General features: G+C 69.8%; 49 protein-coding genes and 1 tRNA gene (1 of these 50 only partly in view). 30 read left to right on the top strand and 20 right to left on the bottom strand.

Translation table 11 applies throughout. The annotated features are described in order from the left end of the window. The first annotated feature begins 93 nt into the window (after positions 1–93). The 4 genes from rpmI (at position 94) to pheT (ending at position 4,328) form a co-directional block, all read left to right on the top strand. On the top strand, positions 94–300 hold the full coding sequence (rpmI, locus tag GXW71_RS01390; protein ID WP_211850585.1) for a 50S ribosomal protein L35: 207 nt from the start codon (positions 94–96) through the stop codon (positions 298–300). 12 nt (positions 301–312) lie between these two features. Then, on the top strand, positions 313–672 hold the full coding sequence (rplT, locus tag GXW71_RS01385) for a 50S ribosomal protein L20 (RefSeq protein WP_211850584.1): 360 nt from the start codon (positions 313–315) through the stop codon (positions 670–672). Positions 673–763: 91 nt separating this feature from the next. Further along, the gene (pheS, locus tag GXW71_RS01380) at positions 764–1,852 is read left to right on the top strand and encodes a phenylalanine--tRNA ligase subunit alpha (RefSeq protein WP_211850583.1); all 1,089 of its coding nucleotides are present in this window, start codon (positions 764–766) and stop codon (positions 1,850–1,852) included. Positions 1,853–1,856: 4 nt separating this feature from the next. Beyond that, positions 1,857–4,328, top strand: coding sequence for a phenylalanine--tRNA ligase subunit beta (gene pheT, locus GXW71_RS01375; protein WP_211850582.1), 2,472 nt, complete (start codon positions 1,857–1,859; stop codon positions 4,326–4,328). 43 nt (positions 4,329–4,371) lie between these two features. Here the strand turns inward: pheT and GXW71_RS01370 are convergent, their stop codons facing one another. Further along, positions 4,372–4,758: a RidA family protein gene (locus GXW71_RS01370; protein ID WP_211850581.1), complete on the bottom strand. Its 387-nt coding sequence runs from the start codon at positions 4,756–4,758 to the stop codon at positions 4,372–4,374. A gap of 114 nt (positions 4,759–4,872) precedes the next feature. Here GXW71_RS01370 and GXW71_RS01365 point away from each other — a divergent pair, with 114 nt between their 5' ends. The 5 genes from GXW71_RS01365 to GXW71_RS01345 all read left to right on the top strand — a co-directional run bounded on the left by GXW71_RS01365 (position 4,873) and on the right by GXW71_RS01345 (position 10,194). Beyond that, positions 4,873–5,868, top strand: coding sequence for a Bug family tripartite tricarboxylate transporter substrate binding protein (locus GXW71_RS01365; RefSeq protein ID WP_211850580.1), 996 nt, complete (start codon positions 4,873–4,875; stop codon positions 5,866–5,868). Positions 5,869–5,969: 101 nt separating this feature from the next. Beyond that, the gene (gene lepA, locus GXW71_RS01360; protein ID WP_211850579.1) at positions 5,970–7,775 is read left to right on the top strand and encodes a translation elongation factor 4; all 1,806 of its coding nucleotides are present in this window, start codon (positions 5,970–5,972) and stop codon (positions 7,773–7,775) included. Positions 7,776–7,830: 55 nt separating this feature from the next. Further along, entirely contained in the window at positions 7,831–8,808 is a 978-nt protein-coding gene (locus tag GXW71_RS01355) for a tripartite tricarboxylate transporter substrate binding protein BugD (RefSeq protein ID WP_211850578.1), read from the top strand. Between the two features lie 81 nt (positions 8,809–8,889). Further along, positions 8,890–8,980 (top strand) — tRNA-Ser (locus GXW71_RS01350). Between the two features lie 233 nt (positions 8,981–9,213). Beyond that, a complete protein-coding gene (locus tag GXW71_RS01345) occupies positions 9,214–10,194 on the top strand; it encodes a Bug family tripartite tricarboxylate transporter substrate binding protein (RefSeq protein ID WP_211850577.1) in 981 nt (326 codons plus the stop codon). A 120-nt stretch (positions 10,195–10,314) separates the two neighbouring features. Here GXW71_RS01345 and GXW71_RS01340 read toward each other — a convergent pair whose 3' ends face one another. From GXW71_RS01340 to GXW71_RS01330, 3 genes are read right to left on the bottom strand one after another with little or no spacing between them, the layout of a single operon-like run. Then, positions 10,315–12,480: a N,N-dimethylformamidase beta subunit family domain-containing protein gene (locus GXW71_RS01340; RefSeq protein ID WP_246526177.1), complete on the bottom strand. Its 2,166-nt coding sequence runs from the start codon at positions 12,478–12,480 to the stop codon at positions 10,315–10,317. A gap of 8 nt (positions 12,481–12,488) precedes the next feature. Then, positions 12,489–14,084: an ABC transporter substrate-binding protein gene (locus GXW71_RS01335; RefSeq protein ID WP_211850576.1), complete on the bottom strand. Its 1,596-nt coding sequence runs from the start codon at positions 14,082–14,084 to the stop codon at positions 12,489–12,491. An 18-nt stretch (positions 14,085–14,102) separates the two neighbouring features. Then, positions 14,103–15,482 carry an aminotransferase family protein gene (locus tag GXW71_RS01330; protein WP_211850575.1) on the bottom strand — a complete coding sequence of 460 codons (1,380 nt, stop codon included), beginning with the start codon at positions 15,480–15,482 and terminating at the stop codon, positions 14,103–14,105. 170 nt (positions 15,483–15,652) lie between these two features. On the opposite strand from GXW71_RS01330, the gene GXW71_RS01325 reads away from it, so the two are divergent. The 4 genes from GXW71_RS01325 (at position 15,653) to GXW71_RS01310 (ending at position 18,946) form a co-directional block, all read left to right on the top strand. After that, on the top strand, positions 15,653–16,417 hold the full coding sequence (locus tag GXW71_RS01325; RefSeq protein WP_211850574.1) for a TetR/AcrR family transcriptional regulator C-terminal domain-containing protein: 765 nt from the start codon (positions 15,653–15,655) through the stop codon (positions 16,415–16,417). Between the two features lie 356 nt (positions 16,418–16,773). Beyond that, positions 16,774–17,724 carry a DUF3592 domain-containing protein gene (locus GXW71_RS01320; protein ID WP_211850573.1) on the top strand — a complete coding sequence of 317 codons (951 nt, stop codon included), beginning with the start codon at positions 16,774–16,776 and terminating at the stop codon, positions 17,722–17,724. A gap of 117 nt (positions 17,725–17,841) precedes the next feature. Next, positions 17,842–18,033: a KGG domain-containing protein gene (locus tag GXW71_RS01315; RefSeq protein WP_211850572.1), complete on the top strand. Its 192-nt coding sequence runs from the start codon at positions 17,842–17,844 to the stop codon at positions 18,031–18,033. Positions 18,034–18,088: 55 nt separating this feature from the next. After that, positions 18,089–18,946: an SDR family oxidoreductase gene (locus GXW71_RS01310; protein ID WP_211850571.1), complete on the top strand. Its 858-nt coding sequence runs from the start codon at positions 18,089–18,091 to the stop codon at positions 18,944–18,946. Positions 18,947–19,693: 747 nt separating this feature from the next. Here GXW71_RS01310 and fdhF read toward each other — a convergent pair. Beyond that, on the bottom strand, positions 19,694–22,459 hold the full coding sequence (gene fdhF / locus GXW71_RS01305) for a formate dehydrogenase subunit alpha (protein ID WP_367617232.1): 2,766 nt from the start codon (positions 22,457–22,459) through the stop codon (positions 19,694–19,696). Next, positions 22,456–24,147 (bottom strand): NADH-ubiquinone oxidoreductase-F iron-sulfur binding region domain-containing protein, encoded by a 1,692-nt coding sequence (locus GXW71_RS01300; protein WP_211850570.1) that lies wholly within the window; start codon positions 24,145–24,147, stop codon positions 22,456–22,458. Before GXW71_RS01300 ends, fdhF begins: the two co-directional genes overlap by 4 nt. A 272-nt stretch (positions 24,148–24,419) precedes the next feature. Between GXW71_RS01300 and GXW71_RS01295 the strand changes: the two genes are divergently transcribed. Further along, positions 24,420–25,142, top strand: a complete 723-nt coding sequence (locus GXW71_RS01295; protein WP_211850569.1) for a glutathione binding-like protein — start codon at positions 24,420–24,422, stop codon at positions 25,140–25,142. A 51-nt stretch (positions 25,143–25,193) separates the two neighbouring features. On the opposite strand, the gene GXW71_RS01290 is transcribed toward GXW71_RS01295, so the two are convergent. Beyond that, positions 25,194–25,766, bottom strand: a complete 573-nt coding sequence (locus tag GXW71_RS01290) for a cysteine hydrolase family protein (protein WP_211850568.1) — start codon at positions 25,764–25,766, stop codon at positions 25,194–25,196. Positions 25,767–25,973: 207 nt separating this feature from the next. Here GXW71_RS01290 and GXW71_RS01285 point away from each other — a divergent pair, with 207 nt between their 5' ends. The 8 genes from GXW71_RS01285 to GXW71_RS01250 are packed head-to-tail and all read left to right on the top strand — an operon-like array spanning position 25,974 to position 33,902. Then, a complete protein-coding gene (locus tag GXW71_RS01285; RefSeq protein WP_211850567.1) occupies positions 25,974–27,122 on the top strand; it encodes a CaiB/BaiF CoA transferase family protein in 1,149 nt (382 codons plus the stop codon). Next, positions 27,122–28,273: an acyl-CoA dehydrogenase family protein gene (locus GXW71_RS01280; protein WP_211850566.1), complete on the top strand. Its 1,152-nt coding sequence runs from the start codon at positions 27,122–27,124 to the stop codon at positions 28,271–28,273. The genes GXW71_RS01285 and GXW71_RS01280 overlap by 1 nt, the downstream gene beginning before the upstream one ends. Before the next feature lie 59 nt (positions 28,274–28,332). Next, positions 28,333–29,160, top strand: a complete 828-nt coding sequence (locus tag GXW71_RS01275; protein ID WP_211850565.1) for an SDR family NAD(P)-dependent oxidoreductase — start codon at positions 28,333–28,335, stop codon at positions 29,158–29,160. 47 nt (positions 29,161–29,207) lie between these two features. Further along, positions 29,208–30,185, top strand: coding sequence for a tripartite tricarboxylate transporter substrate binding protein (locus GXW71_RS01270; RefSeq protein ID WP_211850564.1), 978 nt, complete (start codon positions 29,208–29,210; stop codon positions 30,183–30,185). A gap of 4 nt (positions 30,186–30,189) precedes the next feature. Further along, complete coding sequence (locus GXW71_RS01265) at positions 30,190–31,146, top strand: Bug family tripartite tricarboxylate transporter substrate binding protein (RefSeq protein WP_211850563.1); 957 nt, start codon at positions 30,190–30,192, stop codon at positions 31,144–31,146. Then, on the top strand, positions 31,146–32,621 hold the full coding sequence (locus GXW71_RS01260; protein WP_211850562.1) for an AMP-binding protein: 1,476 nt from the start codon (positions 31,146–31,148) through the stop codon (positions 32,619–32,621). Before GXW71_RS01265 ends, GXW71_RS01260 begins: the two co-directional genes overlap by 1 nt. A 22-nt stretch (positions 32,622–32,643) precedes the next feature. After that, positions 32,644–33,525: an SDR family oxidoreductase gene (locus GXW71_RS01255; RefSeq protein WP_211850561.1), complete on the top strand. Its 882-nt coding sequence runs from the start codon at positions 32,644–32,646 to the stop codon at positions 33,523–33,525. Further along, positions 33,525–33,902, top strand: coding sequence for a TfoX/Sxy family protein (locus GXW71_RS01250; protein ID WP_211850560.1), 378 nt, complete (start codon positions 33,525–33,527; stop codon positions 33,900–33,902). Before GXW71_RS01255 ends, GXW71_RS01250 begins: the two co-directional genes overlap by 1 nt. Here the strand turns inward: GXW71_RS01250 and GXW71_RS01245 are convergent. Further along, positions 33,889–34,677, bottom strand: coding sequence for an IclR family transcriptional regulator (locus GXW71_RS01245; RefSeq protein ID WP_211850559.1), 789 nt, complete (start codon positions 34,675–34,677; stop codon positions 33,889–33,891). The two genes, GXW71_RS01250 and GXW71_RS01245, sit on opposite strands and share 14 nt — an antisense overlap. Before the next feature lie 86 nt (positions 34,678–34,763). Between GXW71_RS01245 and GXW71_RS01240 the strand changes: the two genes are divergently transcribed. The 4 genes from GXW71_RS01240 to GXW71_RS01225 all read left to right on the top strand — a co-directional run bounded on the left by GXW71_RS01240 (position 34,764) and on the right by GXW71_RS01225 (position 38,474). Beyond that, on the top strand, positions 34,764–35,621 hold the full coding sequence (locus GXW71_RS01240) for a phytanoyl-CoA dioxygenase family protein (protein WP_211850558.1): 858 nt from the start codon (positions 34,764–34,766) through the stop codon (positions 35,619–35,621). A 95-nt stretch (positions 35,622–35,716) separates the two neighbouring features. After that, positions 35,717–36,709 carry a C4-dicarboxylate TRAP transporter substrate-binding protein gene (locus tag GXW71_RS01235; RefSeq protein ID WP_211850557.1) on the top strand — a complete coding sequence of 331 codons (993 nt, stop codon included), beginning with the start codon at positions 35,717–35,719 and terminating at the stop codon, positions 36,707–36,709. Beyond that, entirely contained in the window at positions 36,709–37,188 is a 480-nt protein-coding gene (locus GXW71_RS01230) for a TRAP transporter small permease (RefSeq protein WP_246526201.1), read from the top strand. The genes GXW71_RS01235 and GXW71_RS01230 overlap by 1 nt, the downstream gene beginning before the upstream one ends. Then, positions 37,185–38,474 carry a TRAP transporter large permease gene (locus GXW71_RS01225; protein WP_211850555.1) on the top strand — a complete coding sequence of 430 codons (1,290 nt, stop codon included), beginning with the start codon at positions 37,185–37,187 and terminating at the stop codon, positions 38,472–38,474. The genes GXW71_RS01230 and GXW71_RS01225 overlap by 4 nt, the downstream gene beginning before the upstream one ends. Before the next feature lie 34 nt (positions 38,475–38,508). Here the strand turns inward: GXW71_RS01225 and GXW71_RS01220 are convergent, their stop codons facing one another. From GXW71_RS01220 to GXW71_RS01195, 6 genes are all read right to left on the bottom strand, one after another. Continuing rightward, positions 38,509–39,471: a Bug family tripartite tricarboxylate transporter substrate binding protein gene (locus GXW71_RS01220; RefSeq protein ID WP_211850554.1), complete on the bottom strand. Its 963-nt coding sequence runs from the start codon at positions 39,469–39,471 to the stop codon at positions 38,509–38,511. Between the two features lie 23 nt (positions 39,472–39,494). Beyond that, a complete protein-coding gene (locus GXW71_RS01215) occupies positions 39,495–40,451 on the bottom strand; it encodes a Bug family tripartite tricarboxylate transporter substrate binding protein (protein WP_211850553.1) in 957 nt (318 codons plus the stop codon). Positions 40,452–40,487: 36 nt separating this feature from the next. Continuing rightward, positions 40,488–42,044 carry an acyl-CoA carboxylase subunit beta gene (locus GXW71_RS01210; RefSeq protein ID WP_211850552.1) on the bottom strand — a complete coding sequence of 519 codons (1,557 nt, stop codon included), beginning with the start codon at positions 42,042–42,044 and terminating at the stop codon, positions 40,488–40,490. Between the two features lie 27 nt (positions 42,045–42,071). Next, a complete protein-coding gene (locus tag GXW71_RS01205; protein ID WP_246526176.1) occupies positions 42,072–42,608 on the bottom strand; it encodes a biotin transporter BioY in 537 nt (178 codons plus the stop codon). A gap of 16 nt (positions 42,609–42,624) precedes the next feature. Further along, a complete protein-coding gene (locus GXW71_RS01200) occupies positions 42,625–44,010 on the bottom strand; it encodes an acetyl-CoA carboxylase biotin carboxylase subunit (RefSeq protein ID WP_211850550.1) in 1,386 nt (461 codons plus the stop codon). Positions 44,011–44,173: 163 nt separating this feature from the next. Next, complete coding sequence (locus GXW71_RS01195; protein ID WP_211850549.1) at positions 44,174–44,395, bottom strand: biotin/lipoyl-binding carrier protein; 222 nt, start codon at positions 44,393–44,395, stop codon at positions 44,174–44,176. Between the two features lie 86 nt (positions 44,396–44,481). On the opposite strand from GXW71_RS01195, the gene GXW71_RS01190 reads away from it, so the two are divergent. Both GXW71_RS01190 and GXW71_RS01185 read left to right on the top strand, forming a co-directional pair. Next, positions 44,482–45,165, top strand: a complete 684-nt coding sequence (locus GXW71_RS01190; protein WP_211850548.1) for a GntR family transcriptional regulator — start codon at positions 44,482–44,484, stop codon at positions 45,163–45,165. 81 nt (positions 45,166–45,246) lie between these two features. Further along, entirely contained in the window at positions 45,247–47,616 is a 2,370-nt protein-coding gene (locus GXW71_RS01185; RefSeq protein ID WP_211850547.1) for a CaiB/BaiF CoA-transferase family protein, read from the top strand. An 18-nt stretch (positions 47,617–47,634) separates the two neighbouring features. On the opposite strand, the gene GXW71_RS01180 is transcribed toward GXW71_RS01185, so the two are convergent. Beyond that, on the bottom strand, positions 47,635–48,156 hold the full coding sequence (locus tag GXW71_RS01180) for an EF-hand domain-containing protein (protein WP_211850546.1): 522 nt from the start codon (positions 48,154–48,156) through the stop codon (positions 47,635–47,637). Positions 48,157–48,379: 223 nt separating this feature from the next. Here GXW71_RS01180 and GXW71_RS01175 point away from each other — a divergent pair, with 223 nt between their 5' ends. Both GXW71_RS01175 and GXW71_RS01170 read left to right on the top strand, forming a co-directional pair. Next, positions 48,380–50,425 (top strand): TonB-dependent receptor domain-containing protein, encoded by a 2,046-nt coding sequence (locus tag GXW71_RS01175; protein WP_211850545.1) that lies wholly within the window; start codon positions 48,380–48,382, stop codon positions 50,423–50,425. Between the two features lie 7 nt (positions 50,426–50,432). Then, positions 50,433–51,197, top strand: a complete 765-nt coding sequence (locus GXW71_RS01170; protein WP_211850544.1) for a hypothetical protein — start codon at positions 50,433–50,435, stop codon at positions 51,195–51,197. A 12-nt stretch (positions 51,198–51,209) separates the two neighbouring features. On the opposite strand, the gene GXW71_RS01165 is transcribed toward GXW71_RS01170, so the two are convergent. The 5 genes from GXW71_RS01165 to GXW71_RS01145 all read right to left on the bottom strand — a co-directional run. After that, the gene (locus GXW71_RS01165; RefSeq protein ID WP_211850543.1) at positions 51,210–53,660 is read right to left on the bottom strand and encodes a TonB-dependent siderophore receptor; all 2,451 of its coding nucleotides are present in this window, start codon (positions 53,658–53,660) and stop codon (positions 51,210–51,212) included. A 127-nt stretch (positions 53,661–53,787) separates the two neighbouring features. Beyond that, positions 53,788–54,756, bottom strand: coding sequence for a FecR family protein (locus GXW71_RS01160; protein WP_211850542.1), 969 nt, complete (start codon positions 54,754–54,756; stop codon positions 53,788–53,790). Positions 54,757–54,765: 9 nt separating this feature from the next. Next, entirely contained in the window at positions 54,766–55,275 is a 510-nt protein-coding gene (locus GXW71_RS01155) for an RNA polymerase sigma factor (protein WP_246526199.1), read from the bottom strand. Positions 55,276–55,440: 165 nt separating this feature from the next. Continuing rightward, complete coding sequence (locus tag GXW71_RS01150; RefSeq protein WP_211850540.1) at positions 55,441–56,319, bottom strand: TAXI family TRAP transporter solute-binding subunit; 879 nt, start codon at positions 56,317–56,319, stop codon at positions 55,441–55,443. Then, on the bottom strand, positions 56,316–56,545 hold the 3' portion of the coding sequence (locus GXW71_RS01145) for a carboxymuconolactone decarboxylase family protein (RefSeq protein ID WP_211850539.1). The gene runs 148 nt beyond the window's last position; the window shows 230 of its 378 coding nt (coding positions 149–378); its start codon lies off the right edge, out of view; the stop codon is at positions 56,316–56,318. The genes GXW71_RS01150 and GXW71_RS01145 overlap by 4 nt, the downstream gene beginning before the upstream one ends.

The following is a 56,545-nucleotide window of genomic DNA, read 5'->3' as shown; positions in this document are numbered from 1 at the left end:
CCGCGCCGTGGCCACTATGGACATGCCCGGCCGGAGGAGCGCCCGTTGCCGCATGGTGCGGCAGGCAGGGCGGCCATCCCCGAGGAGGGCCAAATGTCCAAGATGAAGACCAAGAGCAGCGTGAAGAAGCGCTTCAAGCTGACCGCCACCGGCAAGGTGCTCGCGGGTCCCGGCAAGAAGCGGCACTGCCTCACGGCACGTGACAGCAAGGCGAAGCGGCAGAACCGCGGCAGCCAGGTGCTCCGCCACCAGGACGGCCTGACCGTCCTGCAGTGGATGCCCTACGGCAGCGCGCGGTAAGGAGACGCAGCCATGGCACGTGTGAAGCGCGGCGTTACCAAGCACGCCCGGCACAAGAAGATCCTGCGGCTGGCCAAGGGCTATGTGGGCCGGTCGAACAACGCCTACCGCCCCGCCCTGGAGCGGGTCGAGAAGGCGCTCCGCTACGCCTACCGCGACCGCCGGAACAAGAAGCGCGAGTTCCGCGCACTCTGGATCCAGCGCATCAACGCAGCGGTGCGCGAGCATGGGCTGACCTATTCGAAGTTCATCGCCGGCGTGAAGGCGGCGGGCATCGAGATGGACCGCAAGGTGATGGCCGCCATCGCCTTTGACGATCCGAAGGGTTTTGCGGCGCTGGTCGAAAAGGCCCGCGCCGGCCGCCCCGCCTAAGCTTCCGGCGGGTTTCCTAACCGGCGAAGGGCCGCACCCCACCAGGGGCGCGGCCCTTCGTTTTTCTGTGCCATGCGCAAGGACGACCCCGATGTCCGCCGATGATCTCCAGGCGCTCCGCGCCGATACCGAAGCGGCGATCGCCACCGCCGCCGACCTCCGGACACTCGATGCCGTGCGCGTCGCAGTGCTGGGCAGGAACGGCACGCTGACCGGGCTGCTGAAGGGCCTGGGCGCCGTGGCGCCGGAACTGCGGAAGGAACGCGGCGCCGCCGTGAACCGGGTCAAGGCGGTGATCGAGGCGGCGCTCGATGCGCGCCGGGCCGTGCTGGAGGCGGCCTCGCTCGACACGCGGCTGGCGGCGGAGCGGGTCGATGTGACGCTGCCGCCGCGGCCACAGGCGCCGGGAACGGCGGCAGAGGGCGGCATCCACCCGATCAGCCGCACCATCGAGGAGCTGACGGCGATCTTCGGCGCCATGGGCTTCGCAGTCGTCGAGGGACCGGACATCGAGAGCGACTGGCACAATTTCGGTGCGCTCAATATCCCGGACCATCACCCGGCACGCCAGGACCAGGACACCTTCTATTTGCCCGGCCGCGACGCGGAGGGGCACCAGATCGTGCTGCGGACCCAGACCAGCCCGCTGCAGGTGCGGACCATGCTGGGGCAGGAGCCGCCGATCCGCATCATCGCGCCGGGCCGCACCTGGCGCGCCGACCATGACGCGACGCATTCGCCGATGTTCCACCAGGTCGAAGGCCTGGTGATCGATCGCGGCATCACGCTGGCGCATCTCAAGGGCTGCCTGGTGGATTTCCTGCGCAGCTTCTTCGGCATCTCTGACCTGCCGGTGCGCTTCCGCGCCAGCTACTTCCCCTTCACCGAGCCTTCGATGGAGGTCGATATCGGGTGGAACCGGAAGACCGGCGAGCTCGGCAAGGGCAGCGATTGGCTGGAGATCCTGGGCAGCGGCATGGTGCATGCGAAGGTGCTGGCCAATGCCGGCCTCGACCCGCGGGAGTGGCAGGGCTTCGCCTTCGGCATGGGAATCGAGCGCATCACCATGCTGAAGCACGGCATGAACGATCTGCGCCCTTTCTATGAGGCGGATTTGCGCTGGCTGAAGCACTACGCGGCGGACCCGCTGGCGCCGCCCTCGCTGGCAGAAGGGATCTGAGGCGATGAAGTTCACCCTGTCCTGGCTGCGCGAGCACCTCGAGACCAGCGCGACGCTGGATCAGATCACGACAACCCTCTCCTCCATCGGGCTCGAGGTGGAGGGCGTGGAGGATCGCGCCGCGGCGCTCGCCTCCTTCCGCATCGCGCAGGTGGTGGAGGCGGTGCAGCACCCCAATGCCGACAGGCTGCGGGCGCTGAAGGTCGATGGCGGCGACGGCAAGCTGCTCAGCGTCGTCTGCGGTGCGCCGAATGCGCGCGCCGGCATGAAGGGCGTGCTGGCGCTGCCCGGCGCCTTCATCCCCGGCACCGGCATCACGCTGAAGAAGGGCGAGATCCGCGGCGTCGCCAGCGAGGCGATGATGCTCTCGGCGCGGGAGATGGGCCTCGGCGACGATCACAGCGGCATCGTGGACCTGCCGGCGGATGCGCCGCTCGGCCAGTCCTATGTGCAGTATGCGGGCCTCGACGATCCGATCATCGAGATCGCGGTGACGCCAAACCGTGGCGACGCGCTCTCGGTGCGCGGCGTGGCGCGGGACCTGGCGGCGGCGGGCCTCGGCACGCTGAAGCCCTGGGGCGCAGAGCCGGTGAAGCCGGCCTATCCCGCACCGCTCGCCTGGGAGATCGCGGATCCGCGCGCCTGCCGCTGGGTGCTGGGGCGAGCGGTGCGCGGCTTGAAAAACGGACCCTCCCCGCAATGGCTGCGGGACCGGCTGACCGCGATCGGGCTCCGGCCGATCAGCGCGCTGGTCGATGTGACGAACTGGTTCACCTTCGACCTGGGGCGGCCGCTGCATGTCTTCGACGTCGCCAAGGTGAAGGGCAAGACGCTCACGATGCGCATGGCGCGCGAGGGCGAAGAGCTGGTCGCGCTGAACGGCAAGACCTATGCGCTGACCGCGGAGGATGGCGTCATCGCCGATGCGGCCGGCGCCGAGGCGCTGGGCGGCGTGGTCGGCGGCGAGCCGTCCGGCTGCGACGAGACGACGACCGAGTGCTTCATCGAATGCGCGCTGTTCGACCCGGTGCGGATCGCGCTGTCGGGCCGGCGCCACGCCGTCCATACCGATGCGCGGGCGCGCTTCGAGCGTGGCGTCGATCCGGCGTTGATGCCGGTGGCGCTGGAGGCGGCGACGCGGATGATCATCGCGCTCTGCGGCGGCGAGGCCAGTGCCGTGAGCGAGGCCGGCGCTGAGCCTGCCTGGCGGCGCAGCGCGAGCCTGCGTTTCGAGCGGCTGGCGGGTCTCGGCGGCGCCGAGGTTGCGGCAGATGAGGCGGTCGGCATTCTGGAACGCCTCGGATTCGCAGTGGAGGCGCGTGACGCGGCGCAGGTGACGGTCGCGGTGCCGTCCTGGCGCAATGACATCGCGGGCAGCGGCGCATTGACCCAGGCGCCGGGCCTCTCGCCCGAACGTGCGGCGAAGGCAGCCGAAGGCTGTGCGGCCATCGAGCCGGAGGCCGACCTGGTGGAGGAGGTGCTGCGCATCCGCGGCCTCGACACCATCGCGCCGGTGTCGCTGCCGGTCGCATCCCCGGTGCCGACGGCGGCGCTGAGCGCCAGGCAGGCGCGTGCGGCCTTGGCGCGGCGGGTGCTGGCGGCGCGCGGCATGCAGGATTGCGTGACCTACGGCTTCCTCGACCAGGCGACGGCAGTGCTGTTCGGCGAGACGCCGGAGACGCTGCGGGTCGCCAACCCGATCGCGGCGGATCTCGATCAGATGCGGCCGACACCGGTCGTCTCCCTGCTGATGGCGGCCGCGCGCAACGCGGCGCGCGGCTACCCGGCAGTGGCGTTGTCGGAGCTCGGCGGCGCCTATCGCGGCACCGGGCTCGATGGCCAGTTGCAGGTCGCGGCCGGCGTGCGTACCGGCGAGACGCCGCGAAATTGGGCGGCGCCGGCGCGGGCGGTCGATGCCTTCGACGCGAAGGGCGATGCGCTGGCGGTGCTGACGGCGCTCGGCGTGCCGATGGCGGCGCTGAGCGTGACCGCGGATGCGCCGGGCTTCTATCACCCGGGCCGCTCGGGCGTGGTGCGGCAGGGGCCGAAGACGGTGCTGGCGACCTTCGGTGAGGTGCATCCGCATGTCGCTGCCCAGCTCGATATCGCCGGGCCGGCGGTGGCCTTCGAGGTGTTCCTGGATGCGGTGCCGGAGCCGAAGCGGCGGAAGAAGTCCGCGCCGGAGCTCTCGACCCTCCAGCCGCTGCGGCGCGACTTCGCCTTCCTGGTCGATGCCGGCATCGCCGCCGAGGCGGTGCTGCGCGCGGCCCGCGGCGCCGAGCGGGCGATGATCGCCGATGTCGCGCTGTTCGACCGCTACGCCGGCGACAAGCTACCGGAAGGCAAGGTCAGCCTCGCGATCGAGGTCACGCTGCAGCCGCGGGAGGCGACGCTGACCGATGCAGAGATCGAGGCGGTGGCAGCGAAGATCGTGGCCGCCGTCACCAAGGCGACAGGCGCATCGCTGCGCGCGTGAAGCGTCCGAAGCGCCAGGGAACGCTGTTCCCTGGTCCTTCGCGTCACGCCTCGCCCAGGTAAGCGGTCGCGTCGATCTCGACCAGGCAGTCCGGCGACCCAAGCCCGGTGACGATGCAGGACACGCGGTGCGGCGGGTCCTCGGCGAAATTGGCGAAATAGACCTCGTTCATCGGCGCCCAGTTCGCCCGGTCGGTCACGTAGACCGTGCACTTCACCACATCCTTCATGGTGCCGCCGGCCTCCTCGATCAGGGCGCGGATATTGTCGAGCGTCTGCTGCGTCTGCGCGCGGACATCGCCGATGGCGAAGCGCCCCTCGACGTCGCGGCCGGTGGAGCAGACGAACATGAAGCCGCCGGCGACGGTCGCCTGGGCGAAGGGCAGCGAGGGCTTGAAGACCTTGTCGGAGGCGATGGCACGCTTCGGCATGATGACCCATCCTGATGCGGTGGCGCCGCGATGCTGCGCGGCGGAGCGGTGATTGACAGATCATGCCCGGGGCCGGAGCTTCTGAATACAAACTCCAAACATCCGGGGACCTCCATGATCGCGCGCCGCCCTTTCCTGCTGGGCGCTTCTGCCCTGCCCCTCGTGGCGCCCGCGATCGCGCAGATCCTGCCGGGCGGACGGCCGATGCGCTGGGTGGTGCCCTTCCCGCCCGGCGGCGCCGCGGACGCGATCGGGCGGCTCTGGGCCGATGCGGTCACCACCACCACCGGCCAGCCGATCGTCATCGAGAACCGGGGCGGCGCGAGCGGGGTGCTCGGCGTGCAGGCGGTGCAGCAGGCGCCGGCCGACGGATCGGTGCTTGGCGTCTTCAGCATCGCCTTCTTCACCGCGCTGCCGCTGATGATGGCGCGCGCGCCCTATGACCCGGACCGGGACCTGACGCCGATCATCCAGCTCGTCACCTCGACGGTGATGTGCTGCGTGACGGCGGAGCGGGCACGGGAGCGGGGCTGGACGGATTTTCGCAGCCTGATCGCCTGGGCGAAGCGGCCCGGCAACCGGCTGATCAAGGGTTCCGCCGGCAATGGCAGTGCCGCGCATCTGCTGATCGCCACCATCGCGCGGCGCACCGGCGCCGAGATCGAGCATGTGCCCTATCGCGGCGGCGCGCCGGCGTTGAACGACCTGCTCTCCGGTCAGATCGACATGGTGTTCGACTTCATGCCGGCGCTGATGCCGCAGGTCGCGGCCGGCCGCCTGCTGCCGCTGGCGGTCGGCAGCAACGCCCGCAGCCCGCTGATGCCGGGGGTGCCGGGCCTCGGCGAGTTCGCCGACCTCGGTATCGGCGACCTCGACCTGCAATCCTGGAACGCGCTGACCGGCCCGCGCGGGCTGCCGGCGGACATGCAGGAGCAGATCGCCGTGGCAGTGCGGCGAAGCGCCGGGGCGCCAGGGCTGGAGCGGCGGCTGCACGCCAGCGGCCTGGTGCCCGCCACGACTGACGGACCGGTGGCGACGCGGGCCAAGATTGCCGCCGACGCGCCCCGCTGGCGGGAGATGGTGGAGGTTTCGGGCGCCCGGATCGAATAGCGGGATCGCAGGCACGGCTTTGATTTCCGGCGCTTTTGCACTATCTGACCCGACAGAACGCCGGCGGACGAGCCCGCGCCCGCCCCCGCTCCCGGAAGCCCATGACCGACACGCCGCTCAGCCTGATCCGCAACTTCTCCATCATCGCCCATATCGACCATGGGAAGTCGACGCTCGCCGACCGCCTGATCCAGCTCACCGGCGGCCTTTCCGCGCGCGAGATGACCGAACAGGTCCTCGACAACATGGATATCGAGAAGGAGCGCGGCATCACCATCAAGGCGCAGACCGTGCGCCTGACCTATCCGGCCAAGGACGGCAAAACCTACGTCCTCAACCTGATGGACACGCCGGGCCATGTCGACTTCGCCTATGAGGTGAGCCGCAGCCTCGCTGCCTGCGAAGGCTCCCTGCTCGTGGTCGATGCCTCCCAGGGGGTCGAGGCGCAGACGCTGGCCAATGTCTACCAGGCGATCGATGCCGGGCATGAGATCGTGCCGATCCTGAACAAGGTCGACCTGCCGGCGGCCGAGCCGGATCGGGTACGCCAGCAGATCGAGGATGTGGTCGGGCTGCCGGCCGATGACGCCGTCGAGATCAGCGCCAAGACCGGCCTCAATATCGAAGGCGTGCTGGAAGCGATCGTGACGCGGCTGCCGCCGCCCAGCGGCGACGCGAGCAAGACCTTGACCGCGCTGCTGGTCGACAGTTGGTACGACCCCTATCTCGGCGTCGTCGTGCTGGTGCGGGTGAAGGACGGCCATCTGCGGCGCGGCCAGAAAATCCGCATGATGGCCAAGGGCCAGACCCACGTCGTCGAGCAGGTCGGCGTCTTCACGCCGAAGATGGTGGCGGTGGACAGCCTCGGCCCGGGCGAGATGGGCTATGTTACCGCGGCCATTAAGACGGTCGCGGACACCAATGTCGGCGACACGCTGACCGATGACCGCAACCCGGCCACCGAAGCGCTGCCAGGTTTCAAGCCGAGCGTCCCGGTGGTGTGGTGCGGCCTCTATCCGGTCGATGCCGCTGATTTCGAGAAGCTGCGCGAATCCTTGGGCAAGCTCAGGTTGAACGATGCCAGCTTCCACTTCGAGGCGGAGTCGAGCGCCGCACTCGGCTTCGGTTATCGCTGCGGCTTCCTTGGCCTGCTGCACCTCGAGATCATCCAGGAGCGGCTGTCGCGCGAGTTCGACCTGGACCTGATCGCGACCGCGCCTTCGGTTGTCTACAAGATCCGCAGCACCAAGGGCGAGCTGAGCGACCTGCACAACCCGGCCGACATGCCGGACCCGTCGCTGATCGACACCATCGAGGAGCCGTGGATCAAGGCGACCATCATGGTGCCGGACGAGTATCTCGGCTCGATCCTGACGCTGTGCTCGGAGCGGCGTGGGCAGCAGGTGGAGCTGACCTATGTCGGCAACCGCGCCATGGCGGTCTACCGGCTGCCGCTGAACGAGGTGGTGTTCGATTTCTACGACCGGCTGAAGTCCGTGAGCCGCGGCTACGCCTCCTTCGACTATGCGATGGACGGCTATGAGGCGGGCGACCTCGTGAAGATCAGCATCCTGGTGAATGCGGAGCCGGTGGACGCGCTGTCCTTCATGGCGCATCGCAGCCAGGCCGACCGGCGCGGGCGGTCGATCTGCGAGAAGCTGAAGGAGCTGATTCCCCGCCAGCTCTTCAAGATCCCCATTCAGGCGGCGATCGGCGGGCGCGTGATCGCGCGCGAGACGATCAGCGCCATGTCCAAGGATGTCACCGCAAAATGTTATGGCGGCGACATCAGCCGCAAGCGCAAACTCCTCGACAAGCAGAAGGAGGGCAAGAAGCGCATGCGGCAGTTCGGCAAGGTGGAAATACCACAGAGCGCCTTCATCGCCGCGCTCAAGATGGATGCCTGAATCCAGGATGGATGCCTGATTCGGAACTCGAATAAGCCGGAGGAAACAAGGAACCATGTCCCCGACCCGTCGCCTGCTGGGTGCGCTGGCACTTGGCGCGCTCGCCGCTGCTCCTGCCGCGGCCCAGCAATATCCCACGCGTCCGATCAGCATCGTGGTGCCCTTCGCGGCCGGCGGGCCGACCGACACGGTGTCGCGGCTGGTCGCCGAGGTCATGGGCCGCGACCTCGGCCAGAACGTGGTGGTCGAGAATGTCGGCGGCGCCGGCGGCACGCTTGGCGCCAATCGCGTGGCGCAGGCCCGGCCGGATGGCTACACGCTGCTGCTGCACCACATCGGCATGGCGACGACGCCGGCGCTCTATCGCCGCCTGCCCTACGACCCCGTGAACGGCTTCGAGCCGATCGGCCTGATCACCGAGGTGCCGATGACGCTGATCGCGCGCCCCGACTTCCCGGCCAATACCCTGGCCGAGGCGGTGGCGGTGATGCGCCAGCGGCGCGACCAGCTCAACTACGCCAATGCCGGCATCGGCGCGGCCAGCCACCTCTGCGGCCTGCTGCTGATGAGTCGCATCGAGGCGGCGATGACGACCGTCCCCTTCCGCGGCACCGGCCCGGCCATGCAGGAGATCCTGGGCGGCCGCGTCGACCTGATGTGCGACCAGACGACCAACACCACCGAGCAGATCCGCGCCCGCGCGGTGAAGGTCTTCGCGGTGACGACGCGGGAACGGGTCTCGGCGCTGCCCGATGTGCCGACCGCGGCCGAGGCCGGGCTGCAGGGGCTGGAGGTGACGATCTGGCACGGCCTCTATGCGCCGCGCGGCACGCCCGCACCGGTGATCCAGCGCCTGTCCCAGGCCCTGCAGGCGGCGCTCAGGGACCAGCGGCTGATCACGCGCTTCAATGAGCTCGGCACCGCGCCGGTGGCGCAGGACCAGGCGACGCCGGCGGCGCACCGGGCCTTCTGGCTGGCCGAAATCGAGAAGTGGCGGCCACTGATCCAGGCGGCCGGACAATACGCCGACTAGTTTGATAGAGGTGGGTTGATGCAAGGGCGCGGCCTGATTATGGTCCGCGCCCTTACGGCGCCCGGATGACGGATGCCTTGCGGATGGGTGGCCGAGCGGTCGAAGGCGCGCGCCTGGAAAGTGCGTATACGTCAAAAGCGTATCGTGGGTTCGAATCCCACCCCATCCGCCATTTTTGTTTGCTCGCGGCGGCCACACCAACCCTGCACGCGCTGCGAAAGCGGCCAGGCGCCCCTTCGTGATCTTCGGTACCGCCGACGCGAACCCCGGGCCAGCAGACGGTCATCCCTGCCCAATACTCACGGAGATGATGTCGTTTATTCCCGGTCGCGGTATGGTCCGGGCAAAAGCACCGCGATGCGCGCCCCTTCAGGGTGTTGCACGGCCGAAACTGGGAGACGTCCAATGCAGACTCGCCGCGAAGCCCTGTCGCTCGCCCTTACCGCCGGGCTGGCGCCGTCAGTCGTCCGTGCACAGTCCACGCAAGCTTGGCGGCCAACGCGGCCGATCCGGATGATCGTCCCCTTCGCCCCCGGCGGCTCGAACGACATCGTCGGGCGGATCATCGCGGAATCGGCAAGCCAGGCGCTCGGCCAGACGGTCGTCATCGAGAATCGCGCCGGCGCCGGCAGCGTGATCGGCTCCGAGCATGTCGCGCGCTCGGCACCGGATGGCTACACGGTGCTGATCAACAGCTCGCATTCCACGGTGCCGGCGATCGTCGCGCGCATGCCCTACAACGCCGTCGACGATTTTGTCGGCGTGGCGGTGGCCGGCTTCTCGCCATATGTGCTTGTCGTCAATCCGCAGCTTCCGGCCCGGACGGCGCAGGAACTGCTGGCGCTGCTGAAGGCCGCGCCGGGCCGCTACAACATCGCCACGGCCGGTACCGGCAGCGGCGTGCACGTCGGGGCGGAACTATACCGCTCCGTCGCCGGGGTGGAGGCCGAGCTGGTGCATTACCGCGGCGGCGGCCCGAGCGTCGCAGCATTGGTCGCCGGAGAAGCGCAGATCGGCGCGCCGACGATGGCCTCCTCGATCGGGCAGGTCCGTGGCGGGGCGCTGCGCGCGCTCGCGGTGCTGGCGGAGCAGCGCAGCCCGGCGCTGCCCGACGTGCCGAGCGCGCCCGAGGCCGGCCTGCCCGGGCTGATCCATGAGGAGTTCTTCCCCATCCTCGCCCCCGCCGGCACGCCGGCGCCCGTGGTCGCCGCGCTGGGCGCCGCTTTCCGAGGCGCGATCCAGCAGAATGTCGCGAAGCTCAATGAGCTGGCCGGGGTCGCGCCGCGGGCGGGCTTCGAGACCTCGGCGCAGGTGATCACTCTGGTCCGCGAGGGTGTCGAGCGCTACACGGCGATCCTGCGCGCGGCGGGCGTGCAGCCGGAGTAGCGGCGCCCCTCCGGACAGCTGGAGCATGATGCGCTCGCAAGCGCTCACGCATCATGTTCCAACCCTTGTTTGATCGCGTGATTCAGACTTTTCGGCGATGCCGCCTCGAATCATCACACTCTACGGCGCCATGAAGCGCCGCAGAACATTCTCCAGCAGGCGCGAGACCGGGCCGGCAAAGGCCTGGCCATCCCAGAGGCTGCCGCAGAAGGTGATGGAGCCCACGGAGAAGACCGCGCCGCCGCCGGGAGTGGTGAAATAGACGATCTCGCCCCGCTGCAGATCCGCGGGGCGCTCGCCCGTCACCGTCGCGACATGCGACAGAAGTTCCTCCGGCACGGTGACGAAGGAGGAAGGTGGCGGCCCCGACCGGGCGAGGATCGCGGCCTCGGGCGGCGTTCCCAGCCGAACGTCGGCGCGGTCCAGCTCGAAGCCGGCGCCGCCGCCGCCGGACAGCCCGGTATCCCCGAACTGCTCGGGCACGCCTTCCATGATCCAGGCATGCTCCGGGGCGTGGGAATCCGGCAGGCGCCGGAAATGCGTCCCCTCGAACAGCCCCTGGGCGGAGAAGCCCACGCCAACCAGCATCTGCGGTGGCCGGCGGTTCCGCCGCCACAACCCGCCGAGCTGCCCGTCGAGCTGGTGGTGGTACTCGCCCGGCTCCGCGTCCCAGGCGCGAATCCCGCCCTCGGCGCGGCGGACCTCGATCAGATGCGGCCGCGCGGGATCGCGGGCGATGCGCCAGTAGAAGCCATTGCCGCCGAGGTAAAGCAGCTTGCCGCCCCCATCGCGATAATCGGTCAGCGCATCGAGCATGCGGTCAGTGTGGTATTCGGGATGCGAACCGGTGAGCAGGGCGCGATAGGGCGCGATCAGCCCTGGCCCTTCATCGTCGAGGTCCTCGTCGGTGATGACGTCGAAGGCGATACCCTGCGCCTCCAGCCAGGCCAGCAGATGCGTGTCGGCCGGGTAGTGCCGGAGGCCGGAGCCGCGCGCGTCGTTGAAGGTCAGATAGCCCGGCCGCATCGTCAGGATGGGCCGCAGCCGCGACGAGAGCGCGATGCCGCTGCCATCGGGGTGGCGGTTGTAGGTCGAGAAGCCGAAGCCGCGCACCTGGTCGGGATTGTGCGGATAGGCGCCCCAGTCGGCGACGCGCGCGTGATAGGCCGCATCGGCATTGCCGCGGGCGTGGTTCGCATAGGCCTGATAGGTGAAGGTGGAGGCGAGGAAGGCGACCGGCGCGGTGGCACGCCCGCGCGGCGGCAGCACGTAAAAGGGCAGCCAGTCCTCGCCGCCCTCCGCCGTCAGATGGAAGGCGTAGCAGCCGCTCGCCATGCCGTCCGGCACGTCGAAATGGAAGGACGGCGCCCAGCGGCAATCCTCGATGTCGTCGGCATGGAAGTGGATGGCCGCATAGTCTTCGGCCGCATGGCGCCAGCAGGTCTCCCGGCCGCTCCAGCAAGCCCCGACCACCGCCTGGGTCGGCGCGTTCATCAGCGTGCCGTGCAGCGCATCGGGTCCGATATCGGCCACCGCGTCGGTCCCGATGCTCCTGGCGAAGTCCCAATGGGCGCGGATCGCGGCCGCGGCGACTGGCGGGATGTCCAGCGCCGATGGCCAGGATTCGGCGAAGGCAGCCGCGGCCAGCGGCGCCTCGATCTTGCCCGTGAAGTGATCGCAGGGCGCGTCGATGCCGCGTGCGGCGATGAGCACGCCCTGCACGGCCGGCATCGGGCCGGCGGGCAGGCGCATCTCCGCCGTTGCCGCGCCGCCGGGGCCTGTCTGGCCGAGCAGCAGCCGCCCCGTGCCGGGATCATGCGCGAGCCAGAGGCGATGCCATGCGCGCGGCGCAAGCGGCTGCTGGGTGGCGAGGCGATGCGTCGCGCCGCCGAGCGTCACCTCCGCCTCGGCGCCCGCGGTGCCGGCACGCAGCGCCACGGCACCGCCGCCGCCTTCGGCGGAGAGTACGGTTGCCGCCGGCTGCTCGCCCCGCATCCAGACCAGCGCGGACCAGCAGCGCGGCTCCTCTGCGCCGAAGCGCGGGCCGCCGTGGATCAGCGCATGGGAGCCGAGTTGCACCGGCTGGTGCCGGCCCTCGAAGCTCAGGTCCAGCAGCTCCGGCATTGGCCGCAGATCCATCCCCGGCCCCGCGGGATTGGGATCGGCGGACACCACCCGCACGACCCTGACCCGGCACGGCCCCGGTGCCCGGAGGCTGACATGGGCGGTGAAGCGCCCGCCCGGGCGCCGCGACAGCCGGTCGAGATAGCCCGTGACGGGCGGCAACGGGTCCATCATGCGCGGCGCAGGTTCCAGGGCACGGGGCGGGGTCCTTCCAGCAGGCCGGTGAGCGAGCGGCGATAGGCGGTGCGGATGAAGAATTGGCCGAGCGGCACGCTCGCCACGTCGCGGAAGGCGAGATCCTGCATGCGCGCGCCGATCGCGAGCCGCGCGGCGTCGTCGGGCACGCTGAGCCATTCGGCGTTCAGCGCCTCCATCTCCGCGCTCTCGTACCAGCCGCTCCAGCCAGCGGTGCCCTGGCCACGGATCAGCGCATTCTGGGTCGGCGTCACGATACCCATGCCGGTCCACCAGACCGGGAAGACGTTCCAACCACCTTGCGCGGGAGGATTGCGATTCAGCATGCGGCCCAGCACCGTGCCCCAGTCCGTGGTGACGAATTCCACATTGAAGCCGATCCGGGTGAGCAGGTCTTGGCCGATCAAACCGAGCGGCGCGATGGAGGAGAAGTCGGCGGGATTCAACATGACCACGCGCTCGCCCGCATAGCCGCTCTCCCGCAGCAAGGTCTGCGCACGCTCAAGGCTCGGCGCGGCCATCGGGTCCGGCGACGGCGCCCGGCCATAGGGCGTGGTGCAGGGGAAGAAGGAATGGCAGATGTTGAAGGCGGTCGGATCATTGTTGGTCACCGCCGCCATGAAGTCGGCCTGGTTGACCGCCGCGAGCACCGCCCGCCGCACCGCCGGCTTGTCGAAAGGCGGATGCAGATGGTTGAGGCGCAGCACGCCCAGATAGCCACCGGGGTCGCCGTTCGCGATCGTGATGTCGCGGGAGCGCCGCAGCATCGGAATCAGGTCGGCAGCGACCTGCTCCCACCAGTCGACCTCACCGGCCTGGAGCGCCGCCGAGGCCGTCGCCGCATCCGGCATCATGTGCCATTCGACGCGCTCGAAATGCGCGACCTTGCCGCCAGCGGTCCATTCCGGCGCTTCCTGGCGCGGCCGGTAACGGTCGAAGCGCGCATAGGCGGCGCGGCTGCCGGAGACATACTCATTGGCGAGGAAGCGATAGGGGCCGGAGCCGATCATCTCCGCCACCGGCCGCACCGGATCCGTCTCCGCCAGGCGCTCGGGCATGATGAAGGCCGGCGAGGTGCCGGCCTTGGCGATGGCGTCGAGCATCAGGGGGAAAGGCCGGCTCAGGCGGATCACGAGCGTCCGGTCGTCCGGCGTCTCGTATTCGCGCACGGCCGCCGCCACGGTGCGGCCGAAGGTGTCGCGGCTGCCCCAGCGCCGGAGGCTTGCCGCACAATCCCGCGACCGCACGGGCTCGCCGTCGTGGAACAGGAGGCCTTCGCGCAGGCGGATGGTCCAGGCGAGCCCGTCCTCCGACACGCTGTGGCCTTCGGCCATCTGGGGCTGCGGGCGCATCTGCGCGTCGATGCCGTAGAGCGTATCGAAGACATAGTATCCGTGGTTGACCGCGACGCTCGCCAGTGAGGCGATGGGATCGAGGTTCGACAGCGCGGCCTGCGGCACGAAGCGCAGCACGCGCGGATCGGCGCCGCGCTGCGCCTTCGACAGGCCGGGTGCGGCGAGTGCCGCCACGGTGCCGAGCGCCGCAGCGCGGCGGGTGAGTTGAATGGCCATGCAATCCCCCTCTTGCCCTCAGACAATCACGCCGTCGGCACGCAGTTCATCCGTGAATTCGGCCAGCGTCGCGGCCAGGCGGTCGGACAGCTCGCCGACTTCTTCCGCGGTGATGGTCAGCGGCGGCGAGACCATCAGCCAGTCGCCATAGGCGCCGCGCGAGGTGCGGCGGCAGTAGAGCGCCAGCCCGTGACGCAGCGCGAGCTCGCCGACCCGCTGCGGCGCCACGCGCTCGAGCGGGATCATCGCCTTGCTGCCGCGGTCCGCGACCAGCTCCATCGCGAGCAGCAGGCCGAGCCCGCGCACCTCGCCGATGATCGGTGAGTTCGCGGCGATCGCATCGAGCCTCGCCCGCAGCAGGCAGCCCATGCGCTCGGCATTGCCGGTGAGATCGGCCTCCTCGACCTCGCGCAACACGGCAGCGCCGACCGCGCAGTTCATCACATGCGCGCTGTAGGTGAAGCCGTGCATGAAACCGCCGGCAGCGGCGATGCGGTCCACCATCGCCGCCGGGAACAGCGCCGCGCCCATCGGCGCGTAGCCAGCGGAAAGGCCCTTGGCGAGCACCGCCACGTCGGGTCGCGCCGTCGGCCAGTGATCCGCGGCGAGGAACCTGCCCGTCCGTCCGGCGCCGCTCATCACCTCGTCATAGATCAGCGCGACCCCGTGCCCCGTGCAGATGCGCCGCACCTCCTCGTAATAGGCGGCCGGCGCGACCAGGGCGCCGGTCGCGAGCCCGCCCACCGGCTCGAGGATGAAGGCGAGCACCGTCTCCGGCCCCTCGCGCAGGATCGCCGCCTCCAGCGCCGCGGCGCAGGCGGCGGCGTAGGTCTCGACCGTATGGTTCGGTGGCAGGCGATAGGAGAGCGGCGCGGGGACGCGCGGCACGGCCTGCAGCAGGGGGCCGAAGACCTCATGCGCATGATCGTCGCCGGAAATGGCGAGCGCGCCGAGCGTGTTGCCGTGGTAGCCCGGCTGGCGGCCGATGACCTTCCAGCGCGATCCCTGCCCGGTGACAACAGCGTGCTGGCGGAGAAACTTGATGGCGCTCTCGACCGCCTCGGATCCGCCGGAGACGACCCAGGCGCGCTCCAGTCCCGGCCCGGCGAGGCGGGCGAGCCTGTCGCTGAACTCGATGTTCGCCGCACTTTCGAACTGGCTCGGATAGGCGAAGACGGCCTGGCGGGCCTGCGCTGCCATGGCCGCGAGGATCCGCGGATGACCATGGCCGAGGTTGCTCGCCACCGGCCCGGAGGAGGCGTCGAGATAGCGATTGCCATCGGTGTCGAAGAGCCAGACGCCTTCGCCGCGGGCGATGCGCGGCAGGCGTGGCGTGCCCGGCGGTCGCGTGAAGCTCTGGTGGCTGCCGCCAAGCCCGGAAGGGGGCATCTGGTTCATGGATCGCTTCTTCCCGTGGCTGGCGCTATGCTGACGCTCTCTTGAGCAGTGCACAAGAGGCAATTCGGTGCAGAGGCGTGAATGGCGTGCGCCGCCACCTTGCGGCATGGCGGTATTCGAGGAGCAGCCTGGCCCGTCGCGGCGCCCAGGCACGAAGGTGAACGGGGACCATGACGGCGGGCACGGCGGAGCAAAGGCGACCAAAGCGGGCGGCGCCGCGGGCGATCGGGCTGACGCGGGAGGCGGTGATCGCGGCCGCGCTGGAGGAGATCGACAGTCGCGGCCTGCACGGCTTCAGCATGCGCAGCCTGGCGCGCCGGCTCGGCGTGAACGCGACGGTGATCGTCTGGCACCTCGGCAACCGCAATGCCGTGCTCGCGGAAGTGGTCAAGGCCGTGCAGCGCGACCTCGTGCCGCCGCGCCCGCCCGGCCAGACCTGGCAGGAGCGGCTCCGCCAGATCTTCGCGCGGTCACGCGACGCCGTTCGGCAGCACCCGAACGTGGCGCCGCTGATCGGCGCGGAGATCGTCTCGAACGCTCGCCCCGACCTCGGCCTCGTCGAAGCCCTGCTGGAGACGTTGTGCGAGGCAGGATTCGAAGGCGCGGCGCTGCGCGACGCCTACAATGCGACGCATGCCGCCCTGGTCGGCTTCACGACGCAGGAGCTGGCGCAGATGCCGTCGGAGGACCTGGCCGGGTGGCGGACGGAGATGCAGGACCACCTGGCGCGCGCCGATGCCAAAGCGCATCCCATCCTCGCGCGGGAGATGCCGAGGCTGGCCAACCAGGCCTTCATCCTCCGCTGGCAGAACGGCGTGGAAGCGCCGATGCACGACGCATTCGCGATGTTCGTGGACTGCTTCGTCGCTGGCCTGGCCGCCTGCGCTCCCCGCCGCAAACGCGGAACCGAACGCCGCGAAACCCCTGAAGCATAGGCTCCCGGCGGTCCAGCGCCGCCGGATGCACGCCGGCAGTCGCCGCGGGTGTTTCAGATCCCCCGAATTGTCTGATACTGTTACGTACTGGTTATCGGCCGGCGTGACGCACATGGTTGGTCGCCGTTCACTGCCGTGGGAAGCCCATCCGATCTCGAGGCAACTGCCAGACCTACACCCCGAAAGCCCGCTGCGATCGAAGGACAACTCGTGTGGCAAAGACCATGTCGCGAGCCGTACCACGGCTCTGTCTGCTGCTGATCGTAGCGTTCGGGCTGGCGGCTTGCGGAGGCCGATGCCCGATGTTCAGCCGGGGCTGGCCGCTCTGCGGCATTTAGGACGATGTGTTCGTCTCGGTGCTCATCGCCACCCGTCCAGGCGCCCAGCGGGCGGCATCTCCTGTGATCCGGCGGAGGCTGCGGATACCGGCCATATCGCCGGGCAACAAACGCGGCGCGCTGGTCTGGGGGGGCGTGTTGGGTTCGATCGGCCTCGCGATAATCGGCGCCGGACTCTACGGCTCGGGGCAATGGATCCCGTTCGCAACACGGGCAGAGAGCGTCGTCGGGACCGTCGAGCGGATCGACATCGACGGGCGCGGCCGGGGCATCACCTTGACCCCCGTCTTTCGCTTCACGACCCGCGAAGGACGCGAGGTCGTCGCCAGGTCGCGCGCCGGCAATAGTTGGCTGCGGTACACCAAAGGCGAACAACTGCGGTTGCGCTACGATCCGGTCAATCCTGATCGGGCGGAAGCAGAGCCGCTGCCGATCCTTGTGCTGCTCCCGCTCGCGGCCGTGCCGTTCGGCCTGGTGTTTCTGTGCTTCGGGGCAGCGCCTTGGGTCGGTATGAGGGCCGTAGCCGGCGCCCTGGTGTCGCTCTATCTCCTCGTGGTCTGGGTCGCCGCGATCATCGTCTATTCGGAAGCGGCGGTCGCGCAGAACCTGCTCAGAAACACCGCGCTCGTCGATGCTCCGGTGGTGGCGCATCGGGAGATGACCCGGGGAAATGCTCAGGGTTCCGGCTGGTCCATGGCCTACAACCCGATCACCCGCTTCACCGCCTCTGATGGGCGTGTCGTTCAGATCGAGGTGGAGCGGTCGAGCGCGAGGAGAGAGCCTGCGCTCGGCGAGACCATGCGGATACGCTACTGGCGCTCTAACCCCGACCGTGTGGAGCCGGACAGTGACTGGGCGGTCTGGAGGCGATCCGTCATCAGTGGCGGCGTGCTGACGGCCCTGTTGGCAAGCGGCGCATTCATTCTGCTGCTATGGCGCCGGCGAGCGAGGCGAACCAAAGGGGCGTGAGCCCCTGGCTGCGCCGCAGGGAGCAGCCGAGCATTCGATCACCCGAATGCGTGTCAACGGCGCCCGAAGTGGTGCGTTCTCCAGACGGGCGATGGGGCCCGGGAAAGGAGGACAGCCATGGCACAGCATCAGCAGGGCACCGGCAGCCAGGAGCGCACGGATGGCAAGCGGGCCGAGGGCAAGAAGGGTGTCTCGCAAGAGACCGTCGCCAGCGGCAAGAACTCGGATCCGAACAATTTCGCCAATGACCGCGAGCGCGCCGCCGCAGCGGGCCGGAAGGGCGGCCACAGCAGCCACAAGGACGACTAGACGGCGCGCGGGGCGGGCACGTTCGTGCCTGCCCCTCTTCGAGGGAGAGCTTTCGATGGTCGACAGACCGAAGCCGCCATTCCCGCATCAGCAGCAGGCGATGCCGGGCTATACCGCGAAGATGCAGCCGGTGCCCGACCACGGGGAGAGCACCTACAAAGGGTCGGGCAAGCTCGCGGGCAGGAGGGCGATCATCACCGGCGGCGACAGCGGCATCGGTCGCGCGGTTGCGATCGCCTTCGCGCGGGAAGGCGCCGACATCCTGATCGCCTATCTCGAAGAACATGAGGACGCGCGGGAGACACAGCGCCTGATCGAGGATTCCGGGCGTCAGGCGATCCTGGTGCCCGGCGACCTCGGGCAACGGGCGCATTGCCGCCAGGTAGTGGAGAGGGCGGTCGAGGCCTTCGGCCAAATCGACATCCTGGTCAACAACGCGGCGCACCAGGCGAGCTTCAAGGAGATCGCCGATATTTCCGACGACGAGTGGGAGATGACGTTCAACGTCAATATCCATGCGATGTTCCGCCTGACCAGGGCGGCGGTGCCGCACATGCCACCCGGCAGCGCCATCATCAACACGGCGTCGATCAACGCCGACACGCCGAACCCGACGCTGCTCGCCTATGCGACGACCAAGGGCGCGATCCACAACTTCACCGGCGGGCTGGCGCAGATGCTGGCCCGCAAGGGTATTCGCGTGAACGCCGTGGCACCGGGCCCGATATGGACACCGCTGATCCCCTCGACCATGCCCGAGGACACGGTCTCGAGCTTCGGGAAGCAGGTGCCGATGGAGCGGCCCGGCCAGCCGGCGGAGCTCGCCACCGCCTATGTGATGCTGGCCGATCCGCTCTCCAGCTATGTCTCCGGTGCGACCATTGCCGTGACCGGCGGTAAGCCCTTCCTGTGACGCCCAGGCTGGAATGATCGATCGGCATCGCCACGCGGCGGTAGCAGGGCGCGGGATCGACGCGGCGAGATGCATGATCAAAGGCGCCGCGCCTGATGGAGGCGCGCATCATCCGCGACGACCGCCAGCCACGTAGCACGGCGAAGCTTGGCTGCGTCTGCATGGCGAGCGCCGGTGATCCCTCCGGAGCGGATGCGCGCTTCGCCGTCCGGCCGATCGGAATGGCTGTGGCGGCCGGGCGCATGGGCGCCCGGCTGTCCCTGCTCAATTGGCGCCGGCAGGGCCCATCCGGATCACGCCATCGGGCCCAGGCTGAGTCGTGATCGCCTGCGGCGCGGGGGCTGGCGCGCCGGGCGCCCCCTCCAGGATCGCACCGCCGCCCATGAAGGCCGCATTCGGGTTATTCGCTCCACGATCGGCTGCCGCCCTCCGCGGCTGCCGCACAGGTCGCCGCCTTTCGCTGGCCGCAGCACCCGACTGGGTCGCCATCGGTGCGGGGCTCGCTTGCGGCAGCGGCGCGGGCGTCTGACTGGATGGAAGCTGTGCGAGCGCCGGCCCTGCCGTAAGCACAACCGCAGCCGCAACGAGACCGAATTGACGCATCAGTGTCTCCTTCCCTCTGCACCGTCGTCGCAATCAAGCGCGACCGGGCGGGTCGAAGCATGCGCCGCTGCGCAGTGGTGCATGCATCTGTCCCATATCAACTTTGTGCGAAAGGGACGGTCGCCCGGAGCCGCGGGGCGGAAGTCAGACCGCCCGTTCCACGCGGACCGCACAGAACTTGAACTCCGGAATTTTTCCCCACGGGTCGAGTTGGGGATTGGTCAGCAGATTCGCGGCGGCCTCGGCGAAGGCGAAGGATACGAAGACCAGACCGGGAGGCAGCATCGGATCAACGCGCGCGGAGAGCTCGATCGCGCCGCGCCGCGTGACCAGGCGCAGCCTGTCGCCCGCGGCGATGCCGAGCCGTTCGAGATCGGCCGGGCAGAGCGAGGCGGTCGGCCCCGGCTCGAGCATGTCGAGGGGCTCGGCACGGCGGGTCATGGTGCCGGTATGCCAGTGCTCGAGTTGACGGCCGGTGGTGAGCACGAAGGGAAAGCCTTCGTCTGGCATCTCGGCGGGATCGGAGAGGCCGGCCGGCACGAAGCGCGCGCGGCCGGTCGATGTCGGGAAGCGGTCGCCGAAGACAATCGCCTCGCCCGGCGCATCCGGTGCTGGTGAGGGATAGGTGACACTGCCCTCGCGCTGCAGCCGCTCCCAGGTGATGTTGGCGAGCGAGGGCATGGCCGCGGCCATCTCGGCGAAGACCTCCCGCGGATGGGCGTAGCTCCAGGCGAGGCCCAGCCGGCGCGCCATCTCCGTGATGATCGCCAGATCCTGCCGCGCCGCGCCGGGCGGCGTGACGGCGGCACGGCCTATCTGCACCTGGCGGTTGGTGTTGGTCACCGTGCCATCCTTCTCCGGCCAAGCGCTCGCCGGCAGCACCACATCGGCGAGCGCTGCCGTCTCGGTCAGAAACAGGTCCTGCACCACCAGATGCTCGAGGCGGGCGAAGCCCGCCCGCGCATGCGCGAGGTCGGGGTCCGACATCGCGGGGTTCTCGCCCATGATGTACATGCCGCGGACCTGGCCGCGCGTCATCGCGTGCATGATCTCGACCACGGTCAGGTCCGGCTCCGGCCGCAGCGCGGCGCCCCACAGCGTTTCCAGCCGCGCACGGAAGAGGTCATCGCCGGTGCGGTGGTAGTCGGGGAACATCATCGGGATCAGCCCGGCATCGGAGGCACCCTGCACGTTGTTCTGTCCGCGCAGCGGGTGCAGCCCGGTCCCGGGCCGGCCGACCTGGCCGCAGAGGAGCGCCAGGGCGATCAGACAGCGCGTATTGTCCGTGCCGTGGGTGGACTGGCTGATGCCCATGCCCCAGAGGATCATCGCCGTGCGTGCGCGGGCATAGAGCCGGGCGACGCGGCGAAGCTGCTCCGCGGGGACGCCGGCGATGGGCGCCATCGCCTCCGGCGCATAGGCCGCGACATGGTCGCGGATCAGCCCGAAATCCTCCGTGTGGGCGGCGATGTATTGCCGGTCGCAGAGCTCCTCCGTGACGATGGTGTGCAGCATGGCGTTCAGCACGGCGACGTCGCGCCCGGCCGCGAAGCGCACCACCTCCGTCGCGTGACGGTCGAGCTCGCTGCCGCGCGGGTCCATGGTCACCAGTTGCGCGCCGCGCGACGCAGCCTCCTTCAGGAAGGTGGCGGCCACCGGATGGTTCTCGGTCGGGCGGGCGCCGATGACGATGATCACCTCGGCCTCCAGCGCCGCGGTGAAGGGTGCGGTGACCGCGCCGCTGCCGATCCCCTCCAGCAGCGCCGCGACCGACGCCGCATGGCAGAGGCGGGTGCAGTGGTCCACGTTGTTGGTGCCGAAGCCGGTGCGCACCAGCTTCTGGAAGAGATAGGCCTCCTCGTTCGAGCCCTTGGCCGACCCGAAGCCCGCCAGCGCGTCCGGCCCGTGCCCGTCCCGGATGCGGCGGAGGCCTTCGGCCGCGCGATCCAGCGCCTCCTCCCAGCTCGCCTCGCGGAACTTCGCCAGGGCGCCGCGCGGGTCGCGGCAGTCGGAGGGATCCTTGGCCGCCCCGTCGCGCCGAATGAGCGGCTGCCTCAGCCGGTCCGGATGAGTGAGGTAGCCGAAGCCGAACCGTCCCTTGACGCAGAGCCGCCCCTGGTTGGAGGGCCCGTCGAGGCCAACCACCTCCTCGATGCTGCCGTCGCGGACACGGAAGCCGACCTGGCAGCCGACGCCGCAATAGGGGCAGACGCTGGCGACCTCGCGCTCCGCGGCGGGACCGCGGTGCCCGTCCGCCGCCAGCACCGATCTGGGAAGCAGAGCACCCGTCGGGCAGGCCTGCACGCATTCGCCGCAGCCGACGCAACTGCTGGCGCCCATCGGGTTCGCCAGGTCGAAAACCGGCAGCGTCGCCATGCCACGTCCTGCCATGCCGATGACGTCGTTGTGCTGCACCTCGCGGCAGGCGCGCTCGCAAAGGCCGCAGCGGATGCAGGCATCGAACTGCACCGCGATCGCGGGATGCGAGAGGTCGGGCGATGGCGGCGGCAGTTCCGGCGCGAAGCGCGACCCCGTCACGCCGAGCTGCCCGGCCCAGCGCGCCAGGATGCCGTCGGCGTCGCGCGGTGGGCCGTCCGCCAGCAGCAGCTCGAGCACCATGCGGCGCGCCGCCTGGGCGCGGGCGCTGGCCGCGCTGCGCACCACCATGCCTTCGCGCGGCGTGCGGATGCAGGAAGCGGCCAGCGCCCGCTCGCCCTCGATCTCGACCAGGCAGACGCGGCAATTGCCGTCGGGACGGTAGCCGGGTCGCGGCAGGTGGCAGAGATGCGGGATCTCCTCGGCCCCCGCACGCCGCGCCGCTGCCCAGATCGTCTCGCCCGGCGCCGCCTCGACGGTGCGGCCGTCAAGTAGGAAGGGCACGTGCCCGGCGCCCTGACCGATGCTGCTCACGGCACGGCCTCCGGGAAGAAGCGCATCAGGCTGCGGACCGGATTCATCGCGGCCTGGCCGAGCCCGCAGATCGAGCCGTCCGCCATCACCTGCGCCAGCTCCTCCAGCAGCGCACGGTCCCACACCGGCGCCTCGAGCAGCCGTGCCGCCTTGGCAGTGCCGGCGCGGCAGGGCGTGCACTGGCCACAGCTCTCGTCGCGGAAGAAGTGCACCAGGTTGCGTACGGCATCGGCGAGGTCGTCCCGGTCCGAGAGCACCACGATGGCACCTGAGCCCACGAAGCAGCCCTGCGCATCCAGCGCGCCGAAATCGAGCGGCAGGTCGCCGAGTGCTGCCGGCAGCAGGCCGCCCGAGGCGCCGCCCGGCAGATAGGCGGCGAAGCGGTGCCCGTCCGCCATGCCGCCGCAGAACTCCTCGATCAGCTCGCGCGCCGTGACGCCAGCCGGCGCCAGCACCGCGCCCGGCCGCCGCACCCGGCCGGAGACGCTGAAGAAGCGTTGGCCACGATGGCCGCGCCGGCCTTTCGCTGCGAAACCCGACGCGCCCTCGGGCGAGCCCAGGATCTCCGGCAGGAACCAGAGCGTCTCGACATTGTGGATCAGGGTCGGTCGGCCGAAGAGGCCGTGCTCGCCGGGAAAAGGCGGCTTGTGGCGCGGCCAGCCGCGGCGCCCCTCCAGGCTCTCCAGCAGCGCCGTCTCCTCACCGCAGATATAGGCGCCGGCGCCGCGGCGCAGATGGATCGGCATCCCGGCCGCGATGCCGGCCGACTCCAGTGCCGCAATCTCGCGTGCCAGCACGCGATGGAGGTGCGGGTACTCGCCGCGCAGGTAGATCCAGCAGGCCTCGGCGCCGATGATATGGGCAGCGATCAGCATGCCCTCGAGCACGCGGTGCGGCTCGGTCTCGAGGCAGTGGCGGTCCTTGAAGGTGCCGGGTTCGCCCTCGTCGGCATTGACGACCAGATGGCGCGGCGCCGCCTGCGACAGGACGAGCCGCCACTTGCGGGAGGCGGGAAAGCCGGCGCCACCGAGGCCGCGCAGAGACGCCGCCTCGAGCGCCGTCAGTATCCGCTCCCGTTCATCTCCGCCGGCGGTGCGGATCGCGCGCAGCACGGCATAACCGTCACGTGCGAGATAGGCGTCGAGCCCAGGCGAAGCCGGCATTGCCGGTGGCCCCTGCGCCACGGCGGACGCGACCGACCGAGATGTCGCGTGCTCGACCAGCTCATGGCCAACGGCACAGGCCGGAGCGCGGTGGCAGGCCCCCATGCAGGGCGCGGCGATCACCCGCATGTCGGGCCTGGGCGGCGCGGCCCGCAGCGCAGCGAGAAGTGCATCGGCACCCATGAGCCTGCAGGGCAATCCATCGCAAACGCGGATGGGCACGGAGGCGACCGGCATGTCGTCGTCGAGAAGATCGAAGTGGTGATAGAAGCTCGCGACCTCGAAGACCTCGACGGAGGCGAGCCGCAGCGCCTGCGCCAGCGCCGCCAGGTGACCGGGGCGCAAGCCACCATACCGATCCTGCAACGCGTGCAGGTGCTCGATCAGGAACTCGCGGCGGAGCGGGACCGCCTCGGTTGCCACGGCGACAGCGGCCCGGTCCTCCGCGCTCGGTTGCCGCCCACGCGGGCCGCGTGGCGGGGCGCCCTCGCGTGCCGGCACCCGACCGAGATCGACGCTCTTCATGAGCCCGCCATCAGTGTTTCCTCCCATCCGATTCTACGCAGGACTCTCTCCGCGTGTCTTGCATGGCGCGCGCGCAATGGTGGGAAGGAGGCGCCTTGCGGCGCAACATGACCGGCCGGAGGCGATGGCGCCCTAACCCGGCCAAGGTCACGTCACGGCCATCGGCGCCGCGCTGCATTACCTGCGCCTGGACCGTATCGGTCTTTCGCGATGGCCAGCCGCACCCATGTCACTCGTTCCGGACCGTCACGTCTTCAGCGAAGGAAGCCCCCATGATCGATCTGCATTACTGGCCGACGCCGAATGGCAAGAAGGTCACGATCTTCCTCGAGGAGACCGGCACGCCCTATCGCCTGGTGCCGGTGAATATCGGGCGCGGCGACCAGTTCTCGCCGGAATTCCTGAAGCTCAACCCGAACCACCGCATGCCGGTGATCGTCGATCATGCGCCGGCCGATGGCGGGGCGCCGATCTCCATCTTCGAATCCGGCGCGATCCTCTTCTACCTCGCGGAGAAGACCGGCCAGCTCTGGCCGCAGGATCTCCGGGCCAGGATCGAGGTCAGCCAATGGGTGATCTGGCAGATGGCGAACCAGGGCCCCAAGCTCGGCGAGGCCGGACATTTCCGGCGGCTCGGCGATCGCGAAGGCGACCAGTCTTACGCCGTCCGCCGCTTCACGGACGAAGCCAATCGGCTCTATGGCGTGCTCAATGCACGGCTGCGGGACCGGCCATACCTCGCCGGCGACAGCTACACGATCGCCGACATCATCGCCTATCCCTGGACCGTCAACTGGAAGGCGCAGGGGCAGGAGATCGATGAGTTCAAGCATTTCAAGCGCTGGTTCGAGACGATCGGCGCGCGGCCGGCCGTGCAGCGCGGCCTCGCCGTCGGCGCCGAGTTCTCGACCGACAGGAACACGCTGCCGCCCGAGGAGCAGGAGCGGATCCGCAAGATCCTTTACAATCAGCGCGCCCTGCCGGTGCCGGACTGATGGCGCCGCCGGGCGCGCGCATGGCGCGCCCGGTGCCACCGCCATGCAGGCTCATCCGGCGGAGCTGGTGATCGCCGCCAGGGCTTCCTCCGTCGTGCAAACGGTCGCGAACTCATAGGCGAGTGTCGCGAGATGCGCGGCATGGATGGCTTCCGCTGGAATCGTCTGACCGGCCTGGCCGGTGAGATCGAAGCAATCGCACGCATCGCCCACCACGATCATGCGGTAGCCGAGATTGGCGCCGACCCTGACACTGGTCGAGACGCACATGTCGGTGGAGATGCCGAAGGCCATGATCGCCTCTATCCCAAGCCTCCGGAGGCGGAGATCGAGGTCGGTACCGATGAAGGCCGCGTTCACGCTCTTCGCGACCACGGGTTCATCGGGAAGCGGCTGGAATCCAGGTCGATAGGCGTGGCCCGGCAGGCCAGGCCGCAGCGATGATCCCGTCTGCACGGAATCATGCCGCACATGGATCAGCGGCAGGCCGGCGCCGCGCCAGGCAGCGAGCAGCGCCCGGCCGTTGCGGTCCAGATCACGGTTCCATCGCCGCGGCCAGGGCGCGTGATCGAAGGCCTGTTGCATGTCAATCGGCAGCAAGGCCGTCTTTGGCGGGAGATCCATGACGCGTCCCTCGGTCGATCGGCGGGTCAGGAGACGACCATCGCTCTGCCCTCGGCGGCGCCTGCCACAGGCGCCCGGTCACCATGTCGGCGGTCCCGGCCGAGCGGCAATGACGGCGGCGAGACACCGGAATTCCGGCCATTATTCCGCTTGGCAGTACTGGGCACTGCGTCCTAGGCTTCCCCTCAACGACAGACGAGGGAGGCCATGGGTCCGTTGGCAGGCCTGCGGGTGCTGGAGTTCGCGGGCCTCGGCCCCGGGCCGTTCTGCGCCATGCTGCTGGCCGATCTCGGCGCCGAGGTGCTGCGTATCGACCGCGCGGACGCACCGCCCGGCCATCGCGCGGAGGTGCTGAAGCGCGGGCGCCGCTCCGTCGCCATCGATCTGAAGTCGCCGCAGGGCGCCGCCGCGGCGCTGCGGCTGGTCGACCGCGCCGACGCGCTGATCGAAGGCTTCCACCCCGGGGTCATGGAGCGGATGGGCCTCGGCCCGGAGCCCTGCCTCGCGCGCAATCCGCGCCTCGCCTATGGCCGCATGACCGGTTGGGGGCAGGACGGGCCACTGGCGCCGACCGCCGGGCACGACATCAACTACATCGCGCTGACCGGCGCGCTCTGGGCCACCGGCCGCGCCGATGATCCACCGCCGCCGCCACTCAACCTAGTGGGCGATTTCGGCGGCGGCGGCATGCTGCTCGCGGTCGGGCTGCTGGCGGCGATCCTGAACGCGCGCGCCACCGGCCGCGGCCAGGTCGTGGATGCGGCGATGACCGATGGCAGCGCTCTGCTGATGGCGATGTTCCAAGGGATGGCCGCCCAAGGCCGCTGGCGCAACGCGCGCGGGGCGAACCTGCTGGATGGTGCGGCCCCCTTCTACGACAGCTATCGCTGCAGCGATGGCCGCCATGTGGCGGTCGGCGCCATCGAGCCCACCTTCTTCGCCGCGTTGCTGGCAGGCCTCGGCCTCGATCCCGCACGCTTCGCGGAGCGCATGGACCCGGCGCGCTGGCCGGTCCTGAAGGCCGAGATCGCCGCTGCCTTCGCCATCCGCACGCGTGATGACTGGGCAGCCGCTTTCGCCGGCAGTGATGCCTGCGTGACCCCGGTGCTCGACCTCGATGAGGCACCGGCGCATCCACACAACCGCGCGCGCGGCACGTTTGTGACGCGGGACGGCGTGGTGCAGGCAGCACCGGCGCCGCGTTTTTCCGAAACCCCTGCCGCCCTGGATCGCCCGCCGCCGCACGCGGGCGAACACACCGATGCGGCACTGGCCGATTGGGGCTTCTCTGCCTCGGAGATCACCGATCTGCACGTGGCCGGCGCGATCCGCGCCCGCAGCGAAGGAGCATTCTGATGGAAATCGGCTTCGCCGGCCCGCGCGAGGTGATCGGCAGCGACCACGCCCTGTTCCGCGACCAGGTGCGGCGCTTCTTCGAACGCCATATCATCCCCTTCCACCGGCAATGGGAAGCCGAGGGCGTGGTGCCGCGCTCGGTCTGGCTGGAAGCGGGCAAGCAAGGGCTGCTCTGCACCGGCATGCCGGAGGACTACGGCGGGGCCGGCGCCGATTTCGGCTATTCGGCGATGATCCTCGAGGAGATCGGGCGCAGCAATACCTCCGGCATCGGCTTCACGCTGCATTCGGACATCGTCGCCCCCTACCTCCTCGCCTATGCGACCGAGGCGAAGAAGCGCGACTGGCTGCCGCGCATGGCGCGTGGCGAGATGATCGGCGCCATCGCGATGACCGAGCCCGGGATGGGCAGCGACCTCAAGGCGGTGCGCACCAGTGCGCGGCGCGACGGCGACCACTACGTCATCAACGGCCAGAAGACCTTCATCACCAATGGCCAGAATGCCGGCCTGGTCATTGTGGTGACGAAGACCGATCCCGCCGCCGGCCGGAAGGGCATCAGCCTGATCTGCGTCGAGGAAGGCACGCCTGGCTTCAGCAAGGGCCGCAACCTCGAGAAGATTGGCCTGCACGCGCAGGACACCTCGGAGCTGTTCTTCGACGAGGTGCGCGTCCCCGTCGGCAACCGCCTCGGCGAAGAAGGCGAAGGCTTCTCCCAGCTCATCCACCAGCTCCCGCAGGAGCGGCTGATGATCGCGATCCGCGCCGCCGCCTCGATCGAAGCGATGCTCGAGGAGACGGTGACCTATGCGAAGGGGCGGCAGGCCTTCGGCCAGGCAGTCTTCGACTTCCAGCACAACCGCTTCCGCCTGGCCGATGCGAAGTCCCAGGCTGCGATGCTGCGCGTCTTCGTCGATCACTGCCTGGCGCTGCACTTGAAGCGCGAGCTTTCGGTGGAGCTCGCGGCGGCGGCGAAGCTGAACGCGACGGAGATGCAGAACCGGCTGCTGGACGATTTCCTGCAGATCCATGGCGGCTATGGCTACATGGCGGAATACCCGATCGGCCGCGCCTGGGCCGATGCGCGCGTCGGCCGCATCTTTGGCGGCAGCTCCGAGATCATGAAGGAAATCATCGCGCGGACCTTGTGACGCCGGCGGCGCCTGCGGGCGCTCGCTGGCTCGGCTGACACGCATGGAAGGGATGAGGAATGTCGAAGAAGCTTGCCGGCAAGGTCGCGCTGGTCTCCGGCTCGGGCCGCGGCATCGGCCGCGAGATCGCGCTGAAGCTCGCCTCCGAAGGGGCGCGCGTGGTCATCAACGACCTCGACCCGGCACCAGCGGAGGAGACGCTGACCGCGATCCGGGCACTCGGCGGCGAGGCCTTGGCCTGCAATGGCGACGTGACGGACAAGGATTTCGGCGAGCGCTTCGTCGCGACCGCGGTCGATGGCTTCGGGGCCATCGACATCATCGTCAACAACGCCGGCTATACCTGGGACAACGTCATCCAGAAGATGACGGACGAGCAATGGTACGCGATCATCGATGTGCACATGACCGCGCCCTTTCGCATCCTGCGCGCGGCAGCCCCCTTCATCCGTGAAGCCGCGAAGAAGGAAGCCGAGGCCGGGCAGGAGGTGTTCCGCAAGGTCGTGAACATCTCCTCCACGTCAGGCGTCTACGGCAATGCGGGGCAGGCGAACTACTCCGCGGCCAAGGCCGGCATCAGCGGCATGACGCGGGCGCTCGCCAAGGAATGGGGTCGCTACAAGGTGAATGTGAACGCGGTCGCCTTCGGCCTGATCATGACGCGGCTGACCGAGGCGGCAGCGGGCGACGGCGCCTCGATCGACATCTCCGGGCGGGAGATCAAGGTCGGCGTCAACCCGCAGGTGCTGAAGAATGCCGAAGCGCTGATCCCGCTTGGGCGCGGCGGCCGTCCTTCGGAAGCGGCGGGCGCCGTCTACCTCTTCTGCATCCCGGAATCGAACTACGTCAGTGGACAAACCTTGGTGGTGGGCGGCGGTCGCCCATAAGGTCACGGTAACGGGAAGACAGCAAAGAAACACCGGGGAGAGAGTCCATGGAGGGTCGGGCATTCATCGGCCGCCGCGCGGCGCTGGCCATCGGCGCCGCGGCGCTGGCGCGGCCGGCGATCGCGCAGCAAGGCTTTCCGAACCGGCCGATCCGGCTGATCTGCCCCTGGCCGGCGGGCGGATCGGCGGATGCGGTGTTCCGCACCATCGGCGAGATGGCATCGCGCCAGCTCGGGCAGCCGGTGCTGGTGGAGAACCGCAGCGGCGCCTCCGGCACGATGGGCATGCAGATGATGGCGAGCGAAGCGCGCGGCGACGGGCATCTGATCGGGCAGATGCCGGTGACCGCCTTCCGCCTGCCGGCGATGACGCGCCGCCCGACCTGGGACCCGCTGCGCGACCTCAGCTACATCATCCACCTGACCGGCTACCTGTTCGGCGTCGTGGTGCGCAGCGACAGCCCTTGGCAGGACTGGGCAAGCTTCATCGCGCATGCGCGTACCAGTCCCGGCCGGGTCACCTATGGCACGCCGGGCGTCGGCAGCACGCTGCACATCACTATGGAGGAGATCGGGCGACGGACCGGCATCGAGTTCACCCACGTGCCCTTCCGCGGCGGGCCGGACGGGTTCCGGGCGCTGCTCGCCGGCGACATCACGGCAATTGCCGACAGCACCGGCTGGGCGCCGCTGGTGCAGGAAGGCCGCTTCCGCCTGCTCTGCACCTGGGGTGCTGCGCGGGCACAGCGCTTCCCGGATGCGCCAACCTTGAAGGAGCTCGGCCTCGACATCGTCTCCGAGAGCCCCTTCGGCGTGGTGGGGCCGAAGGGCATGGACCCCGCCATCATCCGGCGGCTGCATGACGTGCTGAAGACGGCGCTGGAGGATCCGGTGGTGATCACCATGCTGGCGCGGTTCGACATGGTGCCGCGCTACATGGACAGCGAAACCTATGCCGCCTTCGCGCGCGAATTGAACGCGCATGAGGTCGCGGCGGTCCGCCGGCTCGGCTTGAGCACGGACTGAGCCCATGCGCCGCCGTACCCTCCTCACCCTGCCCGCCCTCGCCGCGCTGCCGGCGCGCGCGCAGGAGGCCTTTCCCTCGCGCCCGATCCGCATGGTCGTGCCCTTCCCGGCCGGCGGCGCCACCGATGTCTGGGCGCGCGTCGTCGCCGCGCCGATGGCCGAACGGCTCGGCCAGCCGGTCGTGATCGACAACCGCTCCGGTGGATCCGGGATGATCGGCACCGAGCATGTCGCGAAGGGCGCTGCGGACGGTCACACTATCCTGTTCAGCATATCCAGCTTCGTGCAGGCACCGGTGCTGTTCCGCAGCACCGCCTATGACCCGCTGAGCGACTTCGCGCCGATCGGCCGCATGGGCACCACGGCGCTGGTCTTCTGCGCCTCCCCGGCCATGCCGGTCGGCAGCCTCGCCGAATTCGTGGCGCGGGCGCGCGGGCAGGACCTCAGCTTCGGCTCCTACGGCACCGGCTCCACCGGGCATGTCTTCGCGCAGATCCTCTCGGACCATGAACGCCTCGGCATGACGCATGTCGGCTACCGGGGGGAGGCGCCGCTGCTGATCGACATGCTCGGCGGGCGCGTGGCCGGTGCCTTCCACAGCCTGACCCTGGTGAAGGAGCATCTGCGCAATGGACGGCTGAAGCCGCTCGCCTTTCTCGGCCGCGACCGCTCCCCAGCCTTCCCCGACGTGCCGACGTTGCTTGAGCTCGGCTATCCCGATGTCTTCGGCTGGAGCGGTTTCTTCGGCGCCTGGACGCCGGCGCGCGTGCCGGCGCCGGCCCGCGCGGCGCTGGTGGACGCCTATCGCGCCGCCATGGCCCGGCCGGAGGTGATCCGTCGGCTGGAGGAGGTCGACGTCATCATCGGCTATGCCGGACCGGAGGCATTCCAGGCCGAGATCGCACGCACCCATGCCACCTGGCTGGACCTGGTCACCCGCATGAACATCCGGCCGGATTGATGCCGCAGCTCACGCATTGGGCGGCGCGGCGGCCGACGCATGTCGCGCTCCTCATCCACGAAAGCGGAGAGGCCATCACCTATGCCGCGCTCGACGCCCGCGCCAATCGCGCCGCGCAATGGCTGATCGGGCTCGGGCTGCAGCCGGGCGACGGCATCGCGCTGCTGCTCGAGAACCGCATCGCGATGCTGGAGCTCGCCTGGGCGGCACGGCGCGCCGGGCTCTATTACACCCCGCTCAGCGTGCACCTGAAGCCAGCCGAGATCGCCTATGTGCTGAAGGACAGCGGCGCGAAGCTGCTGATCGAAAGCCCGCACCTCGCCGCGCAGCTCGATACCGCGATCCCCCGCATCGGCGTGGAGGAGGGCTACGAGGCCGCGCTGGCAGCATATTCCGATGTCACGCCCTTGCCGGAACGGCCGGTCGGGCGCGACTTCCTTTATTCCTCCGGCACCACCGGCATGCCGAAGGGGGTCCGTCGCGCGTTGACGCCCTTCGAGAAGCGTCTGACGCCCGACTGGCCCGACTATTGGCTGCCGCTTTACGGCTTCGGGGAGGACACCGTCTATCTCTCGCCGGCGCCGCTCTATCACGCAGCGCCGCACCGCTATGTGCTGCGCACGCTGATGCTGGGCGGTACCGCCGTCATCATGCGGAAATTCGACGCCGAAGCGGCACTCACCGCGATCGCGCAGCATCGGGTGACGCACAGCCAATGGGTGCCGACGATGTTCTCCCGGCTACTGGCGCTGCCCGCGGCGCGGCGTGCCGCGCATGACCTCTCCTCCCATCGCTGTGCGATCCATGCCGCGGCGCCCTGCCCGGTCCCGCTCAAACGGGCGATGATCGAATGGTGGGGGCCGATCCTCCACGAATATTATGCGGGATCGGAATCGGTCGGCATCACGGTGATCGACAGCCAGGAATGGCTCAAGCATCCGGGCTCGGTCGGGCGGCCGCGCCAAGGTGCGGTGCATATCCTGGACGATGCGGGCCGGCCGCTGCCGCCGGGCGAAGTCGGCGGCATCTGGTTCTCCGGCGGCACCCGCTTCGCCTACCACAACGCGCCGGACAAGACCGCATCCGCCTACAACGCGGATGGCCTCGCGACCTATGGCGATCTCGGCCATCTCGACGCCGAAGGCTATCTCTATCTCAGCGACCGGCGCGCCGACCTGATCCTCTCGGGCGGCGTCAATGTCTATCCCTGGGAGATCGAGCAGGTGCTGGCGCAGCATCCGGCGGTGGCCGAGGCTTGCGTGGTCGGCGTGCCGGATCCCGATTTCGGGGAGGCGGTTCGCGCCGTCGTCGTCACGCGGGAGGCGGTGGAGCCGGCGGCGCTCATCGCCTTCTGCAAGGCGCGGCTCGCCGGCCCCAAGGTGCCGAGAAGCGTGGTCTTCGCGGAGGATCTGCCGCGCAGCGAGGCGGGCAAGCTGCTGCGGCGCGAGGTGAAGGCAGCACAGCGTAGCGCGTGAGCGCCAACAAGGAGCGACACACATGTTCCGTGACGATCTCTTCGCCGGCAAGCGCGTGCTGGTCACCGGCGGCGGCACCGGGCTTGGCCGCATGATGGCGGAGCGCTTGCTGTCGCTCGGCGCCGCAGTCGAGATCTGGGGCCGCCGCGGGCCGGTGGTCGAGCAGACCGCGGCCGAGCTGAATGCCATCCATCCCGGCCGCGTGGCCAGCCGCGTCGTCGACATCAAGGACCCGGAGGCGGTGGAAGCGGCGGTCGCCGCGATCTGGGCGGAAGGGCGCCCCTGCACGCATCTGATCAACAACGCGGCCGGCAATTTCGTGAGCCGCACCGAGGACCTCTCGCCGCGCGGCTTCCACGCCATCGCCGACATCGTCTTCCACGGCACCTTCCAGGTGACCCAGGCGGTCGGCAAGCGCTGGATCAAGGACGGCACCGGTGGCGCCGTGCTCTCCGTCGTCGTCACCTGGGTGCGCACCGGCGCGCCTTTCGTCGTGCCTTCCGCCATGTCGAAGGCCGGCATCGACGCGATGACCAAGTCGCTCGCGGTGGAATGGGGCCGCCATGGTATCCGCCTGAACGCGGTGGCGCCCGGCACCATCCCGACCGAAGGCATGTTCGCGCGCCTCCGGCCCGGCGAAGCGGATCCCGCGGAGCGTCAGGCGGCCGCCAATCCCATGGGACGGATCGGCACCCCGCAGGATATCGGCGATATCGCCGCTTTCCTGCTGAGCCCGATCTGGATCAATGGCGAGACCATCGCGCTCGATGGCGGGCAATGGCTGACCGGCGGCGGCGGCTTCAAGGATTACCTCGCCTGGGGCGATGCCGAATGGGCGGAGGCCAAGGCCCGCATCACCGCGCGCAACCAGGCGGACAAGGCGCAACGCAGCGGCACGCCGTGATGGTCGCAAGCGACAACTTCGCCGAGTTCCTGCGCGAGCAGCTCGCGCCGCTCGGCCGCGTCACCATGCGGCGCATGTTCGGGAAGACCGGCGTGTTCTGCGATGGGGTGATGCTCGGGATGGTGACGGAGAACACGCTCTATGTCCGGGTCGATGACCACAACCGCGCGGCCTTCCAAGAAGCCGCATCCCATCCACCCCTCAATTACGAGAAGCAGGGCAGCAGCATAGATCTCGCCTTCTGGCGCGTGCCGGAGCGGCTGTTCGACGAGCCCGATGAGCTCGTCACCTGGGCGCGGGCAGCACTGGCGGCGGCGCATCGGGTCGCGGCGAAGCGAGGACGGGCCACGTCAGGGCGAGCATCTAATCCTCGATGACGGCGCCGATGCGCGTGGAGATGGCGCGCGCGGCGTCCAGCAGCAGCGGCAGGGCATCCGCCGCTTCCGCCTTGGTGCCGAAGCGCGGCAGGAAAGGCAAAGTGAGCGCCGCCACCGCATGGCCACGGTCATCGAGGATGGGACAGGAGAGGTCCACCAGGCCGTCGGCGACCTCGCTCGGGGAAATGTCGTGGCCGGTGGCGGCGATGCGGTCCAGGCGCGGCGTGATCAGCGCCGGCGGCATGCCGCTCTGCGCGGCCAGGATGGCGATCGCGTCCTCGCGCTTCCGCCCGCTCTGGAAGGCGGCAAGGATGCGCGCCGACACATATTGCATGCCGAAGGGAAAGACGGCGCCGAGCCGCACCATCCAGCCCATGGTCATGTTGGCGTCGGCCTGGGCGAGGATGAGCAGGTGCTGGCCGCTCAGCATGCCGAGATGGCAGCCGAGGCCGGTCTCGGTCGCCAGCGTTTCCATGACCGGCAGTGCGACCTGCTGCAGCCGCCGCGTCGGCGGATAGCGGGTAGCGAGGCGGAAGAGCTGCAGGGTCAGGCTGTACTCGCCGGTGCGCGGCTCGCGGGCGATGTAGCCGCGGCGCTCGAGCACGCCGAGCATGCGGAAGATCTCGCCGACCGAGCGGCCGAGCCGGGCGGCGAGCTGCTTCTGGGTCAGCCCGCCGGGTTCCGAGGCCAGCACTTCCAGAAGATCGAGCCCCTTGTCCAGAGCCGGCGCGCCGCCGGCAGCGGAGGATTCTTTGCGGTTGACTTCCTGGTCCATCGGCTTTCAGATTTGAAATCGGAGCCACACTAACGAAATCAGCGGGCAAAGTCCGCAGCAACGACAGGCCCGAGGGAGAGACGTGCATGGAGCGGACAACGCCCGGCGAGCGGCCCCTGAAGCGGCTCACGCCCGAGGCCGTCGCCTTCTATCAGGCGCATGGCTACTACGCCCCGGTGCCGGCGCTGCCCGCCGCGGAGGTCGCCGAGCTCCGCCGCAAGCTGGAAGCGCATGAGACGGCCCATGGCCATCTGCGCGGCCCACTCCGGCACAAGACCCACCTGCTCTTCACCTGGCTCGACGGGCTGATCCGACACCCGGCCATCCTGGATGCGGTCGAGGATCTGATCGGGCCGAACATCCTCGCCTGGGGCACCAGCTTCTTCATCAAGGAGGCGCGGGACCCGAGCTACGTGTCCTGGCACCAGGATTCGACCTACTGGGGCCTCGAGCCGGCTGAAATCGTGACCGCCTGGGTCGCGCTGTCCGAAAGCACGGCGGAGAACGGGGCAATGCGCGTGATCCCCGACAGCCACCTCCTGGAGCAGGTGCCGCACCGCGACACCTTCGCCGCGGGCAACCTGCTGTCGCGTGGCCAGGAGATCGCGGTGGAGGTGGAGGAGGCCCGGGCGCACATGCTGGAGCTGCGGCCGGGTGAGATGTCGCTCCACCATGTGCGGCTGATCCATGGCTCGGATCCGAATCCTTCGGACAGCAGGCGCATCGGCTTCGCCATCCGCTACCTGCCGACCCATGTCCGCCAGGTCGCCGGCACGCATGACAGCGCGACGCTGGTGCGCGGCGTGGACGCGTTCCACCATTTCGCACCGGAGCAGCGGCCCGAGGCGGATTTCTCGCCCGCCGCGCTCGCCTTCCACACGCAGATCACCGGCGCGCATCAGGAGATCCTGATGCGCGGGACAGGGCGGACGGCCGCCGCCTGACGCGGCGGGCGACGATGGCTCCCGGCGCCCGGCGGAGATAGGCTGATAAACCAGACACCGGCCGAGCACAGGCCGGGACAGGGATGGAGGCGAGGATGGGAGCGACAGGTCGGCGCGCCGTTCTGGGCGGCGTCATCGGTGCGGCGGCGCTCGCCCGCCCATGGCCAGCGCGAGCGCAAGCCGAGATCCGCATCCGCTTCGCCCACAGCCTCTCGACGGTGGAGCCCGCGCATCAGGCGGCAGAATTCTTCGCCCGCAACGTGGCCCAGCGCACCAACAACCGCGTGCGCATCGAGGTGTTCCCGGGCGAACAGCTCGGCTCCGGGCGCGACGTGAACGAGATGATCCGCCAGGGCGCCAATGTGATGAACATCACGGATCCCGGCTATCTCTCGGATTTCGTGCCGGATGTTGGCATCCTCAACGGCCCCTATATCGTCGACCAGCCCGCGCAGTTCGCGAAGCTGCTGGACAGCGACTGGTATCGCGGCGTGGATCAGCGGCTGCAGGCCGCGGGCTTCCGGATGGTGATGATGGGCGGCTTCTTCGGCGCGCGGCACATGATCGCCGAGAAGCCGATCCGCCAGCCCGCCGACATTGCCGGCATGACCGTGCGGGTGCCGCCCAACCAGATGTGGATCGAGACCTTCCGCGCGCTCGGCGCCAGGCCGACCACGGTGCAATGGAGCGAGATCTACAACGCGCTGCAGCAGAACGTGGTGCAGGCGGCGGAGGCGCCCTATGGCAGCCTGTGGGGTTCGCGCTTGCAGGAGGTGCGCAAGGTCATCTCCAACACCGCGCATTTCCAGGCGATCCTGGGCTGGCCGATGAACAACGGCTTCTTCAACCGCCTGCCCGCCGAGATCCGCACCATCCTGCTGGAGGAAGGCACCAAGGCGCGCGAGGAGCAGACCCGTCTGACCCTGGAGCAGGAGGCGGGCTTCGTCGATCGCTTCAGGACCGCGGGCGTGCAGATCGTGACCGATGTCGACATCGCCGCCTTCCGCCGCGCGAGCGAGCCGACCTACCGTGCCTTCCCGCGCTGGACGCCGGGCCTGCATGAGACGGTGCGGAGGATCCTGGCGTGATGCGCCTGCTCGGCAAGGCGCTGCGCTATCCGGACGAGGCGATCGGGGCTGCCGCGCTGCTGGTGACGGTGGGCGCCGTCACCTGGGGTGTGATCACGCGCTACATCACCGCACAGCCGGCGGTCTGGGCGAGCGAGGTCGCGGGCATCGCCTTCGCCTGGCTCACCTTCTTCGGCGCCAGTGCCTGCTTCCGCCACCGCGCACATCCCTCGATCGACATGCTGGTGGCCAGGCTGCCTACGGGGCCGCAGCGCGCCGTGCGCCTCGCGGTGGACCTGCTGGTCGCGGTGTTCCTCGGCTATTTCGCCTGGATCGGCCTGCACTTCTCGGTCGCTGCCTGGGACAACCCGACCGCGGTGCTGCGCCTGCCGATGACAGTGGTGTACGGGCCGATCACGGTGGCCACGCTGATGATGCTGGCGCGCCACCTCGCCAATCTCCGCCGCCCTCTGCCGATCGTCGAGCGGGCCATGGCATGACCGCGGCGCTGCCCTCCCTCCTGCTCGTGCTGCTCTTCGCGCTGAACGTGCCGGTGGCCTTCGCCATCGCCATCTCCGCCCTCTCCTTCTTCTTCCTCGCCGACGGCCTGCCGATCGACATTTTCTTCCAGAAGATGGTGGCGGCGACGGACAGCTACCCGCTGCTCGCCGTGCCCTTCTTCGTGCTGGCGGGAAGCCTGATGAACGCCGCGGGCATCACGCGCCGGCTGCTGCATCTCGCGGACGCGCTGGTCGGGCACATGACTGGGGCGCTCGCGCAGGCCTGCACGGTGCTCGCCACCTTGCTCGGCGGGCTCACCGCCTCCTCCTCCGCCGATGCCGCGATGCTTGCCAAGCTGTTCGGGCCGGAGATGGTACGGCGCGGCTACTCCGCCGCCTTCGCGGCCGCCATCACCTCCTCGGCGGCGATCATCACCGCGCTGATCCCGCCCGGCATCGGCCTGATCATCTACGGCTATCTCGCCGATGTTTCGGTCGGGCGGCTGTTCCTCGCGGGCGTGGTGCCGGGGCTGCTGCTCGCCCTCTCGCTGCTCGTCACCACCTGGATGATCGCCAGGCATCGCGGCTACGCGCCGGTGCGGCCGCATTTCGTCGGCTTCGGCGAGGTGCTGCGCGCGGCGCGCGACGCGGTCTGGGCGCTGATGATCCCGGTCTTCATCATCGTCGGGCTGCGCTACGGCCTCTTCACCACGACGGAGGCCGGCGCCATCACGGTGTTCGTCACCATCTTCATCGGCGCCGTGATCTATCGCGAGCTCAACTGGGCGAAGCTTCCGGGCGTGCTGCGGGAGACCGTGCTCGACACCTCCTCGGTGATGCTGCTGATCTGTGCCGCCTCGGCCTTCGGCTTCTATCTCGCCTGGGAGCGGCTGCCGCCGGCCATGGCCTCCTGGATGGTCGGGCTGACCAGCGACCCCATGACGCTGCTGTTGCTGATCAATGTCCTGCTGATCGTGCTGGGGACGGCGGTGGAAGGGACGGCGGCGCTGATCATCCTGACGCCGATCTTCGTGCCGGTGATCCTGCGCTTCGGCATCGACCCCGTGCATTTCGGCATCTTGCTTGTCACCAACCTGACCATCGCCGGCATCACCCCGCCGGTCGGACAGATGATGTTCATCTCCTGCGCCGTGCTGAAGGTGCCGATGGAGGTCTACACGGTGGAGATCCTGCCGATCCTGGGCGCGATGCTGGTGGTCCTCGGGCTGATCACCTTCCTGCCGCAGGTTTCGCTGTTCCTGCCGAACCTGATCATGGGGAGCTGAGAGCCCGTTTGGGATTGGCGCGGCGGAGCCGCGCCTATTCCGCGCGAATCCCCGCCGCGCGGATCGCCTCGCCCCAGACCGCGCGATCGCGCGCGATGGTGCGGCCGAAGCTCTCCGGATCCTCGAAGAAGGGCGCGAGCCCATTGTCCAGCAGCCGCCGGCGCAAACCTGCATCCTGCAGCGCGACGCGGATCGCCTCCGCCCATCGCGACACCGCCTCTTGCGGCATGCCGCGCGGGCCGCAGATGCCGAACCAGCCCAGCACCTGCAGCCCGGGCACCAGAGACGGCAGGCGCGGCGCATCGGGAAAATCCGGCCAGCCGTCGGCATCGCCCATCGCGAGCAGCCGCATCTCGCCGCCCTGGATCTGGCGGATGACGTCGCCGAGATTGGTGATCAGCAGGTCGGCGCGCCCGGCGATGATGTCGAGCGCCGCCGGCGCCGCGCCGCGATACGGCACATGCAGAAGATCGATCCGGGCCATCGCCTTCAGCCGTTCGCCGGAGAGGTGCTGGGCGGTGCCGGCGCCGGCGCTGGCATAGCTCAGCGCGCCCGGCCGTGCCCGGGCGGCAGTCAGGAAATCCTCCATGCTGCGATAGGGGCTGCGCGCGCCGACCACGACCGCGTAGCTCGACCGCGCGACATTGGCGATTGGCACCAGGTCGCGCGCCACGTCGATCGGGATGTGCATTCCCGGCATTTCCGGGCTGATGGTCATGTTGCCCATCGGGCATTGCAGCACGGTCGATCCGTCGGTCGGGCCGCGCACCACGGCCTCGGCGGCGATGAAGCCGTTGGCGCCGGTGCGGTTCTCCACCACCGGGCGCTGGCCGAGCGTCGCGGCCACGCCTTCCGCCACCAGCCGGGCGGTGATGTCGGAGGTGCCACCCGGCGCATAGCCGGCGATGATCCGCAGTGGCCGGTCCGCCGTCTGTCCCAGCGCCGGGCCCGCCAGCAGCGCGGCGCCCAGCAGCGCCGCCGCCATTCTTCTCGTCATCGGCTTCCCTCCGTGGCTGTGCATCATTCGACGCGGATGCTCGCGGCGCGGATCACCTCACGCCACAAGCGGCTGTCCTGTTCGATGGTGCGCGCGAAGCCCGCGCTGTCCTCCAGCCGCAGGGTCAGTCCGTTCTCCTGCAGGCGCTGCCGGATCGCGGCGTCGGCGAAGCCGGCGCGGATCGCCTCCACCCAGCGGGTGATCACCGGCTCCGGCATGCCGCGCGGGCCGCACAGGCCGAACCAGCCACTGACCGCGTAGCCGGGCAGCGCGTCCGAAACCTGTCCTGTGCCGGCGTAGCGCGGCGACCCGATGCCGTCGGCGAAGGCGAGCAGCCGCAGCCCTTCGCCGATCTGCCCGGCGACATCGCCGAGATTGGTGATGATGAGGTCGGTGCGTCCCGCTGCCACGTCCAGCACGCCCGGCGCTGCGCCGCGATAGGGCACATGCACGAGATCGAGCCCGCCGAGTTGCGCCAGCCGCGCGCCCGACAGATGCGAGACGGAGCCGATGCCGGCGCTCGCATAGGTGATGGTGCCGGGCCGCGCCCGCGCCGCTGCCAGCACTTCCGCCACGCTGCGATAGGGCGACCGGGCGGCGACGACCATGGCCTGGGTGGAGTGGACGATGTTGGCGATCGGCACCAGGTCGCGCGCCGGGTCGATCGGGAGCTGCGCACCCGGCAGGTTCGGGGTCACGGTCAGCAACCCGGTCGCGCATTGCACGACGGTGTGGCCGTCGGGCGCGCTGCGCGCCGCGGCCTCGGCGGCGATGAAGCCATTGGCGCCGGTCCGCACCTCGACCACCGGGCGTAGGCCGAGATGCGGCGCCACCGCCTCGGCCAGCAGCCGGTTGACGATGTCGCTGGTGCCGCCAGCGGCGAAGCCGCCCAGGATGCGCGGTGGGCGGTCCGGGAAAGCGCCGGCGGGCAGGCTGCCGAGGCTGAGCAACGCCAGAGCCGCGACCAGAAGTCTTTTCATTGGTATTCCTCCCAAGGCGCTACCGCGCCGCGCGCTTTACGGTCGCATCTGCAGCCTCGACGGCTCCGGCCGGCGCAGCGGATCAGCCAGGCGCGCGAAATCGCAGAGCAGCGGGCGCGTCTCGCGCGGGTCGATGATCTCCTCGATCCAGAAGGTCTCGGCCGTGCGGAAAGGCGATCGGAGCTGGTTCAGCCGCGCCTCGATCTCGGCGAGCTTCGCCGCAGGGTCCTCGGCGGCATCGATCTCGGCGCGGTAGGCGGCCTCGATGCCGCCTTCCAGCGGCAGCGAGCCCCAGCGCGCGGAGAGCCAGGCGTAGCGCAGCGAGAGGCGACCGGCCGGCTGATGCGCCGCGCCGGCAACGCCGAAGGCATTGCGCACGACGATGGTGCACCAGGGCACGGTGCACTGGTTCATCGCCGCCATGGCGCGCACGCCGTGGCGGATGGTGGCACTGCGCTCTGCCTCCAGCCCGACCATGAAGCCCGGGCAGTCCATCAGGTAGACCACCGGCAGGTGGAAGGTCTCGGCCAGGTCGATGAAGCGGACCACCTTCTGGCAGGTATCGCTGGTCCAGGACCCGCCATAGAAGAAGGGATCGCTCGCCATCACCGCGACGGCGCGGCCATCGAGCCGCGCGAGGCCGGTGATGATAGAGCGGCCGAACATCTTCCCCATCTCGAAGAAGCTGCCCCGGTCCACCACGCTCTCGATGATCGGGCGCATCTGGTAGACGCGGCGGCGGTCGCGCGGCACCGCCGCCATCAGCTTCTCGTCGCGGCGCCCCGGATCGTCTTCGCAGGGAATGGCAGGCGGCAGACCATGCACCGAGGAGGGCAGGTAGGAGAGGAAGCGCCGCGCGCAGGCGAAGGCTTCCTCCTCGGTCTCCACGGCGTGGTCGACGCCGCCGCTGCGGGTCTGGATCTCCCAGCCGCCGAGCTGTTCCTTGCTCAAATCTTCGCCGAGCCGCGCCACCACCGGCGGGCCGGCGACGAACATCGCCGAGCTCTTGGTCATCACCGAATAATGGCTCGAGGCCAGACGCGCCGCGCCGAGGCCGGCGACCGAGCCGAGGCCCAGCCCGACCACCGGTACCGCCGAGAGATTGAGCGTTGTGTAGTTGAAGAGGCCGGTGCCGCCGACGCCGCCCGGCAGGTTGGCGCGGCCCGTGGTCTCGATGGTCTTCACCGAGCCGCCGCCACCGGAGCCTTCGATGATGCGGATGATCGGCAGCTGGAATTCATTGGCCATCCGCTCCGCCATCAGCGGCTTCTCGCGGATCGTCGCATCGGCGGAGCCACCGCGCACGGTGAAGTCGTCGCCGACCAGCACCGCCGGACGGCCATCCAAGGTGGCGCGGCCGAAGACGCAGTTGGACGGGGTGAGCTCGGTGAGGCGGCCTTCGGCGTCATAGCCCGCCCGGCCGGCGATCGCGCCGATCTCGTGGAAGCTGCCGGGATCGGCGAGCGTCTCCACTCGTTCGCGCACCGTGAGCCGCCCGGCATCGTGCTGGCGCTTGACCTTGTCGGCGCCACCCATGCGACGGGCGAATTCCTCGCGCCGCCGCAACTCCTCCAGTTCCGCCTGCCACACCATCTTGCGGTTCCCTCTTTCCTTCGTGCGTCAGGCCCGGCGCAGGCCGCGAAGCCCGGCGAGCAGAGCTACGCCGAGTGCCACCTTCACGGCGCTGCCCGGCAGGAAGGGCAGCAACCCTACCGCGACCGCGCGATCGAGGCCGAAGAGCCAGGCAAGCCAGGCGGTACCCGTCGCGAAGAGCACGATATGACCGGCGGCGAAGAGGGCGGCGGGTCGCCAGAGCCCCCGCGCCCAGCCGCGCGCGGCGAGCCAGCCGGCCAGCGCCGCCGCCGGCACGAAGCCGATCAGAAAGCCCGCTGTCGGCCCCATGAGCGCTGCCGGCCCGGCGCGGAAGCTGGCAAAGACGGGCAAGCCGCAGAGGCCCTCCGCCAGATAGAGCAGTACCGTCGCGGCACCGAGTCGCCAGCCATAGGCGACGCCCACCAGCAGCACGACAAGGCTCTGCAGGGTCATCGGCACCGGCTGCATCGGCACCTGGATCTGCGCGGAGGCGGCGATCGCGAGACTGCCGCCGAGTGCCAGCAAGGCCGGGCGGAACAGCGTGGAGCGGGTGATGGTGTTCATGCGGGATCTCCCTGCATCAGGCGGCGCCGTGCGTGGCGGCGGCCTCATCGAGACGGAAACGGTCGAGGAAATGCGTGTCGACGGCGCCATCCCGCATCTCAGGGCTCAGCAGCGCGCGTGCGAGAAAGCCGGCATTCAGCCGCACCCCCTCGGCCCGCACCGCATCCAGCGCGGCGGCGAGGCGCTCCAGCGCTTCCGTCCGCGTCGGCGCATGGGCGATGAGCTTGGCGATCATCGGATCATAGAAGGGCGTCAGCGTGTCGCCCGCGCGCACCCCGGCATCGATGCGCAGCCCGGGCCCCGGTTCCGGCAGATCGAGCATGGCGAGGTGGCCGGGCGAGGGCAGGAAATTGCGCGCCGGATCCTCGGCGCAGAGCCGCGCCTCGATGGCATGGCCTTCGAGCCTCACCTGTGCCTGCGTCAGCGGCAGCGCCTCGCCGGCGGCGACGCGGAGCTGCCACTCCACCAGGTCGAGGCCAGCGACCATCTCGGTCACCGGATGCTCCACCTGCAGCCGCGTGTTCATCTCGATGAACCAGATGCGGTCGGCGGCGAGCGGTGCCGCGGCATCGGCGACGAACTCGACGGTGCCGGCGCCGACATAGCCGACTGCGCGCGCCAACGCGACGGCGCGGCGACCAAGCTCGGCGCGCAGCGCCGCATCCATGCCAGGGGCTGGGGATTCCTCGACCAGCTTCTGGTTGCGCCGCTGCAGGGTGCAGTCGCGCTCACCGAGATGCAGGACATTGCCATGAGCATCGGCGAAGACCTGCACCTCGATGTGGCGCGCGCTGGCGACCAGCTTCTCCACCAGGACGCGGGTGTCGCCGAAACCCGCGGCTTCCCGCTGTGCGGCGGCCAGCGCCGCGGCGAAATCCTCCGCCGCCTCCACCCGCCGCATGCCGCGGCCGCCGCCGCCGGCGACGGCCTTGATCATCACCGGAAAGCCGATGCGCGCGGCTTCCGCCGCCAGCCGCTCCGGCGCCTGATCCTCCCCCTCATAGCCGGGGGCCGAGGGTACGCCGGCCCGGCGCGCCACCGCCTTGGCCGCCGCCTTGCCGCCCATGGCGCGGATCGCGGCTTCCGGCGGCCCGATGAAGACCAGCCCGGCGTCGGTGCAGGCGCCGGCGAAATCCGGATTCTCGCTCAGGAAGCCATAGCCCGGATGCACCATGCGCGCGCCGGAGCGCCGCGCGGCGTCGATGATTGCTGATATGGAGAGATAGCTCTCGCGTGGCGATGGCGGGCCGATGCGCTCGGCGGCGTCGGCCGCGGCGACATGCATCGCCCCAGCATCGGCATCGGAAAAGACCGCGACCGTCGAGAGGCCGAGCCGCCGGCAGGTCGCGGCGATGCGGCAGGCGATCTCGCCGCGATTGGCGATCAGGACCGGCCCCTGCATATCAGAGCCTGTCTCGGAATGGCGTGGCGGTGAGCTGGCGAGGCATTTTTCGTTCCTGCCGTGGCGGGTGACGCAGCCGATGCTGGTTGCATCGGCGGAAGCCGGCGCGGCAGGGGCGGACAAGGCCCGCCAGATCGCCCCGCGGCCATTTCGAGACAGGCTCTCAGTCCTCCAAGGTCGCGACGACCTGGCCTTCCTCCACGAGGTCGCCCTCGGCCACCAGCACGGCCTTCACCCGGCCGCTGCGCGGCGCCGCGACGGGGATCTCCATCTTCATGGATTCGAGCAGCAGGATAGCGTCGCCCTCAGCGACGCGCGTGCCCGGCCCGGCCTCGATCTTCCAGACGGCCGCAGTGATCTCGGCTTTGACAGGGCTCTCGGCCATGACGTCTCCCCAAAGCGTCCGAATTTTGTTATCACATATTCCGCGCCTGACGCCGGAGCCTGTCAAGAGACCGAGGGAAGCCGCCCATGGATGCCGAGCCCCGCGCCGAGGGCCATGAGCGTGTCGCCATCCGCGTGCATCACTGGCTGCGCACGGAGCTGATGCGCAGCCGCTTCCGCCCCGGCGAGAAGCTCAAGCTGCGCACCCTCGCCGAGGAACTCGGCGTCAGTCTGACCCCGGTCCGGGAGGCGCTGGCGCGGCTGGTCAGCGAGAATGCGCTGGAGCAGATCGATCACCGCTCGGCGCGCGTGCCGGTGCTCTCCGACGAGCGGCTGCGCGAGGTCTGCGAGCTGCGCATCGATCTGGAAGGCAAGGCCGCCGAACGCGCCGCGGAGCGCGCCAGCTCCGCCGACGCGGATCGCCTGGCCGCCATCCATGCCCGCATGACCGAGGCCCGGCTCGAAGGCCGCATGCAGGACATGATGATCGAGAACGAGCGCTTCCACATGGCGACCTGCGCGCTGGCCGACATGCCGGTGCTGCTGCGCATCGTGGAAGGCCTCTGGCTGCAATGCGGCCCGCTGAACTTCGCGCTGAAGCAGATGCGCTTCCTGCACAAGCCGGAAGAGCATCCGCACAATGCGGTGATCCGCGCGATGCGGGAACGCGACCCGACGCTCGCGCGCCTCGCCATGCAGCGCGACATCGCCGTCTATTCCGATGCGCTGCTGCGCCGGCTGCCGGAGATCAACGTCACCGCCAGGGCTTGACGCCCGAGCCGCCACCTTATTCTATGATCACAAATATGGCGGGCCCGGCAGAAGGTCCCGGCGAGGAGGAAGACCGTTCCCATGCCGCCTGACCGCGACGCCCTTCCGCTTGCCCATCTTCGTGTGATGGAGGCCGGAAGCGGCGTCGCCCTGGCCTATGCCGGCAAGCTCTTCGCGGATTTCGGTGCCGCCGTGGTGAAGCTGGAATCGCCCGAGGGCGATGCGCTGCGCCGCGAGCCGCCGCTGGTCGCGACCGGCGATGGCGGCGCGGAATCCGCCCTCTTCGCCTGGCTCAACACCAACAAGCGCAGCGTGACGGCGCCGCCCGCGGCATCGGGTTTCGACGTGCTGCTGGAGGCGCGGCCGCCCGGAGCGCGCGGCCCGGAAGCGCCGATCACCGCGCTGATCTCCTGGTTCGGCGAGAGCGGCCCCTATGCCGGCTTCGCCGCGACCGACGTCACCTGCCGCGCGCTCGCCGGCGTCTTCACCGGCACCGGTCCGGCCGAAGGGCCGCCCTCCATGCTGGGCGGCATTGCGGGTGCGGTGCTGGGCGGCATCGCCGCCTTCAATGCCGTCACCGCGGCCCTGCTCTCGGGCGCGCCGCGGCGGCTCGAGGTCAGCATCCACGAGGCCAATGTCACGGTCGCGGAGTACCAGGCGGCGCAGGGCCTGACCCATCCCGAAGTGGATCGCCGGCATGGCGTGAACCGCTTCGCCCCCACCTGTCCACTCGGCGTCTATCCTTGCCGCGAAGGCTGGCTCGGCGTCACCGTCGTGACGCCGGCGCAGTTTCGCGCCTTTTGCGAGATGATCGGCGCGCCGGAGGTGGGACGGGATCCGCGCTTCGTCATGGGCATCGACCGGCTGCGCCATGTGACGGAGCTCGAGGCGCTCTTCGTGCCGCGCCTCGCCGAACGCAGCGCCGCCGCATGGTTCGAGGAGGCGCTGGCGCGCCGCCTGCCTTTCGCGGTGGTGCCCGACATGGCGACGCTCCTCGCCACGCCGATGCACCGCGCCCGCAATGCCTTCGGCACAGTGCGCATCGGCGATGCGGCTTTCGAAGGCCCTACCCTGCCGCAACACCTGACGCGCACGCCGCCGCGGGCCGGCGGCACCGCGCCGTGCCCCGGTGCGCATGACGGCATGCCGCTCCCGCCTCGCGTCGCGCCGGTGCCCGGCCGCAGTACCGGCCTGCCTCTGGCGGGGCTGCGCGTCGTCGACCTCTCCATGGGCTGGGCCGGGCCGCTCTGCACCCGCCAGCTCGCCGACCTCGGCGCCGAGGTGGTGAAGGTCGAGGCACGGCAGTATCCGGACTGGTGGCGCGGCGTCGATCCGCGCGAGGCCTTCTTCACCGATCGGCAATACGAGAAGGATCTGCGCTTCGGCGTGCTCAACCGCAACAAGGCCGGCGTCACCCTCGACCTCTCGGTGCCGGAGGGCGCCGCGCTGCTGAAGCGCCTGGTGGAGGATGCCGATGCGGTCGTCGAGAATTACGCGCGAGACGTGTTGCCGAAACTCGGACTCGATTACCCCGCGCTCGCTGCCGAGCGGCCGGATCTGGTAATGGTCTCCATGCCGGCCTTCGGCGGCAGCGGACCCTGGCGGGATGCCCGCGCCTATGGCTCCACCCTGGAGCATGCCTCGGGCCTGCCCAGCGTCTCGGGCGAGGCGGATTGGCCGCCCACCACCAACCAGCTCGCCTATGGCGACCCGGTCGGCGGCCTCAATGCCGCGGCGGCGCTGCTGACCGCGCTGCTGCACCGCGCCCGCACCGGCGAGGGGCAGCATATCGACCTCGCGCAGGTGGAGTGCATGTTCCCCCTGGTGGCGCCCTGGATCGTCGCGCAATCGGCGACGGGATCGCCGGGGCCCCGCTTCGGCAACCGGCACCCGGCCCAGGTGCCGCATGGCTGCTTCCCCTGCGCGGCGGATGGTTGGATCGCGGTCGCGGTGACCGATGATGCGACATGGCAGGGTCTCTGCCGGGCGATCGGTCGGCCGGAGCTCGCGGCCGATCCTGCGCTGTCGACAGCGGCGGGCCGCCGGCAGCGGGAAGCCGCGCTGGAGGCGGCGCTCTCCGACTGGACACGCAGACGAACGGCCGATGGTGCCATGGCCGCGCTGCAGGCCGAAGGTGTCGCGGCGGGCGCGCTGCGCTGGCCGACCGGCCTCTACCACGACCCGCATCTGCGCGCCCGCGGCTTCTGGCAGCCGATCGACCGCGCCTTTCTCGGCCCGCATGCGCAGCCCTCGGCGCCCTTCCGCGAAGCCGGGCGCGGCCCTTACGCGGTGCGCCGCCCGGCGCCGACGCTCGGCGAGGATAACGCGGCCGTGCTGGGCGGCCAGCTCGGCCTCTCACCCGCGGAGCTGGCGCGGCTGGAAGCGGCCGGCATCATCGGCACCGAGGCAGTGCCGGTCACCGCGCGCAAGACGCGCGCGGCGGTCGGCTGAAGACCAGGCGGCCGGCGCTCAGTCCCGCCGCGGCTGCGACACCGGATGGATCGCCCCGGCATCGGCGGCGGTGACGGTGGCATCGCCATTGCTGTCGGCCTGGGCGAAGGTGCGGCCGGCCACGGCGTCGTATTCGGCGCGGCTGATGCTGCGGTCCCCATCCCGGTCGATCGCGCGGAAGCGCCGGTGCGCCTGCTCGATGGCGCGACGGAAATCATCGTCCAGCGGCCGCTGCCCATAATCGGCGCGGAGCCGGCCTTCATATTCGGCGACGTATTCGACCTGGGACAAGGCGCCATCACCATCGCGATCGGTCGCGCGGAACTGCGCCTCGCGCGCGGCATCGTATTCGGCGCGGGTCACGCTGCCGTCGCGGTTGCTGTCGTATTGCCGGAAGAAGCGCTCGCGGAAGCGCTGCTGTGCGGCGGCGGCCGCTTCTGGGCTCGGCCGTTCGGCGGGTGCGGCAGGTGCCTGTGCGAGGCTTGGCGTGGCGAGCCCAAGAATGCAGGCGCCTAAGGCGAGCGAAAGGCGGATCGTCATGGACGCCCTCTTGCGGTTGGTTATCGGATGCCGGATTTGTTAACGCGAATGAGAGTCATTCGCAATAGGTTCGCTGCCTGGCTGCTCGTCCCGTCGCCGGATTGCAGATTGTATCACTTACAGTATTGCAATTAAGAATCACTTGCATTAAATGCGCCGCCATCAACCAAAGGTGCAACCCCCACTGACGGGAAGGGCGACCGTCGGGTGGAAGGGGCATCTCATGACGAGAATGGGATTCAATGTGCTGCGCGGTCTCTTGGCCACGACCGCGCTCTATGCCGTCGGCACGCTCGCCGCGGCCGCGCAGGAGGCTGCTCCGGCGGCCACGCGCCTGCAGCCGGTCACCGCCGAAGGCCAGGCCGCCGATGCGCCCTTTGAGACGCCCGCCGCGGTCAGCCGCGTGACGCCCGAGCAGATCCGCGAAGGCGGCGACACCAACCGCCTGCTGGAGACGGTGCCGGGCGTCGCGGCCGGCGGCTTCTCCTCCCAGCCCGGCGTCTCCGTGAACATTCGCGGGCTCGAGGGCGTCGGCCGCGTCAACATGATGGTTGAAGGTGTGCGGCAGAACTTCCGGCCGGCCGGCCATGAAGGCGGGTCCTTCGCCTATATCGATCCGGCCTTCCTCTCCGGCATCGATGTGGAGCGCGGCGCGATCAGCGGACCGTCCGGCATGGGCGCGCTGGTCGGCGCGGTGAATTTCCGCCTGCTCAATGTCGAGGACATCCTGCGCCCCGGTCAGACCATGGGCGGTCGCCTCACCGGCATGACCGGCACCAATGGCTATCAGTGGAATGCCAGCCTGATTGGTGCGGCGCGCCTCGGCGAAGGCATCAGCGTGCTGGCCGGCGCCAGCGGCCGCACCAACTCCGCCTACGAGAATGGCCGCGGCCAGACCGTACCGAACACCGAGCAATCCCTGCGTTCCGGCCTGTTCCGGCTCAACTGGGATCCCAATCCCGAGCACCGGCTGGCCCTGACCGGCAGCGTCTACACCAACCGCTTCGTCTCGAATTTTTATGACCAGACGATGCAATCGAACCTGATCCGCCTCGCCTACAACTTCCGCCCATCGGACAATCCCTGGATCGATCTGCAGGCCAGCGCTTCCTACAACCAGATCCGGATGAACAACTACCTGACCGAGGCCGGCGCCTTCTCGACCACCGCCTCCGGCCGGCGCATCGTCAACAGCGCCTATGAGGTCGGCCTCTCGAACACCTCGCGCTTCGCCCTCGGCGGCGCCGACGTGGAGTGGCTCTACGGCGCGCAATACGCGACCGACGACACGGAAACCCGCAAGGGCGGCGTCAATGGTGACGGGCGCCTCAGCATGACCGGTGTCTATTCCCAGGCCACCGTCACCCGCGGCATCTTCGACGCGGTCCTCGGCCTGCGCTACGACCGCTTCGACATCGACGCGGAAGGCTATGCCGCGCCGGCGATCGGCGTGCCGGTGACCGGCCCCTACAGCGTCGACCGCGGTGAAGGCCGGGTCAGTCCGCGCCTGACGCTCGCGGTGCGACCGCTGCCGGGGCTGCAGTTCTATGCCACCTATGGCTGGGCCTTCCGCCCACCCACCATCTCCGAGACCATGTATTCCGGCCCGCATTCCGCTGGCGGCACCTCCACTTTCTATCCCAATCCCTATCTGCAGCCGGAGCGCTCGCAAGGCTGGGAGATCGGTACCAATGTGCTGCGGCGGAACCTGTTCATGGATGGCGATCGGCTGCGCGTGAAGGTCGCCTATTTCGACAATGACGTGGAGGACCTGATCAACCTGGTCGCCGTGCGCGGCTCCTCGATCACCGGCGCATCGCGCAGTTTCAATTTCTACGAGAACGTACCCGGCACCAGCCGGCTGAGCGGGGTCGAGATCGAGGGCGGCTACGACACCGGCCTGGCCTACTTCAACGTCGCCTACACGCATACCAGCATCGACTACGCCGACGGCGCCGATCGCAGCTATCTGCCGCGCAGCAACCTCACCTTCGATGCCGGCGTCCGCCTCTTCGAACGCCAGCTCACGCTCGGCGCCCGACTGCGCGTCGTCGGCCGCACGCAGTCGGCCAGCACGGCGGCGACGGCGGTCCCGATCAACTCCTACACCACCGGCGACCTCTACGGATCCTGGCGGATGAACGACAACCTGACCGCCTTCTTCAACGTGACCAACATCAGCAACCAGACCTACACCCTGCCCGCCTCCGAGACCGTGGATGGCGGTCGTGGCCGCACCATCATCGGCGGTCTGACGCTGCGCTTCTGACGCGGGCGTGGGCGTGCCCTCGCCCGGGCTGTTCGGCGTCATCGAGCGGCTGCAGGGCGGGATGCCCTGGGGATCGGTCCTCGACGCCGGCACCGGCGCCCGATCGGCAGGCTGGATCAGCTTCCTGCCGAGCCTGCGCTGGACCGGCGTCAGCGCCGATCCCGACCTGCTGGCCAAGACGCGTGCGGCCGTGGCGCACCAGATGCGCGCCGGGGACCGCCTGATCGCCGGCAACTGGGCCGATCCGGCGCTGCTGGCCGGCGAAGCGCATGACACGGTCATCGCGGAGTATCTGCTCGGGGCGCTCGAAGCCTATGCGCCTTATTTCCAAGAAAACCTCTTCCTGCGCCTGCGGCCGCTGGTCCGGCGCCGGCTCTATGTGATCGGGCTCGATCCCTATGTCCTCGGCCGGCCGGAGGATGCGGCGGGGCGTCTGGTGCAGGAAATCGGACGCTTCCGCGATGCCTGCCATCTGCTGGCGGGTGAGACGCCCTATCGGGAATATCCCGCCGAATGGGTGGCGGACCGGCTAGCCGGGGCGGGGCTCCGCATCCGCTTCGCGCAGCGCTTCCCCAACCACTACGACATGCGCTGGGTCGAGCTGCAGATCGCGACCGCCAGCGCCCTCATCGCCCGGACCGCCGACGCTGCGCTGGCGAAAGCGCTCGCCGGGCAGGCGGCCGAACTGCGCCGGCATGCCCAGCTCCTCTGCGATCAGGAAGGCGGCCTGGTGCACGGCCATGACTACCTGATCGCCGCCGAGCCGGGATGATCACGGCGACCGTCACCAGCGATAGCGCAGCGCCGCCGTCGCGGTCAGCCGGTCGCCGTAGAAGCAGGCATAGGTGCAGGACGCGACATAGCGGCGGTCGAACAGGTTGGTGACGTTGAGCGACAGGCGCCAGCGCTCCGCGAAGTCGTAGCGGACCATCGCATCCGCCAGCGTGTAGTCCGGCACACGGACGGAATTCGCCGTGTCACGCGTGGTGCTGATGTAACGCAGCCCGGCCCCGAAGCCGAGCCCCTCCAGCGCGCCCTCGCGCACCGTGTAGTCGGCCCAGAGAGCTGCCTGATGGGTCGGCACGCCCGCCGGTATGCGGCCGAGATCGGGACCGTTCGACCGGGTGATCCGCGCATCGGTATAGGCGTAGGACGCAATGAGCCCGATATTGTTGTCGAGGCTGAAGCGCCCTTCCACCTCGACGCCGCGCGCGCGCACCTCGCCCGCCTGGGTCACGAAGCCGGGATGCGCGGGGTCGACCGTGGTGACGTTCTCCTTGGTCAGCTCATAACCCGCGACGGTGATCAGGCTCTGCCGGCCTGGCGGCTGGTAGCGGATGCCGACCTCGTATTGCCGCCCGCGCGTCGGACGCAGGGCGGAGCTATCGAAGGTCGTGCCGCTGGTCGTCGGCTGGAAGGATTCCGCATAGCTCGCATAGGGCGCGAAGCCGCTGTCGAAAAGGTAGACGAGGCCGAACCGCCCGCTGAAGGCGCCATCGCTGACCGAGAGCGCGGTACGCCCCAGCCGGTTGGTGATGTCGGATTCCACCCAGTCATAGCGCCCCCCGAGCGACAGGATCAGCCGATCAGCGATCCGCACCTGGTCCTGCAGATAGAGGCCGATCTGCCGGGTCTGATTGAGGGTGTTGAGCGTGCTGCCGAGCCGCGCGACCGGCACCACCGCGGTGCCGTAGCGCGGCGCGAAGAGATCGAGCGTCGGCACGCCCACCCGCGCCACGCCGCGGATATCGACCAGCCGCGTGTCGGTGTATTCGAGGCCGGCGACGATGGTCTGCTCGACCGGCCCGAAGACCAGCCGCGCCTGCACCTGGTTGTCGATGACGAATTGCGTGGAGCTGGTGCGCCGGTTCTCGGCCGAGCGGGTGACGGTGCGCTGGTCCGGCAGCAGGGTGAGGAACTGCAGGTCTCGGATATCCGCGCTCGCGGTCAGGTAGCGGACGTTCTGCCGCACCGTCCAGACATCGTCGAAGCGGTGCTCGGCGAGGTAGCCGAGCGCCAGGTTCTCGGTGCGGTAGTAGTCGAAGCCAGGCTCGCCCACGAAGCGGTTGCTGGCGATACGGCCGTTACGGTTGTCCAGCACCGTGCCGCTGAAGGGATAGCCGTAGCTGTAGCGCGTCTCACCATTGTAGTAGTTGGCGAGGAAGGTGACCGAGGTATCGGCGCCGGGCCGCCAGGTGAGGCCGCCCTGCAGGAAGCGGCGATCATCCGGGATGTGGTCGATCATGGTGTCGCCCTCACGCCACGCCCCGGTCAGGCGATAGGCGAGCGTGCCTTCGGCATCGAGCGGCCCACCGAGATCGAAGGCGAGACGGTAATTGCCGTCGCTGCGGGCGCTCAGCTCGATCTCATGCAGCGGCGTGAAGCTCGGCCGCTTGCTGATCAGGTTGACGATGCCGCCCGGCTCGGTGGCGCCGAAGATGATGGAGGCGGGACCGCGCAGCACCTCCACACGCTCCAGCCCATAGGGTTCGGTCAGGCCGAGGCCATAGTTGTTGGCGCCCCAGCGCATGCCGTCGCGATACAGCGTGCCAAGCTGCTCGGAGCCCTGGAAGCCGCGCAGCACGAAAGTCTCGTCGCTGCGCCGGAAGCCCTGGCTCAGCATGATGCCCGGCGTGTAGCGGATCGCCTCGCCGATGGTGTCGGCACGCTGCGCATCCATCTGGTCGCGGGTGATGACGGAGATCGATTGCGGCGTCTCGATGATCGGCGTGTCCGCGCGGGTGCCGGTCGCGCTCAGTGGCGCGACATAGCCGCGCACTGGGCTCCAGCCACGATCCAGGCCGGCGCTGACATTGATCTCCGGCAGGTTGACGGCGCCGCTCTCATCGGTGCTGCCGGCCGGCAGAGGGATCAGCGTCACCGTCGCAGGCGCGGTCAGCCGATAGGTCATGCCGGTGCCGGCGAGCAGCCGCCGCAGTGCCTGTTCCGGCGCCATGCGCCCGGAGACACCGGGGCTCCGCCGGCTGCCGATGGCCTCAGTCGCGGCGAGCACGCGATAGCCCGCCGCTTCCCCGAAGGCGGTCAGCACCGTGCCCAGGGGGCCGGCAGGGATATCGAAGACGCGCTCGGCCCCCGCCTCCGCCCGGGTCGGAGCGCCGCTGTCCTGGGCCCGGGCGGGCACGCCCTTCGCGACGCAGGCCACCGTCGCCGCCGTCAGCAGAATCCCTCTGGCGGCCGCCCGTGCCGGCTGCCAGCCCAACTGTCCCTTGCGCACCCTGTCGCCCCCTCATGGCCCGAGCGCGACACCACGGAATGCGGCCGGTCTTCGCTCTCAAAAGGCTAGGACGAGGCGGCAGCGAAGCTCGACAGCGAAGATGCGTTTCCGGAACGAAAACTCTGCGTCAGAGACGTCCGGCACGCAGCGGATCGGGCTCGACGATGGTGAGCCAGGGCAGGCGTCGCAGCCGCACCGGCAGGGCGGCGGCGATGGCGTCGAAGAAGGCGACAGGATCGTCAGTCGGGAAGACGCCGGTCACCGGCCGGCGGCGCAGGGCGGCATCGGTGAAGACGATCCAGCCCCGGCTGTAACGCCCCATTTCCGCCGCCACTTCGCCAAGCGGCCGGCCATGGAAGATCAGTTGCCCGCGCCGCCAGGCGGTCTCGCTGCGCAGGTCCGCCGGCGCCGGCGGATCGAGGCGGCCAGGTCCATAGCCGGCCCGCTGCCCGGCCGCGACCTGCACCGGCGCCTGGCCGGGAACGGCAAGTTCGACACTGTGCTCGGTGACCACGACCTGCACCGCATCGCCGTCCCGCCGGAGATCGAAGCCGGTGCCGAGGGCAAGCACCCGGCCGCCGGCCGCTTCGACTTCGAAGGGCCGATCGGGATCGGCGGCAACCTCGGCATGGATCCGCCCGTCATGCAGCCGGATGCGGCGGCGCCTTGCATCGAAGGCGACATCCAGGCTGGTGGCGCTGTCCAGATCGAGCCGCGAACCATCCGGCAGGATCAGCGACCTCCGTTCCCCGATGCCGGTCCGATGGTCTGCCAGCAGGGTCGCAGGATGATCCAGAAACCCGCTGCCGGCCCCGAGCGCCAGCAGACCAAGGATGACGGCGCCGGCCCCTGCCCCGCGCAGCAGCGCGCGGCGGCGGCGCGGTTTCGCGGCCTTGCCGAGCCCGTCCCAGAGTGCTTCCGCGGCGAGCGCCGCGGCGTTCTGCTCCGGGGTCGCCACCTTCCAGGCCGCATAGGCCGCGCGCTCGGCGGCCGTGGCACTGCCCGAATGCAGCCGCACGACCCAGTCCAGCGCCGCTTCCTCCAAAGCCGGAAGCGGATCGTCGAGCAGACCGGGCGTGGCCGGAGGCGCGTTCATCGACGGAGGCTACGCCGCTGCCAGGCGCCGCAGGCAGTGCCGCAACGCGCGCATGATGTGCTTGCTCACCATGCTGACCGAGATCCCGAGGCATCGCGCGATCTCGTGGTGGCCGCGCCCGTCCAGACGGCTGAGCAGCAGCGCGGTGCGGCAATCCGGCGGCAGCTCCGCAAGCGCCATGCGCAGCCGCGCCAGGCGCTGCCGGGCCTCGATATGTTGGTCGGCGCCGGGGCGCGGGTCGGCCTGCGTCTCGGCGCAATCCTCGATGCGCGCGTGGAAGCCGCGGCGGCGCAGCCGGGCGCGATGGTCGCGCAGGATGTTGGTGGCGATCCGCCAGAGGAAGGCCCGCGGATTGGCGATCAGGCCCGGCGCGTCGGGCCGGTTGAGCACCGTCGCGTAGCGCAGGAACGTGTCCTGCACGACATCGCCTGCGCCGTCGCTGCAGCGGAGATCCCGATAGGCGAATTGCCGCAGCTCCCGGTGATGGAGGCGGAACAGCGCATCGAGATCATCGGGCATCGCCACCTGAGCGCCGGATCCTCGGCTGGGCCACAATCGCCGCAGGCCGACCCATGGCACCGCCTGTGCGACATTGTGCCATTGATAATTATTCGCATCTAAGCCATGCGGCTGGCCGAGGCAAGCGTGCAGGCGCAGGCGGATGTCGCGGCCGGGAGCGCCGGCTCAGCGGCCGAGGCCGATCTCCCGCAGGTAGCGCCGCACGCCAGGGTGCAGCGTCTCCGGCGACGGCGCGGCGGCGAGGGTATTGGCGAGCGTCGTCTCGCGCCCCTGCGGCAGGCGCGCCGCCAGGTCGGGGCCGGCCTCGTGCAGCGCCGCGGCGAGGCGGTGGCCCAGCGCCTCCGGCAGATCCGGGCGGGCCAGCACATAGCTCCAGGTCCCGACCGAGGCGATCGGCGCCGGCTGGCCGGCATAGCTGTCGGCCGGCAATTCCATGGCCCTGAGCCCGGGTTCGGCGGCGAGGATGCGCGCCCGCTCGCCGGGATCGGGCGCGATGAAGCGGGCGCCCTCAGCAGCGATCGCCGTGAAGCCCGGCCAGCCGGCGCCGCCACCCCAGAGCGCCGCGACGCTGCCGTCCAGGACCATCGCCGGACCGTCGCCGGCGTGGTCCAGGAAGACCGGCGCGAAATCCCGCTCCATGTCGAGGCCGAGACCGGCCGTCATCTGGCGCGCGAGCACGATGAAGCCCGAACCGCGCGCGCCCCAGGCGATGCGCTGGCCGCGAAGATCGGAGATGCTCAGCCATGGCGCATCCGCGCGCACCACGAAGAGGCCCGGCGTCGCGTACATCGCCGCCACCACGGTGAGCGGCGAAGGGCCGCCGAGCGCCGCGACCGCTGTTTCCCCGGCGACGAGCGCGATGTCGAGCGCCCCAGCGATCAGCAGCGGGACATTCTCCGCGCTGCCCTTGGTGTGCTGCGGCGTCACGGCGAGGCCGGGATCGACCGCGTTGACCGCGGCCGCGAAGGCCGCGCCATAGGCCGGGAAGCCGCCGCCCGGCGTCGCCGTGCCGAGCCGGACCGGAGATGCTTCGTTGTCGTTCATGGCACGGACCTCAGGGCTTCGGCGGCGATGCGGTGGGTCTCGATCGCGGCGGGTACGCCACAGTACATGGCGACCAGCAGCAGCACCCCCTGGATCTGCTCGGCCGTGGCGCCATTGGCGATCGCTCCCTTCACATGCACGCGGAACTCCTCCGGCCGGTTGCTGGCGGCGGTGATGCCGAGCATCACCAGGCTGCGGACGACCGGGTCCAGGCCTGCGCGGCTCC

The sequence above is a fragment of the Plastoroseomonas hellenica genome (genome assembly GCF_018129085.1).
Classification (GTDB): Bacteria; Pseudomonadota; Alphaproteobacteria; order Acetobacterales; family Acetobacteraceae; genus Plastoroseomonas; species Plastoroseomonas hellenica.
Note: the sequence above shows the minus strand (reverse complement) of the source record. Positions and strands in the feature narration are given on the sequence as shown.

Coding starts and splice junctions, on each gene's coding strand:
- rpmI (WP_211850585.1), top strand. CDS start 94: ATGTCCAAGATGAAGACCAAGAGCAGCGTGAAGAAGCGCTTCAAGCTG.
- rplT (WP_211850584.1), top strand. CDS start 313: ATGGCACGTGTGAAGCGCGGCGTTACCAAGCACGCCCGGCACAAGAAG.
- pheS (WP_211850583.1), top strand. CDS start 764: ATGTCCGCCGATGATCTCCAGGCGCTCCGCGCCGATACCGAAGCGGCG.
- pheT (WP_211850582.1), top strand. CDS start 1,857: ATGAAGTTCACCCTGTCCTGGCTGCGCGAGCACCTCGAGACCAGCGCG.
- GXW71_RS01370 (WP_211850581.1), bottom strand. CDS start 4,758: ATGCCGAAGCGTGCCATCGCCTCCGACAAGGTCTTCAAGCCCTCGCTG.
- GXW71_RS01365 (WP_211850580.1), top strand. CDS start 4,873: ATGATCGCGCGCCGCCCTTTCCTGCTGGGCGCTTCTGCCCTGCCCCTC.
- lepA (WP_211850579.1), top strand. CDS start 5,970: ATGACCGACACGCCGCTCAGCCTGATCCGCAACTTCTCCATCATCGCC.
- GXW71_RS01355 (WP_211850578.1), top strand. CDS start 7,831: ATGTCCCCGACCCGTCGCCTGCTGGGTGCGCTGGCACTTGGCGCGCTC.
- GXW71_RS01345 (WP_211850577.1), top strand. CDS start 9,214: ATGCAGACTCGCCGCGAAGCCCTGTCGCTCGCCCTTACCGCCGGGCTG.
- GXW71_RS01335 (WP_211850576.1), bottom strand. CDS start 14,084: ATGGCCATTCAACTCACCCGCCGCGCTGCGGCGCTCGGCACCGTGGCG.
- GXW71_RS01330 (WP_211850575.1), bottom strand. CDS start 15,482: ATGAACCAGATGCCCCCTTCCGGGCTTGGCGGCAGCCACCAGAGCTTC.
- GXW71_RS01325 (WP_211850574.1), top strand. CDS start 15,653: ATGACGGCGGGCACGGCGGAGCAAAGGCGACCAAAGCGGGCGGCGCCG.
- GXW71_RS01315 (WP_211850572.1), top strand. CDS start 17,842: ATGGCACAGCATCAGCAGGGCACCGGCAGCCAGGAGCGCACGGATGGC.
- GXW71_RS01310 (WP_211850571.1), top strand. CDS start 18,089: ATGGTCGACAGACCGAAGCCGCCATTCCCGCATCAGCAGCAGGCGATG.
- GXW71_RS01300 (WP_211850570.1), bottom strand. CDS start 24,147: ATGAAGAGCGTCGATCTCGGTCGGGTGCCGGCACGCGAGGGCGCCCCG.
- GXW71_RS01295 (WP_211850569.1), top strand. CDS start 24,420: ATGATCGATCTGCATTACTGGCCGACGCCGAATGGCAAGAAGGTCACG.
- GXW71_RS01290 (WP_211850568.1), bottom strand. CDS start 25,766: ATGGATCTCCCGCCAAAGACGGCCTTGCTGCCGATTGACATGCAACAG.
- GXW71_RS01285 (WP_211850567.1), top strand. CDS start 25,974: ATGGGTCCGTTGGCAGGCCTGCGGGTGCTGGAGTTCGCGGGCCTCGGC.
- GXW71_RS01280 (WP_211850566.1), top strand. CDS start 27,122: ATGGAAATCGGCTTCGCCGGCCCGCGCGAGGTGATCGGCAGCGACCAC.
- GXW71_RS01275 (WP_211850565.1), top strand. CDS start 28,333: ATGTCGAAGAAGCTTGCCGGCAAGGTCGCGCTGGTCTCCGGCTCGGGC.
- GXW71_RS01270 (WP_211850564.1), top strand. CDS start 29,208: ATGGAGGGTCGGGCATTCATCGGCCGCCGCGCGGCGCTGGCCATCGGC.
- GXW71_RS01265 (WP_211850563.1), top strand. CDS start 30,190: ATGCGCCGCCGTACCCTCCTCACCCTGCCCGCCCTCGCCGCGCTGCCG.
- GXW71_RS01260 (WP_211850562.1), top strand. CDS start 31,146: ATGCCGCAGCTCACGCATTGGGCGGCGCGGCGGCCGACGCATGTCGCG.
- GXW71_RS01255 (WP_211850561.1), top strand. CDS start 32,644: ATGTTCCGTGACGATCTCTTCGCCGGCAAGCGCGTGCTGGTCACCGGC.
- GXW71_RS01250 (WP_211850560.1), top strand. CDS start 33,525: ATGGTCGCAAGCGACAACTTCGCCGAGTTCCTGCGCGAGCAGCTCGCG.
- GXW71_RS01245 (WP_211850559.1), bottom strand. CDS start 34,677: ATGGACCAGGAAGTCAACCGCAAAGAATCCTCCGCTGCCGGCGGCGCG.
- GXW71_RS01240 (WP_211850558.1), top strand. CDS start 34,764: ATGGAGCGGACAACGCCCGGCGAGCGGCCCCTGAAGCGGCTCACGCCC.
- GXW71_RS01235 (WP_211850557.1), top strand. CDS start 35,717: ATGGGAGCGACAGGTCGGCGCGCCGTTCTGGGCGGCGTCATCGGTGCG.
- GXW71_RS01230 (WP_246526201.1), top strand. CDS start 36,709: ATGCGCCTGCTCGGCAAGGCGCTGCGCTATCCGGACGAGGCGATCGGG.
- GXW71_RS01225 (WP_211850555.1), top strand. CDS start 37,185: ATGACCGCGGCGCTGCCCTCCCTCCTGCTCGTGCTGCTCTTCGCGCTG.
- GXW71_RS01220 (WP_211850554.1), bottom strand. CDS start 39,471: ATGACGAGAAGAATGGCGGCGGCGCTGCTGGGCGCCGCGCTGCTGGCG.
- GXW71_RS01215 (WP_211850553.1), bottom strand. CDS start 40,451: ATGAAAAGACTTCTGGTCGCGGCTCTGGCGTTGCTCAGCCTCGGCAGC.
- GXW71_RS01210 (WP_211850552.1), bottom strand. CDS start 42,044: ATGGTGTGGCAGGCGGAACTGGAGGAGTTGCGGCGGCGCGAGGAATTC.
- GXW71_RS01205 (WP_246526176.1), bottom strand. CDS start 42,608: ATGAACACCATCACCCGCTCCACGCTGTTCCGCCCGGCCTTGCTGGCA.
- GXW71_RS01200 (WP_211850550.1), bottom strand. CDS start 44,010: ATGCAGGGGCCGGTCCTGATCGCCAATCGCGGCGAGATCGCCTGCCGC.
- GXW71_RS01195 (WP_211850549.1), bottom strand. CDS start 44,395: ATGGCCGAGAGCCCTGTCAAAGCCGAGATCACTGCGGCCGTCTGGAAG.
- GXW71_RS01190 (WP_211850548.1), top strand. CDS start 44,482: ATGGATGCCGAGCCCCGCGCCGAGGGCCATGAGCGTGTCGCCATCCGC.
- GXW71_RS01185 (WP_211850547.1), top strand. CDS start 45,247: ATGCCGCCTGACCGCGACGCCCTTCCGCTTGCCCATCTTCGTGTGATG.
- GXW71_RS01180 (WP_211850546.1), bottom strand. CDS start 48,156: ATGACGATCCGCCTTTCGCTCGCCTTAGGCGCCTGCATTCTTGGGCTC.
- GXW71_RS01175 (WP_211850545.1), top strand. CDS start 48,380: ATGACGAGAATGGGATTCAATGTGCTGCGCGGTCTCTTGGCCACGACC.
- GXW71_RS01160 (WP_211850542.1), bottom strand. CDS start 54,756: ATGAACGCGCCTCCGGCCACGCCCGGTCTGCTCGACGATCCGCTTCCG.
- GXW71_RS01155 (WP_246526199.1), bottom strand. CDS start 55,275: ATGCCCGATGATCTCGATGCGCTGTTCCGCCTCCATCACCGGGAGCTG.
- GXW71_RS01150 (WP_211850540.1), bottom strand. CDS start 56,319: ATGAACGACAACGAAGCATCTCCGGTCCGGCTCGGCACGGCGACGCCG.